This window comes from Ruegeria sp. SATB027 (assembly GCF_059613825.1).
The window spans coordinates 1-56,974 of sequence record NZ_JBXWTH010000067.1 but is presented as its reverse complement, the minus strand read 5'-3'; the positions used below and the strand labels follow the sequence as shown (position 1 = coordinate 56,974).

53 protein-coding genes and 2 pseudogenes (1 of these 55 cut by a window edge) are annotated in these 56,974 nt (G+C 55.7%); 36 read left to right on the top strand and 19 right to left on the bottom strand.

Annotated features, from left to right (window positions below; all coding sequences use genetic code 11):
• The 5 genes in view from AC2FPW_RS17265 to AC2FPW_RS17245 are tightly spaced (at most 60 nt apart) and all read left to right on the top strand, a layout consistent with a single transcriptional unit that may run on beyond the window.
• Positions 1-992: the 3' portion of an ABC transporter ATP-binding protein gene (locus tag AC2FPW_RS17265; protein WP_480911375.1), read on the top strand. Its footprint begins 106 nt before the window's first position; 992 of the gene's 1,098 nt are visible here — the last part of the coding sequence; its start codon lies off the left edge, out of view; the stop codon is at positions 990-992.
• Positions 993-1,009: 17 nt separating this feature from the next.
• Positions 1,010-2,071: an ABC transporter substrate-binding protein gene (locus AC2FPW_RS17260; RefSeq protein WP_480483509.1), complete on the top strand. Its 1,062-nt coding sequence runs from the start codon at positions 1,010-1,012 to the stop codon at positions 2,069-2,071.
• A gap of 60 nt (positions 2,072-2,131) precedes the next feature.
• Positions 2,132-4,198 carry an FAD-dependent oxidoreductase gene (locus tag AC2FPW_RS17255; RefSeq protein WP_496814733.1) on the top strand — a complete coding sequence of 689 codons (2,067 nt, stop codon included), beginning with the start codon at positions 2,132-2,134 and terminating at the stop codon, positions 4,196-4,198.
• Entirely contained in the window at positions 4,195-5,769 is a 1,575-nt protein-coding gene (locus AC2FPW_RS17250; RefSeq protein WP_496814732.1) for a trimethylamine methyltransferase family protein, read from the top strand. Before AC2FPW_RS17255 ends, AC2FPW_RS17250 begins: the two co-directional genes overlap by 4 nt.
• The gene (locus AC2FPW_RS17245; protein ID WP_496814731.1) at positions 5,762-7,126 is read left to right on the top strand and encodes an aminotransferase; all 1,365 of its coding nucleotides are present in this window, start codon (positions 5,762-5,764) and stop codon (positions 7,124-7,126) included. The genes AC2FPW_RS17250 and AC2FPW_RS17245 overlap by 8 nt, the downstream gene beginning before the upstream one ends.
• Before the next feature lie 292 nt (positions 7,127-7,418).
• Here AC2FPW_RS17245 and AC2FPW_RS17240 read toward each other — a convergent pair whose 3' ends face one another.
• The 4 genes from AC2FPW_RS17240 to AC2FPW_RS17225 all read right to left on the bottom strand — a co-directional run bounded on the left by AC2FPW_RS17240 (position 7,419) and on the right by AC2FPW_RS17225 (position 10,751).
• Positions 7,419-8,288 carry an EamA family transporter gene (locus AC2FPW_RS17240; protein WP_496814730.1) on the bottom strand — a complete coding sequence of 290 codons (870 nt, stop codon included), beginning with the start codon at positions 8,286-8,288 and terminating at the stop codon, positions 7,419-7,421.
• Between the two features lie 3 nt (positions 8,289-8,291).
• Positions 8,292-9,077, bottom strand: coding sequence for a phosphodiesterase (locus AC2FPW_RS17235; protein WP_480546016.1), 786 nt, complete (start codon positions 9,075-9,077; stop codon positions 8,292-8,294).
• A gap of 343 nt (positions 9,078-9,420) precedes the next feature.
• Complete coding sequence (locus tag AC2FPW_RS17230; protein ID WP_496814729.1) at positions 9,421-9,945, bottom strand: peroxiredoxin family protein; 525 nt, start codon at positions 9,943-9,945, stop codon at positions 9,421-9,423.
• Between the two features lie 56 nt (positions 9,946-10,001).
• Positions 10,002-10,751: a hypothetical protein gene (locus tag AC2FPW_RS17225; RefSeq protein WP_496814728.1), complete on the bottom strand. Its 750-nt coding sequence runs from the start codon at positions 10,749-10,751 to the stop codon at positions 10,002-10,004.
• On the opposite strand from AC2FPW_RS17225, the gene AC2FPW_RS17220 reads away from it, so the two are divergent.
• Together AC2FPW_RS17220 and AC2FPW_RS17215 are read left to right on the top strand one after the other, a co-directional pair.
• Positions 10,745-11,380: a MarR family winged helix-turn-helix transcriptional regulator gene (locus tag AC2FPW_RS17220; RefSeq protein WP_496814727.1), complete on the top strand. Its 636-nt coding sequence runs from the start codon at positions 10,745-10,747 to the stop codon at positions 11,378-11,380. The genes AC2FPW_RS17225 and AC2FPW_RS17220 overlap by 7 nt on opposite strands.
• On the top strand, positions 11,381-12,091 hold the full coding sequence (locus AC2FPW_RS17215; RefSeq protein ID WP_496814725.1) for an MOSC domain-containing protein: 711 nt from the start codon (positions 11,381-11,383) through the stop codon (positions 12,089-12,091).
• A gap of 261 nt (positions 12,092-12,352) precedes the next feature.
• On the opposite strand, the gene AC2FPW_RS17210 is transcribed toward AC2FPW_RS17215, so the two are convergent.
• The gene (locus AC2FPW_RS17210; RefSeq protein ID WP_480483489.1) at positions 12,353-13,258 is read right to left on the bottom strand and encodes a LysR family transcriptional regulator; all 906 of its coding nucleotides are present in this window, start codon (positions 13,256-13,258) and stop codon (positions 12,353-12,355) included.
• Here AC2FPW_RS17210 and AC2FPW_RS17205 point away from each other — a divergent pair.
• Both AC2FPW_RS17205 and AC2FPW_RS17200 read left to right on the top strand, forming a co-directional pair.
• The gene (locus tag AC2FPW_RS17205; protein WP_496814723.1) at positions 13,212-14,228 is read left to right on the top strand and encodes a nuclear transport factor 2 family protein; all 1,017 of its coding nucleotides are present in this window, start codon (positions 13,212-13,214) and stop codon (positions 14,226-14,228) included. The genes AC2FPW_RS17210 and AC2FPW_RS17205 overlap by 47 nt on opposite strands.
• 17 nt (positions 14,229-14,245) lie before the next feature.
• Positions 14,246-15,199: a VOC family protein gene (locus tag AC2FPW_RS17200; RefSeq protein ID WP_496814721.1), complete on the top strand. Its 954-nt coding sequence runs from the start codon at positions 14,246-14,248 to the stop codon at positions 15,197-15,199.
• Positions 15,200-15,334: 135 nt separating this feature from the next.
• Here AC2FPW_RS17200 and AC2FPW_RS17195 read toward each other — a convergent pair whose 3' ends face one another.
• The gene (locus tag AC2FPW_RS17195) at positions 15,335-16,522 is read right to left on the bottom strand and encodes a diaminopropionate ammonia-lyase (RefSeq protein ID WP_496814719.1); all 1,188 of its coding nucleotides are present in this window, start codon (positions 16,520-16,522) and stop codon (positions 15,335-15,337) included.
• An 85-nt stretch (positions 16,523-16,607) separates the two neighbouring features.
• On the opposite strand from AC2FPW_RS17195, the gene AC2FPW_RS17190 reads away from it, so the two are divergent.
• A complete protein-coding gene (locus tag AC2FPW_RS17190) occupies positions 16,608-17,102 on the top strand; it encodes an Lrp/AsnC family transcriptional regulator (protein ID WP_496814717.1) in 495 nt (164 codons plus the stop codon).
• Between the two features lie 225 nt (positions 17,103-17,327).
• Here AC2FPW_RS17190 and AC2FPW_RS17185 read toward each other — a convergent pair whose 3' ends face one another.
• The 5 genes from AC2FPW_RS17185 to AC2FPW_RS17165 all read right to left on the bottom strand — a co-directional run bounded on the left by AC2FPW_RS17185 (position 17,328) and on the right by AC2FPW_RS17165 (position 24,698).
• Positions 17,328-19,772 (bottom strand): GcvT family protein, encoded by a 2,445-nt coding sequence (locus AC2FPW_RS17185; protein ID WP_496814716.1) that lies wholly within the window; start codon positions 19,770-19,772, stop codon positions 17,328-17,330.
• Positions 19,773-19,780: 8 nt separating this feature from the next.
• Positions 19,781-20,662: a phosphotransferase gene (locus tag AC2FPW_RS17180; protein ID WP_480483477.1), complete on the bottom strand. Its 882-nt coding sequence runs from the start codon at positions 20,660-20,662 to the stop codon at positions 19,781-19,783.
• 1 nt (position 20,663) lies between these two features.
• Positions 20,664-22,655: an ABC transporter permease gene (locus tag AC2FPW_RS17175; protein WP_480773824.1), complete on the bottom strand. Its 1,992-nt coding sequence runs from the start codon at positions 22,653-22,655 to the stop codon at positions 20,664-20,666.
• Positions 22,652-23,674 carry a quaternary amine ABC transporter ATP-binding protein gene (locus AC2FPW_RS17170; protein ID WP_480546022.1) on the bottom strand — a complete coding sequence of 341 codons (1,023 nt, stop codon included), beginning with the start codon at positions 23,672-23,674 and terminating at the stop codon, positions 22,652-22,654. Before AC2FPW_RS17170 ends, AC2FPW_RS17175 begins: the two co-directional genes overlap by 4 nt.
• A gap of 76 nt (positions 23,675-23,750) precedes the next feature.
• Positions 23,751-24,698 (bottom strand): ABC transporter substrate-binding protein, encoded by a 948-nt coding sequence (locus AC2FPW_RS17165; RefSeq protein WP_480488010.1) that lies wholly within the window; start codon positions 24,696-24,698, stop codon positions 23,751-23,753.
• Positions 24,699-24,901: 203 nt separating this feature from the next.
• On the opposite strand from AC2FPW_RS17165, the gene AC2FPW_RS17160 reads away from it, so the two are divergent.
• Positions 24,902-25,687 (top strand): DeoR/GlpR family DNA-binding transcription regulator, encoded by a 786-nt coding sequence (locus AC2FPW_RS17160; RefSeq protein ID WP_480483469.1) that lies wholly within the window; start codon positions 24,902-24,904, stop codon positions 25,685-25,687.
• Between the two features lie 197 nt (positions 25,688-25,884).
• On the opposite strand, the gene AC2FPW_RS17155 is transcribed toward AC2FPW_RS17160, so the two are convergent.
• On the bottom strand, positions 25,885-26,913 hold the full coding sequence (locus tag AC2FPW_RS17155; RefSeq protein WP_496814713.1) for a LacI family DNA-binding transcriptional regulator: 1,029 nt from the start codon (positions 26,911-26,913) through the stop codon (positions 25,885-25,887).
• A 112-nt stretch (positions 26,914-27,025) separates the two neighbouring features.
• Here AC2FPW_RS17155 and AC2FPW_RS17150 point away from each other — a divergent pair.
• The 5 genes and pseudogenes from AC2FPW_RS17150 to AC2FPW_RS17130 all read left to right on the top strand — a co-directional run bounded on the left by AC2FPW_RS17150 (position 27,026) and on the right by AC2FPW_RS17130 (position 32,982).
• Positions 27,026-28,538: pseudogene (locus AC2FPW_RS17150) on the top strand (tripartite tricarboxylate transporter permease).
• Entirely contained in the window at positions 28,535-28,990 is a 456-nt protein-coding gene (locus tag AC2FPW_RS17145) for a tripartite tricarboxylate transporter TctB family protein (protein WP_480483463.1), read from the top strand. Before AC2FPW_RS17150 ends, AC2FPW_RS17145 begins: the two are co-directional and overlap by 4 nt.
• A gap of 42 nt (positions 28,991-29,032) precedes the next feature.
• Positions 29,033-29,992 (top strand): Bug family tripartite tricarboxylate transporter substrate binding protein, encoded by a 960-nt coding sequence (locus tag AC2FPW_RS17140; RefSeq protein WP_496814711.1) that lies wholly within the window; start codon positions 29,033-29,035, stop codon positions 29,990-29,992.
• 60 nt (positions 29,993-30,052) lie between these two features.
• Positions 30,053-31,474 (top strand): acylating sulfoacetaldehyde dehydrogenase, encoded by a 1,422-nt coding sequence (sauS, locus tag AC2FPW_RS17135; protein ID WP_496814710.1) that lies wholly within the window; start codon positions 30,053-30,055, stop codon positions 31,472-31,474.
• On the top strand, positions 31,471-32,982 hold the full coding sequence (locus AC2FPW_RS17130) for a class I adenylate-forming enzyme family protein (protein WP_496814708.1): 1,512 nt from the start codon (positions 31,471-31,473) through the stop codon (positions 32,980-32,982). Before sauS ends, AC2FPW_RS17130 begins: the two co-directional genes overlap by 4 nt.
• A 195-nt stretch (positions 32,983-33,177) precedes the next feature.
• On the opposite strand, the gene AC2FPW_RS17125 is transcribed toward AC2FPW_RS17130, so the two are convergent.
• Positions 33,178-33,342, bottom strand: coding sequence for a hypothetical protein (locus AC2FPW_RS17125; RefSeq protein ID WP_480539211.1), 165 nt, complete (start codon positions 33,340-33,342; stop codon positions 33,178-33,180).
• Between the two features lie 80 nt (positions 33,343-33,422).
• Here AC2FPW_RS17125 and AC2FPW_RS17120 point away from each other — a divergent pair, with 80 nt between their 5' ends.
• From AC2FPW_RS17120 to AC2FPW_RS17095, 6 genes are all read left to right on the top strand, one after another.
• On the top strand, positions 33,423-33,671 hold the full coding sequence (locus tag AC2FPW_RS17120; RefSeq protein WP_480773819.1) for a hypothetical protein: 249 nt from the start codon (positions 33,423-33,425) through the stop codon (positions 33,669-33,671).
• A gap of 14 nt (positions 33,672-33,685) precedes the next feature.
• Positions 33,686-33,988: a hypothetical protein gene (locus AC2FPW_RS17115; protein WP_480773818.1), complete on the top strand. Its 303-nt coding sequence runs from the start codon at positions 33,686-33,688 to the stop codon at positions 33,986-33,988.
• 239 nt (positions 33,989-34,227) lie between these two features.
• Positions 34,228-35,856, top strand: a complete 1,629-nt coding sequence (locus AC2FPW_RS17110; protein WP_267366177.1) for a peptide ABC transporter substrate-binding protein — start codon at positions 34,228-34,230, stop codon at positions 35,854-35,856.
• Between the two features lie 66 nt (positions 35,857-35,922).
• Entirely contained in the window at positions 35,923-36,846 is a 924-nt protein-coding gene (gene oppB / locus AC2FPW_RS17105; RefSeq protein WP_209507493.1) for an oligopeptide ABC transporter permease OppB, read from the top strand.
• Positions 36,847-36,856: 10 nt separating this feature from the next.
• Positions 36,857-37,786, top strand: a complete 930-nt coding sequence (locus AC2FPW_RS17100; protein ID WP_496814706.1) for an ABC transporter permease subunit — start codon at positions 36,857-36,859, stop codon at positions 37,784-37,786.
• A gap of 1 nt (position 37,787) precedes the next feature.
• Positions 37,788-39,593: an ABC transporter ATP-binding protein gene (locus tag AC2FPW_RS17095; protein ID WP_267366176.1), complete on the top strand. Its 1,806-nt coding sequence runs from the start codon at positions 37,788-37,790 to the stop codon at positions 39,591-39,593.
• A gap of 92 nt (positions 39,594-39,685) precedes the next feature.
• Here the strand turns inward: AC2FPW_RS17095 and AC2FPW_RS17090 are convergent, their stop codons facing one another.
• Genes AC2FPW_RS17090 through AC2FPW_RS17080 form a run of 3 tightly spaced genes read right to left on the bottom strand, consistent with a single transcriptional unit; the run spans position 39,686 to position 41,573 of the window.
• A complete protein-coding gene (locus AC2FPW_RS17090) occupies positions 39,686-40,747 on the bottom strand; it encodes a YeeE/YedE family protein (protein WP_496814704.1) in 1,062 nt (353 codons plus the stop codon).
• Positions 40,748-40,789: 42 nt separating this feature from the next.
• Positions 40,790-41,146, bottom strand: coding sequence for an ArsR/SmtB family transcription factor (locus AC2FPW_RS17085; RefSeq protein WP_209507497.1), 357 nt, complete (start codon positions 41,144-41,146; stop codon positions 40,790-40,792).
• A 52-nt stretch (positions 41,147-41,198) separates the two neighbouring features.
• Positions 41,199-41,573 (bottom strand): hypothetical protein, encoded by a 375-nt coding sequence (locus tag AC2FPW_RS17080; protein ID WP_496814703.1) that lies wholly within the window; start codon positions 41,571-41,573, stop codon positions 41,199-41,201.
• Positions 41,574-41,653: 80 nt separating this feature from the next.
• On the opposite strand from AC2FPW_RS17080, the gene AC2FPW_RS17075 reads away from it, so the two are divergent.
• From AC2FPW_RS17075 to AC2FPW_RS17010, 14 genes are all read left to right on the top strand, one after another.
• A complete protein-coding gene (locus tag AC2FPW_RS17075; protein WP_267366182.1) occupies positions 41,654-42,394 on the top strand; it encodes a cytochrome c biogenesis CcdA family protein in 741 nt (246 codons plus the stop codon).
• A 14-nt stretch (positions 42,395-42,408) separates the two neighbouring features.
• Entirely contained in the window at positions 42,409-42,987 is a 579-nt protein-coding gene (locus AC2FPW_RS17070) for a thioredoxin family protein (RefSeq protein ID WP_496814702.1), read from the top strand.
• Positions 42,988-43,118: 131 nt separating this feature from the next.
• The gene (soxX, locus tag AC2FPW_RS17065; protein ID WP_267366181.1) at positions 43,119-43,595 is read left to right on the top strand and encodes a sulfur oxidation c-type cytochrome SoxX; all 477 of its coding nucleotides are present in this window, start codon (positions 43,119-43,121) and stop codon (positions 43,593-43,595) included.
• 46 nt (positions 43,596-43,641) lie between these two features.
• Positions 43,642-44,058, top strand: coding sequence for a thiosulfate oxidation carrier protein SoxY (soxY, locus tag AC2FPW_RS17060; RefSeq protein ID WP_496814700.1), 417 nt, complete (start codon positions 43,642-43,644; stop codon positions 44,056-44,058).
• Positions 44,059-44,092: 34 nt separating this feature from the next.
• Positions 44,093-44,422, top strand: a complete 330-nt coding sequence (gene soxZ / locus AC2FPW_RS17055) for a thiosulfate oxidation carrier complex protein SoxZ (protein ID WP_209507503.1) — start codon at positions 44,093-44,095, stop codon at positions 44,420-44,422.
• A 70-nt stretch (positions 44,423-44,492) separates the two neighbouring features.
• Positions 44,493-45,338, top strand: a complete 846-nt coding sequence (gene soxA, locus AC2FPW_RS17050) for a sulfur oxidation c-type cytochrome SoxA (protein ID WP_496814698.1) — start codon at positions 44,493-44,495, stop codon at positions 45,336-45,338.
• Between the two features lie 87 nt (positions 45,339-45,425).
• On the top strand, positions 45,426-47,123 hold the full coding sequence (gene soxB / locus AC2FPW_RS17045) for a thiosulfohydrolase SoxB (protein ID WP_496814696.1): 1,698 nt from the start codon (positions 45,426-45,428) through the stop codon (positions 47,121-47,123).
• 65 nt (positions 47,124-47,188) lie between these two features.
• Positions 47,189-48,460, top strand: coding sequence for a sulfite dehydrogenase (soxC, locus tag AC2FPW_RS17040; RefSeq protein WP_496814694.1), 1,272 nt, complete (start codon positions 47,189-47,191; stop codon positions 48,458-48,460).
• The gene (locus AC2FPW_RS17035; RefSeq protein WP_496814692.1) at positions 48,444-49,484 is read left to right on the top strand and encodes a c-type cytochrome; all 1,041 of its coding nucleotides are present in this window, start codon (positions 48,444-48,446) and stop codon (positions 49,482-49,484) included. Before soxC ends, AC2FPW_RS17035 begins: the two co-directional genes overlap by 17 nt.
• 29 nt (positions 49,485-49,513) lie before the next feature.
• Positions 49,514-50,194, top strand: coding sequence for a c-type cytochrome (locus AC2FPW_RS17030; protein WP_496814691.1), 681 nt, complete (start codon positions 49,514-49,516; stop codon positions 50,192-50,194).
• A 24-nt stretch (positions 50,195-50,218) separates the two neighbouring features.
• Entirely contained in the window at positions 50,219-51,481 is a 1,263-nt protein-coding gene (locus AC2FPW_RS17025) for an FCSD flavin-binding domain-containing protein (protein ID WP_496814690.1), read from the top strand.
• A gap of 80 nt (positions 51,482-51,561) precedes the next feature.
• The gene (locus AC2FPW_RS17020) at positions 51,562-51,996 is read left to right on the top strand and encodes a DUF302 domain-containing protein (protein ID WP_267366782.1); all 435 of its coding nucleotides are present in this window, start codon (positions 51,562-51,564) and stop codon (positions 51,994-51,996) included.
• Between the two features lies 1 nt (position 51,997).
• A complete protein-coding gene (gene hemA / locus AC2FPW_RS17015) occupies positions 51,998-53,221 on the top strand; it encodes a 5-aminolevulinate synthase (RefSeq protein ID WP_496814688.1) in 1,224 nt (407 codons plus the stop codon).
• Positions 53,222-53,273: 52 nt separating this feature from the next.
• On the top strand, positions 53,274-54,332 hold the full coding sequence (locus tag AC2FPW_RS17010) for a YeeE/YedE family protein (protein WP_480588174.1): 1,059 nt from the start codon (positions 53,274-53,276) through the stop codon (positions 54,330-54,332).
• Position 54,333: 1 nt separating this feature from the next.
• Here the strand turns inward: AC2FPW_RS17010 and AC2FPW_RS17005 are convergent, their stop codons facing one another.
• The 3 genes and pseudogenes from AC2FPW_RS17005 to AC2FPW_RS16995 all read right to left on the bottom strand — a co-directional run.
• Entirely contained in the window at positions 54,334-55,278 is a 945-nt protein-coding gene (locus AC2FPW_RS17005) for an MBL fold metallo-hydrolase (protein ID WP_496814686.1), read from the bottom strand.
• On the bottom strand, positions 55,275-56,204 hold the full coding sequence (locus AC2FPW_RS17000; RefSeq protein WP_496814684.1) for an MBL fold metallo-hydrolase: 930 nt from the start codon (positions 56,202-56,204) through the stop codon (positions 55,275-55,277). The genes AC2FPW_RS17005 and AC2FPW_RS17000 overlap by 4 nt, the downstream gene beginning before the upstream one ends.
• 300 nt (positions 56,205-56,504) lie before the next feature.
• Positions 56,505-56,974, bottom strand: a pseudogene (locus tag AC2FPW_RS16995) (hypothetical protein); the annotation flags it as partial.

Genomic DNA, 56,974 nt, shown 5'->3' with positions numbered 1-56,974 from the left:
CGCTCCTCGGTCCTTCGGGATGTGGCAAGACCACGGTTTTACGCATGATCGCGGGCTTTCAGGAACCCACCAGGGGGAAGGTGCTGATTGACGGTCAGGATATGGAAGGAGTGCCGGCCAACAACCGTCCGACGAACATGGTCTTCCAAAGCTACGCAATCTTCCCACACCTCAATGTCGGGAACAACGTAGCCTACGGGTTGCGGGGTAAAGCGCCCAAGGCCGAGATCGACCAGCGCGTCGCCGAAGCTTTGGAAATGGTCGAGCTGGGTGGTCTTCAGGATCGCGGCGCAAGCGAGTTGTCGGGCGGGCAGCGTCAAAGGGTGGCACTTGCCCGCGCGCTGATCATGCGGCCAAAGGTGTTGCTTTTGGATGAACCCTTGTCAGCGCTTGACAAGAAGCTGCGCGAACAGATGCAGTTTGAAATGCGCAATCTGCAACAGTCGCTTGGCATTACCTTTGTGATGGTCACGCATGACCAGTACGAGGCGATGACCATGTCCGACCGTATCGGCGTGATGTTCAACGGACAACTCAAACAAGTGGACACGCCAACGACGCTTTATGCCCGTCCCTGTGATCAACAAGTGGCCAGCTTCATCGGTGAGATGAACATATTGCCGGCCCGGTTACTGAGCGAAAGCGGTGACGTGTTGTCAATTGATGCGGCTGCCTTCGGGCGGATGGAAATCGAGAGAAACCCCAATGTGGCGACCAGCGCCAGAAACATGAACATCGGTATTCGACCGGAACAGCTGGAGATTGCTGTGGACCGGCCTGAAGACTACCCATCAACGGTTCAGGGCACTGTCAGCAACGTCGCCTTCTACGGTGAGAATATTCACTACCACATTCAAGTGGCTGGGGCCGAGAAACCAATCTCGGTCTCGGTTCCGAACTATTTCCACACGGTCGACTTTAAACGCGGCGATGTCGTTTGGTTGGGGCTTCAGGCGGCTAGCGTGATCGATCTTGGTACGATCTCGGAATAAAACAGAGGGAGGATAGAATGAAACTTCAGGGAATTGCGGCCTTCGCGTGTGCGACGGCAATAACGACAGGCAGTGCCAGTGCAGGTGGCGCCGATCTGACGGTTTTTGACTGGTCGGGATATGAAGATCCCGGATTCTTTGCCAGCTACATGGAAAAATACGGGGATGAAGCGCCAAGCTATTCCTATTTCGGAAGCCAGGAAGAAGCCTTTACCAAGCTGAGTTCCGGTTTTACCGCTGATCTGGCACATCCTTGTTCTGACGCGGTCAGAAAATGGGTCGCAGCTGATCTGATTCAGCCTTTGGATGAAAGCAAGCTGACCAATTGGGCGGATGTGCTGCCCGAGATCAAAGAGGTCGACGCCATCGTTCTGGACGGCCAGCTTTATATGCTGCCGTTCGAATGGGGGAACACAGGTCTTATCTATCGCACCGACAAGATATCAGGGGATGACATCTCACTGCAACTGATGGCGGACCCGGCCTATGCAGGCAAAATCGCCATCCCGGACGCCGCATCGTCTGCTTATGCCCTGGCCGCGCTGGCCACCGGAAACGCGGATGACTACACCAACCTGAGCGATGAACAATTCAAGGAAGCATCGGATTTCCTGCGCTCGATCCACCCGAATATGCGTTTTTACTGGTCCGATGCGGGTCAGTTTGACCAGGCCATGACCAGTGGCGAGATCGAAATGGGGTGGGCCTGGAACCAGTCCGAACTGAACCTGATCTGGAACGAAGTGCCCGCGGCCATGATGCGCAACGTGGACAAGGGCATCGCGACCTGGGCGTGTGGCTATGTGCATCTGAAATCGTCCACGACACCGGTCGATCAGGTCTATGACCTTTTGAACGCGCTTACGGACCCTGCCAGTGGTCAGTACATCATCGACAACTGGGGTTACCCGCATTCCAACGCAAAAGCTTTCGAAATCGCCGATCAGGGCAGCATAGAAGCCTATGGTTTTTCCGATCCCAAAAGCTTTTTCGAGGGCAGTTTGTTCTTTGATGCTGTGAACCCCGAGCTTGAGGCGAAGATGCTGGCCGAATTCGAGCGGATCAAAGCCGGCTTCTAACATAACCCACTATCCGGAGCCTTAAGGCTCCGGAACTCAAATACAGGAAAACGCGTGATTATGTCGAACGCGAACCCATATGCTCTGCTTTTCGAACCGGTCCAGATCGGGCCCGTCACAGCCAGAAACCGCTTTTATCAGGTGCCGCATTGCACCGGGATGGGGCATCTCAGGCCGCGTGCGGACGCTGCCGTACGGGGCATGAAAGCAGAAGGTGGCTGGGCGGTGGTGTCCAATCAGGAGACCGAGATTCATCCGACCTCGGACTTGTCCCCGTTCCCCGAAGGGCGATTGTGGGACGCACGCGATGTGCCTGCGCTGCGGCTGATGACAGATGCAGTGCATGCACATGGCGCGTTGGCGGCCATACAGTTGGTTCATAACGGCAACCACGCGCAAAACCTGCTAACCCGCGCTCCGGTTCTTGCACCGTCCGAGATGTCTGTGGATACGACGCAACCAAAGCACGCGCAGGCCATGGACAAGGCCGATATCCGGGAACTCCGCCGCTGGCACCGCGACGCGGCCCTGCGCGCGAAAGAGGCCGGGTTTGACATCGTTTATGTCTATGCCGGGCACAACATGACATTGGCGCAACATTTCATGTTGGCCCATATGAACCAACGCAGCGATGAATATGGGGGGTCGCTTGAAAACCGCGTGCGGCTGACCCGTGAGTTGCTGGAAGACACCCACGATGCCATAGGCGACAGCTGTGCCGTGGCGTTCCGCTTTGCCATTGACGAGATGATGGGCGCCGACGGTATGCAGGCGGCAGAAGAAGGCCGCGCGGTTGTTGAGCTATTGGCCGATCTTCCCGACCTGTGGGACGTGAATGTCGCGGATTGGTCCAATGACAGCGCAACGACCCGTTTTCAGCCCGAAGATGGCTATCAGAATGCGTTTCTGTCCCACGTCAAACAGATCACCCGAAAACCTGTTGTTGGCGTTGGCCGACTTACGTCCCCGGACATGATGCTGTCGATGGTCAAAAAGGGAATTGTCGACCTCATCGGTGCCGCGCGGCCATCCATTGCGGACCCTTTCATGCCAAAAAAGATCGAGGAAGGCAGGATCGACGAAATCCGCGAATGCATCGGCTGCAATATCTGCGTGTCGTCGGACAATCTGGGTATTCCGATCCGTTGCACGCAAAACCCAACGATGGGCGAGGAATGGCGCCGTGGCTGGCACCCCGAGATCATCGCGCCGAAAAAAAGCGAGGCCGAAGTGCTGGTCATCGGCGGCGGACCTGCGGGGTTGGAATGCACCATGCAATTGGCACGGCGCGGGTATCAGGTGACTCTGGCCGAGGCCTCGGCCGAATTTGGTGGACGGGTAGGTAGGGAAAGCAGACTTCCCGGCCTCGCCGCCTGGTCGCGCGTGGTTGACTATCGCCTGAACGATCTGAAACAGCGGGCCAACGTTCAGTTATTCACTGACAGCAAGCTCGAAGCCGGACAAGTCGCCGAGCTTGGCATCGAGCATGTCTTTGTTGCAACCGGCAGCCATTGGCGCGCAGACGGCGTGGGACGCAACACGCAGCGCCGTCTGCCCACGATCACGCCGGATGCCAAGGTGTTGACGCCTGGTGACATTATGAATGGGATTCTGCCCCTGGACGGCCCGGTGATGATCTATGATGATGATCATATCTATCTGGCGGGAGTGATTGCCGAAAAACTTGCGGCAGCCGGATATCAGGTCATTTTTGCCACGCCAGAGAGTTTGGTTTCAGCCTACGCCGTTCACACATTGGAACAGTCCCGCATCCAGGCCCGCATGATCGAACTGGGGGTCGATATCCGCTGCAATCAAGTGCTTACGGCGGTTCAGAGCGACGCGGTGCGGATCGGCTGTGTCTTTACAGGCCGCGAAACTGAAATCCCGTGCGCCTCAACGGTTCTGGTGACCGAGCGCCAGCGTGAAACCGCCCTTTTCGACAGCCTGAAGGGAGCCGGTTTGAAGACCTTGGACCTCATTGGTGATGCCGCGTCGCCGGGGCTGATCGCAGACGCGGTTTTTGCAGGTCATCGCGCCGCCCGCGATTTCGAGCGCCCAAAGGCCGATGCAGACAAAGACTGGTTTCGCCGTGAGATTATTGATTTGGCAGAGGATGCAACATGAACAGCACCAATGAAGCACCCCGTTCACGTCGTCGCGGGGGCGGGGGGCGCGCAGCGCGTCTGAAGGTACAACAGACGACCACGGGTAACGAAGCCGTACGCGGGGGTCTGAGCGGCGGGCGCTATAGACCGCTGACTCAGACCGATATGGAGAACATCCATCATGCGGCCTTGACCGTCCTGGAACAAACCGGAATTACCGACCATTTCCCGGAGTTGCTTGAGCTGGTGCTTCCCAAAGGTGCAGTGCTGAGTGACCTCAACCGGCTGTGCTTCCCACGCGCCCTGATGGAGGACATCCTGGCAGGTGCCGCCAAGGAGTTTTACGTCTATGCCCGAGGGGAGCGCGAAGGTAAGGACGACATGCATTGCACGGCAGAAAGCGTCTATTTCGCCAATTCCGGCACCGCCGTGACAACATTCGATTCCAAAACCAAAACCTATCGTCCGTCGGTTCTGCGTGATGTTTATGATTTCACCCGCCTGGTCGACTGTTTGGAAAACATCCACATGCTGGGCGACACGGTTCTGGCGACGGATGTGACCGATGACTTCACTCATGACATGAGCACCATTTATGCCATGCTTGCAGGCAGCCAAAAACCCGCTTGCCTGACGTTCCGTGACCGCAGCCACATTCCACATGCCATCCGCATGTTTGATCTGGCTCAAGGGGGCGAGGGGGCTTTCCTGAAAAAGCCAAGCGTCATATTCGGCGGCTGCCCCATTGTTTCCCCCTTGCGGATCGGCAAGGAAAACATGGAAATCCTGATCGATACTGCCAAGCTGGGCCTGACTGTCGATCTGGCTGTGCCGCCTCAAGCCGGGGCCACGGCTCCAGCGACGCTTGCGGGAACGCTGGTTCAAACCGTCGCCGAAACACTTGCCTGTGTTGCCATCGTTAATCTGATCACGCCGGGGTGCCCCATCTGCTTTGCGGCCTGGCCCTTCATTACGGACTTGCGCAGCGGGTCTTTCACCGGTGGCAGTGGCGAACAGGCGCTGATCGGTGCCGCAGCAATTCAGATGGGCAACTTTTACGGCCTTCCCACTTCGGTGGGCGCAGGTATGACCGATGCAAAAATACCTGATGCGCAATACGGGTTGGAAAAGGCGCTGACCTTTACCCTTGCAGCGCATGCCGGTGCCAATCGCCTGTGCGAGTTTGGTGGCATGATCGGTAGCCTGATGGGATGCAGCTTTGAAAGCATGGTCATCGATGACGAAGCGGGCGGCATGATCCTGCGATCGTTGCGTGGGATAGAGGTTACTGATGAAACCATGGCGGTGGATGTGATCCACCAATGTGCCATAGATCCGGGTCATTTCCTCGGCAATCCGCACACGCTGAGCTATATGAACAGCGAATTTGTCTACCCACAGCTGATGGACCGCGAGCGTACGGACACTTGGGAGAATGAGGGGAAAACGGATCTGCTGGACCGCGCCCGCAACAAGGCGAATTCCATCCTCGACAGCCATTTTCCTAATTATTTTGGTGCTTTGGACGCTCGGGTGCGCGAAGAATTCCCTATTGTACTAAGCGCGGAAAGCATGGCCCGCCATGGATAACTCCAACGCCAAGCAATGGGACAACGACCACTTCCTGCACCCGTGGGAAGGGATGGAGGCTTTGGGTGAAAACGACCGCACCTTTATCGAAGGTGCCAGCGGCATCCATCTGATAAACGAAAAGGGCGCTCGCCTGATCGACGGTCCGGGGGGAATGTGGTGCACCCAGATTGGGTATGGGCGCACGGAAATGGCCGAAGCAATGGCCGAGCAAGCCCGGAATCTTGCCTATTTCTCACCCTTCAACAACACCAACTCGACTGCGGCACAGTTCGCCCGCGAAATCGCCAAACGTGCGCCCGGCGATCTGAATAATGTCTTCTTTACAACCGGCGGTTCCACCGCGGTTGATACAGCCATCCGGTTTGTCCATTTCCGCAACAACCTTATGGGTCGGCCAGAGAAAAAGAAAATCATTTCAAGGCAAAAAGCCTATCACGGAAGCACTTATCTGGCAGCCAGCGTCAGTGGAAAAGAACGTGACAGGCTTTGGCTCGACAAGGCCGACGACCTGGCGCATTTCCTGCCGGACGTGAACCCGCTTTACCGCGCGCCCGGTCAAAGCGATGAAAGCTTTCTGAACGAGAAAGCTGCCGATCTCGAAAACGCCATTGTGGAACTTGGCCCGGAAAATGTTGCCGCTTTTATCGCTGAACCGGTTTTGGCTTCGGGCGGTGTCATCGTGCCACCAATCGGCTATCACGCACGCTGCCTGAACATCTGCAAGAAGTATGATGTTCTGTATATATCAGACGAGGTTGTCACGGCTTTCGGGCGATTGGGTCATTGGTTCGCTTCCGAGGCTGTCTTTGGAATTCAGCCCGACATAATCACCTGCGCCAAGGGGATGACATCCGGGTATGCGCCGATGGGGGCCGCGATTATCTCAGATCGGCTGATAGCGGATGTTGCGGGAAAAGATGCCACCTTTTCGAATGGCTACACCTATTCGGGCCATCCGGTCAGCGCGGCTGCCGGGTTGAAAAACATCGAGATTTTCGAGCGGGAAAAGATACTCGAACACGTTCGAAATGTCGGCCCGATTTTTCAGGATCAATTGCAGCAGTTGCGCCAGATTGACATTGTGGCCGATGCGCGTGGGATGGGATTGATGGGGTGTGTTCAGTGCTCAGTCGATGGCGATCCCCAGAGCGAGCTTGGGCGCGACTATGAGATTGGCAGTCGTATCGATATGGAATGCCAGAAGCACGGTCTGCTTGTACGACCCGTGATCAACATGTGTGTACTTTCACCGCCCCTCATCATTACAAAAAGCGAAATCGAGCATATGTTTGCTATTCTGCGACAAGGGCTAGAAGCGACATCCGAGTGGCTCGGCAGGATCAGTGGCCGGTGACTGTTGCAGGCTGTCGCTGCGAAAACCTGGAGATCGGCTACCGTAGCGGCATTTAGATCTTAAGGATTGCCAAGTTCCTTTTCGTCAAGGAGTTGGCGTATTTGCACTGCCCGAGCGACTATGGCATCTACACGTTGGTTCCAGAGATGGAGTGTTTCGGATCATCAGTGTAGTCGTTTGATTCTGTCCTGCACGGCCATTACAGGACCGGCTATTTACGTCCAGAGAGATCCCAAACAAGGCTAGTAAACGAAGGACGAGTTCGTAGCGCGTCAAGACAGTGACTACAGTTTCAACCTCGGGACAGCGTAATCAAAAGGATTCCCAATGCGATCAGGCTTGCCCAGCCGATACGGTGCAGAAAACGGGATTCCTTCAAGATGATCGCCGCGAGGGTCACTGAAACCGGGATCGATGCTTGCCGTACCGCGCTGACTGTGGCGGCTTCGGCCCCAAGCTGGAACGCGGTCAGGATGAACAGGTAAGATAGATAGGACGCAATCCCGGCAAAAGCGATCCGCACCGGTGCCTGCGCCCAGCCACGCACGACCCCCAGAAACGGGGCTGACAAGTGGCGATCTTCCCAGGCTCTGATGCCAGCAAGCAGCGGTGTCACCAGAATATAGGTGAAAAACAGGAAAGGTGCCGGATTGGTCAGCTTCATCGCTTGGGCATCGCTTAGCGAATAAGCGGCAGATCCTAGCATCGCCATACTTGCCAGCGCGAATGCTTTGTGATCATGCAGCAGCCCGCCAGGCGACTTCTGAATCATCAGGCTGCCTAGCAGGACCAATGCGATCCCCAGCAGGGTGAACCACGAATAATGCTGATCAAGGGCCAGCCAGCTGAAGGCGACAATGGCAATCGGCGACGAACGGATAATCGGATAATAAACCGACAGGTTCCCACGTCTCAGGGCCGACAATGTGCCGTAGTAGTAGAAGGTCAACCCAAGGGCTGAGATTGCGACAAAGGGCCAGGTCTCAGGCGGCAGGCTCAATTCCTGACCCATGACCAGCGTATGAACCGCCGCCAGGATCACCCAGGTCAGAGACACTCCGACATAGCACGACACCGGATGCGCAACCCCTTTCAGCGTAAGGTCGCGCAATGGGTGGGTTGCCGCCGAAACCAGAACCAATGCGATCCAATAGGCTTCCATACCTCAGGTCTGATGCAATGGGTTGCGTTGCAGGAAAGTGTTGAAATGCACCGTCAGCTGATCCTCGGCGATCTGTACGACACCGTAGGCCGGAGGTTCGTCGCAGAACTCGCCATCGACACTGGCCGCATTCAACGGAATCTGATGGTTGAGACTGGGCAGGCTGGTAAATGGAATGCCACGCCAGTTCACATAGGTCATGCGGTGCACATGGCCGTAAAACACATGCCGAATGTTGCGCCCGTGTTTGAGTGCGTCAGCAAAGGCGTCCGCTTCGACCAGCCTGATCTCGTCCACAAGGGGAATGCCAAGGTCAAAGGGCGGGTGGTGCAGGAACACATAGGTTGGCTTGTCCTCGGCTTGGGTCAGTTGCTGCCTGAGCCAGTCCAGCCGGGCAGGGCAAAGCTGCCCTTCATGCACATCGCGCCCGTCTTTGGTTGAATCGAGAAACAAGAAAACACCCTCATCCGTTTCGAACCGATGCTGGACAAACCCGTTGGCATCCTTTGGATGATCCGGGAAGACCGATTGGAAAACAGTTCGGTCGTCGTGATTTCCAATCAGCAGAAAAGAGCGGAGCGGAAATGCGGCCAGTTTCGCCTTGAGCGCCCGATAGGCCTCATCCTCAGCAAATTCAGCCAAATCTCCAGAGATGACACAGAACGCCGCATCGGAATGCCACCGAAGGATATCGTCCAAACAGGCGTCCAGCCGCTGGGATGGAAAGCCGCCGTTTAGCGGGCCGGAGTCGCGGACGAGGTGTATGTCAGTGATGTGAATGAATTTCATCAGCCATTTTCCCCGAGTATTGCAAGAAACAAGGTATCGACGAAGTTTGCCGATCACACGGATTTAGTAAGAAATTCACTGGGTTCACTCGCTCATACGCGACAAGGTTTGCAGTCGAACACGACAGAGTTCGCGAAACTTCCCCCAAATGATGTGAAGCCGTAGTCCAGATAATCCGGCCGTATTGCTGTCGCGGGTACGCAAGTCTGAAACGGGCGCGGTACCGTGCCTAAACGAACATGTGGAACCTGGGCAGTCTTGCTTAGCTGAGAAAATTGAGAACCAATGTCGCGCACGCCGAGGAGGTAGATACGCTTAGGTTTGCCCTCTGTATGCCGCCGTTTCACACAGCGCAGCCAGTGTCATCACAACGCCTGGCCTGGCTGGGTTGCCGACTTGCGTCCACAGCGGCAGCCTCGCTGGCAAGTAGGCTTCCAATCTCTGCACCCAGCTGCAGCTTAGAGACCTGGCCAAAGTGATGTGCCGCAATCCTGCCTGACTGATCCAATAGAACAAGGCTGGGCGTGCCGCGCATTCCGTATGCCGCCATAGTTTCCGGCAAAGGCCCGGTGCCCTGTTTGTCGACCGCCACTGGAAACCTGATACGGTATTCGTGAAGAAAGGCTTTCAGTGATACCGGCGTCATTGCGTCGTGATGTTCGAAAACGGTGTGCAACCCGATTACGGCGACGTGTTCGTTGGAAAAATGCTCCCGCACAGCTTGTGCCAGAGGGATGCCATGGATGACGCAGCCTGGGCATAGCATCTGGAAAGCCTCAATGACGACAACCTTACCCAAGAAATCCGAAAGCTTTAAGTTCTTGTCAGTGTTGAACCATTCACTGACCTGCAGTTCAGGTGCTTGCATATTGATCTCTCCTGTTCAGAGGTCGGCCGCCTGCCTGAGACGACCGGCTGACATCGTTACTGAAGCTTGCCCGGTAGGCTCAGGTCGCCCGAGGCAATGTCGAAAACATCCGTGACGCACAATAGCGGAGCGTGAATGTTGGCGTTTACCCGCAGAGCGGAGGTTACGCCATCATAAGCGATGCCTTCCAACTGAACGTCGTTGGAAAATCCGGCTTTGACTTGAATTTCCGGACCATCGAACAGCGGTGTGAACCCTGGGCTGTCCAGGAAGATTGGGAATCCAGGCCAGGTTGCAGGAAGCTTAGGCGTCGTCCCTTCAGGGATATCGCGCACTGCAAGGGCGCCCGGGCCGCAAGTTTCGGTCGGGGCGAGAACAACCCAGTGGCTGTGCCACTCGATACCGTCGTTGGCTGGGTCGCCATCGCCGTTTTCATCAAACAGCGGGGTGTCGTCAAAATCCGGGTGGCTGGTTGCAGCCATTGCCAAGATGCCGGCGCCGACTTCGAAACCTACTGCAGACGTATCCAGGGATGTAGGCCACACATAGGACCAGACGTCTGACCCTCCTACTGCCCCGGTTCCTGCCGGCACCGATGCCCCGGCAGTACCATTGGTGGTCATGTGGAACGTAATGGTATTGCCGTTGCGATGCGCATGCGCTGCAAGGATGTCAAAGTCGGCCACCTTGGCGACATCAGCGGGAGAGATAACAGCCCCCTCCTGATGTACCGCGTGATCGCCTTCTGCGACGGCGGACGAAGCTCCGATCACAACTGCAGCAAGTGATTTCCAGGTGAGTGCCATTTCTTATCTCCGGTAAAGTGATATCGACTCGCTACCAAACGGAGAAACATATTGCAACTTTAATTTCGACTCGCTACTTGTTGGGCATGAGAACCGCCCACAGTATTCGTATCCTTATCAACCGTCTTGCCCGGATAGATTCCGCTGCGGGCTGGACGGGCGACCTGAACCCGACACAAAGGGCGGCGCTGGAGTACCTGTCCGAGGCAAATCAGTTTTCCCGTTCACCGTCACATGTCGCTGAGTACCTTGGGACAACCCGCGGAACGATGTCCCAGACACTGAAAGCGCTTGTGCGCAAGGGATACGCTGCCGAGCACCGACAAAAATCTGACCAGCGGTCGATCTCGTACGAACTGTCCAAGGCGGGCGCCTCTGTTTTGACAGAGGCCAATCCGATTGCTGACGCCATCGGCAATCTGCCCTCCAGCGTTCAGGTGGCTCTCAAGGATGGTTTGCTTCAGAGCTTGATGTTGGCATTGGCAGCGAATGGCGGTCACTCGTTCGGGAAATGCATGACCTGCGCCTATCATAAGAAAGGTCAGGAAAATGGCTTCTGCAGCTTGCTGGAAGTGAGCCTCGAGCGTGGCGAAGAAGAAAAGATATGTATTGAACACAAAGAGGCCTGAATGACCCTTCCTGAACTATCGACAGTGATAGGTGGCATTTTCCTGGGTTGTGTCACGAACCGCTGGGAGGCAAAGCCGCCCACTGCCATTCAGAAGGATCGGGTGTCTGGGCGTCAGGTCATTTCGCTTACTGGATTTTCAGATGATGCACAGGCGGACCTGACCGTGCATGGCGGTGCAGAAAAAGCCATTCACCATTATGCGCAGGATCACTATGCGGATTGGCAGAGAGAGGGGCAGCTGCCCCCCGGCGCAGAGCCCGCAGCATTTGGTGAAAACATCTCAACAACCGGTTTGACCGAGGAAAATCTGTGCATTGGCGACATCCTGAGGCTGGGCACGGCAATCGTTCAAATCAGCCAGGGCCGTCAGCCCTGCTGGAAACTGGGACTGCACACCGGAAATGAAAGGATGCCCTACCTGTTTCAGAAAACGGGTCGCACTGGGTGGTACTACCGTGTTCTGGAAACCGGTGAGGTCGAAGCAGGAGATCGAATAACGTTGATTGAAAGGCGCAATCCGGACTGGAGCGTGCAGCACGTGACCCGCGCCCGCCTGACACGACGAGTTTCCCGCATGGATGCCGAAGCCCTCGCAAATCTGACAGACCTAGCCCCTGGCTGGCGGCAAGCCTTTGCGCGCATGGCGATGGGCGACGTAAATGAAAATACGCGCGCGAGATTGGGGAGCATGTCGAACACATCGCCTTAAAGACCCACTGCGAGGCGTCTGCATGTTTGTTGGAAGACATGGGCAGGTGGTCAGATAGCCTAGGTCGCCAGCGCGGTGCACATCGGCACGTCCAGGGGGCTGTATGAATTTCTGGCGGTTGATCAGCCAGGAAGTTTCCAGTGAACGTTCCGCTTTCGCAGTTAGGATATCGGTTCCGGTTGTCGGAAGGAGGGTCCGCATGCGGCGGACCACGTCTTTTGCGCGCCATCTCAGAGATGGCAATCAAAGTTTCTTTGCCCTTCATCGGGCGGTCGCTATCTCCGAGATGAGCGCGCGGAGCCATTGGTGGCGAGGTGACGCTGCCTGGCGCATGTGCCAGATCTGCGCAATTCTATCGGGTGGCAGGTCGACGGGTGGGCTGCAATGAGCAAAGCCGGCAAAGATATTGTCCTTTAACCGCGCAGGCATAGTCGCAATAGTATTGGTCCCGCGAATAAGAGAGGCGATTGCCGAGAAACCAGGCAGCGTCACTGAGATGCGGCGGTGCCTTTCCAGGTGGCTGAGCGCCAAATCGATAGCGGTAAGTTCGTGTTGCCCGGGCATCATGACCGCGTGGGGCAACGCGCAATAAGCCGCGATTGTATCAGGAGCAGTCACGTGGTCAGGGTCGAAATAGCAAAGATCATTGTCGGTCAGGATCAGTTTCTGCATCAAGTCGGCTTCGGTTCCGGTAAGCTCGGGCGCCAGCACCAGATCGACCTGCCCGTTGCGTAGTAGTTCGGCCCAGTCTTGTTGCGACTGCGCGCGCCAAATGCGCAGTTGTACCTTCGGTGCGCGGTGTCGCAACGCGTGAAATAAGGGTTTCAGCACGATTTCGGTCTCATAATCATTGGCGGCGATCACAAACTGGCCGCTGTCATCACGAGGCTCGTATTGCGCGGGTTCTGTAAATGCGTCCACTGCCTCCAGAATATGTTGCGCTTGTGCAAACAACTGGGCTGCGCGCGGCGTAGGAGAGATACCGCGCCCCATAGGGACAAACAGCTCATCTTTCACAATTCCGCGTAGCCGGTTCAATCCATGGCTGACAGTGGATTGTGTGACCTCCAGACGTCTGGCCGCCGCCGTGATCGAACCTGTGTCATAGACCGCGGCAAACATGCGTATCAAACGGACGCCGAGTTCTTTATTATCGTTTTTCTTCATGAGTTATATGGTTATCCTTTCTGTTATTTTCATCAATGAAAATCTCTATCTGGTCGCCACATGCAACCGAAAAGGTAAACCCATGCCGTTTAGAAAATCCGTCCTCTTTGCTGCAACCGCTGTGGTTATGGTGCTTTCCACTCCGCTCCATGCTGATAAGCTAAGCATTGACGCACAAACCCAGGCCTCGATCAAACTGGCCGAAGGGTTCTATCGGGATGTTTTGGTTTACCGGAACCTCAACAATTTCGGGAAGTACATCGGCGATACCTATGTTCAGCATGCCACCGCATATGGCGACGGGCCGGTTGAGTTGATCAAGGCCGTTGCCGGTGAACTGACTGCCGATCCTGATGTGCAGGTGGATCTCTACCGTGTGCTTGCCGAGGGTTCCTATGTTGCAATCCATTCTGTCTGGACCGGCAGTAACGGAGACCAGTACGTCTATGTTGATGTCTGGCGCGCCGAGGACGGAAAACTGGTCGAACACTGGGACCACTACCAGCAGGTCCCCGATAGCGCGGCGAATGAAAACACTATGTTTCAGGGGCCAAACGCAGATGTTTATTCCGATCTGAATATCGAGCAGAACCGTGAACGTGCCATCGCCGTTCTGAAAAGCTTTGAAAACCCAAGTGATCTATCAGCGGTCGAAGCGTATATCTCCTCCGAGAACTATATACAGCACAACCCGAGCGTGCCGGATGGGCGCGATGCTCTGGCAGAATACTTGACCGGACTAGCTGCTGATAACGTGCGCCTAAAAACAGAAATTGCCAAGACTATTGCGATGGGCGACATGGTGCTGGTTCATTCGAAGCAGACCAACCTCGACATTGAGGGCGATCTGGGCATCGGATTTTTCGATATTTTCCGCTTTGATGACAATGGTTTCATCGTTGAGCATTGGGACATCGAAGAAGCGCAGACCGGAGAATCCGCAAACACCAACGGCGTGTTCGAGTATTGAGGATCAGGAGAAACCCCATGACCATCAAACCCGGCAATGTGCACAGGCGAGGATTTCTAAACAGGATGGCCGGAGGTTTGACTGCCGCCGCCGGTACAGCGATGATCGCTGATATGCTGGGAACGCGGGCCTACGCCAGCGCGGTTGATGGGAAGGGGGTTTCGAAACTCAGAAAAGGAGCCTATGGCATGAGAAGCAGCGAAGCCCCCGTGTCAATCGGCCGTGTGGCACTGATTGTGAACAATCTGGACACTGTTGGGACCTTTTACCAACAAGTGCTTGGCCTTGAGGAATTGGCGCGGGATGGCGAAACCCTGAAACTGGGCGCAGGAAACAACGTTCTGCTCGAGTTGCGCCAAGACCGTGCTGCGCGGCGCTATCCGCATGCGGCGGGTCTTTTCCATACAGCTTTTCTGATGCCGGACCGCGATTACCTGGGACGCTGGCTGATCTATGCTGCACAAAACCGCATCCCTTTGACCGGGGCGGCGGATCACGACGTCAGCGAGGCGCTGTATCTAAACGATCCAGAAGGCAATGGGATCGAAATCTACGCCGACCGGCCTGTTGAAACATGGCAGATGGATGGAGAGTATATCCGCATGGGCTCGCATCATCTGGACCTGGAGGCCATTGCAGGTGCGGCCCGTCAAGACTGGTCCGGGGCTCCGGAAAATATGGTGGTCGGACATGTCCACCTACAGGTCGGGGATATCAATGCGGTCGACGAATTCATGACACGACATCTAGCGCAGGATCGCATGCTGCACGAAGGTTCAGCAGGGTTCTACAGTTCGGGTGGGTACCACCATCACTTTGCAGGCAACGTCTGGAACAGCAATGGTGCAAAAGCTCGTCCAACTGACAGCAGCGGCTTGGATGAGATCGTGCTGTTGACGGATGGGACTGTATTGCAACCGCAAGAGCTGACAGACCCTTGGGGAACGCGGTTCACTGTCGAAAGGAAGTGAACCTGCATGATTGGCCAAGAACAAAGGCGTATCTTGCAGGCCGGACAGCGGTAAACTCCTGCGGCGTGGCCGGAAGGTGGAAGCCGGGCGCGTCTTCCACCAAGGGGGAATACCACGCCGGGTCATTTCCGCAAGTCAGTTGCTATCATTCATGATCCGGTCGAAAACATGCGGATCTGTGACGCCCTCTGACCCGATCAACATCACTCGGGATTGTGGCGTAATTTGATATTGTTGCCGCAGGTCGGTGCGCAATGACGCGCAGATCAAGCCAATCAGACCGGCCACGGCGCTTTCTCCGGCTTCGATTGGCTCATCTCCGAAAGCGCCGTTTGCCAATAGGCGGACGGCCGGTGCCACAAGCTGGTCCGGGATTTTCATGAAACCGCTGGCGGCCTCTTCCAAAACGTTCCATGCCAATTCGGACGGCGCGCCGCAGGATAGCCCAGCCATTATGGTTTCTTCGCCTACTTCGACGGCTGTAGGCCGATTTGCCTGGGCGCTTGCAAAAAGGCAGGGGGCCAATTCAGGTTCGACCACGATGAAGCGCGGCGCATTCTGCTCCCATTCCTGGAGGAATACCGCGGTGACGGCAGCCGCTAAGCCTCCAACGCCGCCTTGAAGGAAGACATGAGTGGGTGGCAAAGCCAAGTCCTGCACGATTTCGCGCGCCATGACCCCGTAACCAGCCATGACATCAAGAGGTGCCTGAGTGTAACCGGGCCAGGAAGTATCTGAAACAATCAACCAACCGTGTGCCGCTGCATCGGTCCGGGTCTGTGCCACGGAAGCGTCGTAATCTCCATCAATCCTGATCACTTCGGCCCCCAGCTGGCGCATTGCGTCGGCGCGGAATGCGCTTACTTCTTTGTGAATGTAAATTCGGCATGGCGCGCCGAAGCGCTGGGCACCCCAAGCCACTGAACGACCGTGATTGCCATCTGTCGCCGAAATGACGGTTATGTCTGCAATTCCGGCAGTATGGGTGCCGTTTCGGATCTCATCGGCAGTGACTTCACGGCCTGTCTTTTTGGTTAATTCGCGCTGTAATACTCGCAGAACCGCATAAGCGCCGCCAAGTGCTTTGAAACTGCCCAAGCCAAATCTTAACCCTTCATGCTTGTAATAGACTGCGCCCAGATCCAGTGCTTCGGCTAGACCTTGAAGAGACGGCATTGGCGCTCTTTCGTACCCACTCCAGCTTTGAATTTCCCTCTGTGCGAGGTCAAATCCCTCGCGGGGTAAGGTGGCTGTGGCGGCATGGCCAAAGCCTGGCTTGGCTGTATGGCTTTCAATTCCGACTGTCTCAAAGTTTGCGAGCATTTTGTGGTCCTTCCATTGTTGGTGCAAATATAATTCAATGTCAGTGATGTTTTCGCTCTGAGTTGCTGGTAATTTTGAGGCAAACTTGCATGAGGTCGCCGTGAAACAAAAATATTCATCAGGAAGTCTGGATAGCTTCGATCTCGCGATTCTTAGGGTGTTGCAGCAGGACAATACGCTGCCGCACCGTCAAATCGGTGAAAGCGTGAATCTGTCCGCACCCAGCGTGCAGCGGAGGATCAAACGCATGGAGGCGGAGGGGGTCATTGCCGCGCAGTCAGCGCATATTGATCCGGCAGCAGTGGGATTGCCGCTGACCATTTTCGTCGAAGTCGAACTAAAAACCGAGACTGGCGGAAAAATCGATGAAATCAAGAAAAGCTTCTATGCTGCCCCTGAGGTTCAGCAATGCTACTATGTTACTGGTGAAGTGGATTTTGTTCTGATCGTTATCGTTCGAGATATGTCCGAATATGAAAAGCTTACCCAACGGTTGTTCTTTTCGAACAAGAACATCCGAAAGTTCAGAACATTCGTTGCAATGGACCGAACAAAGTCATCCATGCAGTTGAACATCTGACTTGAGCCTCTTCAGAGCATGTAGTCTGGCGGGGTATTTGACTTTTGCGCGGCGCGAACTGGAAAAAAAGTGCTTGTGCACTCCAAATCTGCCAGAAACCTGGTGATCTGGGCGGTAAATCCTGCCGAGACACCTCTCGGTTTACCTGGAAAATAACCACGTTTCCCGAGGTATTGAGGTTGGGACACATTTGCCCCAACTTCATCTAGGTAACAGGGGTTTATGTTACGATTTGATACTGTCCATTTTGGGATCGTAAAGCGGTTGAAGTGTCACGTCGCAGGAGACACGTTGGGTCGCAACCTCCAACTCATACGTGCCGGACGTAACAAAATCTGCATCGACGCCGCCCTGATTTCGGACATAGCCGTAACCGATGGATTTGCCGGTTGTATAGCCATAGCCTCCCGACGTTAGCCAACCCACTCGTTCTCCATCCCGGTATATCGTTTCGCGGCCCAACAGCACCACATCGGGGTCGACGGTGAAGCAGGCCAGCATCTTTTTGACGCCCTCGGCCTTTTGCTTCTCGCTTGCCGCGCGACCCTTGAAGTTTATGTTTTTGCGCAGTTTCACCGCCCATCCCAGACCGCTTTCAAACGGTGTGTGATCGGGCCCGATGTCAGACCCCCAAGCCCGGTAGCCCTTTTCTAGCCGAAGAGATTCAATTGCGCGGTAGCCCGCATTAACCAGCCCTTGCGGTTGCCCTGCTTCCATCAGCGCGGAATAGACTGTTTGCGCGTATTCGACAGGCAAGTGCAGTTCCCAGCCAAGCTCGCCCACGTATGTCACCCGCAGCGCCTTGACCGGGCAACCCGCGATGCCGATTGTCCGGATCGTGCCAAACCTGAACCCATCATTCGAGACATCATCACGGGTAACTGCCGCCAGAATATCTCGTGCTTTTGGCCCCATCAGCGACAACACTGCGTTCGAGGAGGTGATATCGAACAGCTGGCAGTTCAGCCCGTCCGGAATATTTCGGCTGATCCAGTCAAAATCGTGGGTGGCATAGCCCGTACCAGTGACAATGTAGAATTCATCATGCGCTACACGGCCCACGGTCAGGTCGCATTCAATTCCGCCCTTGTCATTGAGCATCTGGGTATAGACCAGCGCACCCACCGGTTTGTCCACATCATTGGCACAAATCCAGTTCATCGCCGCCAAGGCGTCCGGGCCTTTCAGCGCGAATTTGGCAAATGATGTTTGATCGAACAGCACTGCCGCTTCTCGGGCCGCTTTGTGTTCACGGCCAACAGCAGCGAACCAGTTCTGGCGACCAAAGCTGTATTCGTCCTTGGGTGCTTCGCCCAGCGATGCGTCGGCAAACCAGTTCGGGCGCTCCCAACCCAGTTTTTCACCAAAGCAAGCGCCCTGATCCTTCAGCAAATCGTATAGCGGTGACTTGCGGCAGGGCCGGCCGGATTCGTGTTCTTCGTGTGGCCAGGCCATGGTATAGTGTTTGCCATATGCTTCGACTGTGCGGGTGCGAACCCAATCGGTGTCGAAATGCGGGCGGCCAAAACGGCGAATGTCGGCAGACCACAAGTCAAAGGGCGGCTCGCCCTTGGCGGCCCATTCTGCCAACACCATTCCGGCGCCACCGCCAGAGGCGATGCCAAAGGCATTGAAACCAGCACCAACAAAGAAATTCTTCAGCTCTGGTGCTTCACCCACAATGAAGTTGCCATCCGGAGTAAAGCTTTCGGGACCATTGGTCAGGGTCTTGATCCCCGCGGTCTCCAACGCTGGCACCCGGCCCAGCGACAGCTCCATGATCTGTTCGAAATGGTCGAAATTACTGTCAAGCAAGGTGTAGTGAAAACCTTTTGGTATTCCATTCACTGCCCATGGGATAGGGTTCGGCTCATAGCCTCCCATGACGAGCCCACCGACCTCTTCTTTGTAATAGGTCAGCCGATCGGGATCCCGTAGGGTAGGCAGATCACCGGGCACGCCAAATGGTTCTGTGACCATGTACTGGTGTTCCATAGGCACCAGCGGCACATTCACGCCGAATTTGGCGGCAAAGTCGCGCGTCCACTGACCGGCACACACGATCACCTTTTCGCATTCGATACGGCCATGTTCAGTGATTACGGCGCGGATTTTGCCGTTCTCGATTTCAAGATCGGTGGCCTTGGTATCCTCGAATATCTTCGCGCCTGCCATGCGCGCTCCCTTGGCCAGCGCCTGGGTAATGTCCGAGGGGTTTGCTTGCCCATCGGTGGGCAGGAACGCCGCGCCGATGACGTCACCGATATCCATCAGCGGCCAAAGATCCTGCGCTTCCTTCGGGGTTAGCAGCTGCATGTCCAGACCAAAGGAATGGGCTGTGGTGGCCTGCCGTTTGACCTCGGTCCAGCGTTCCTCGTTGCAGGCGAGACGCAAACCGCCATTCATTTTCCAACCCGTTCCCAGACCGGTTTCTTCTTCAATCTTGTTGTACAGATCGACTGAATATCCCAGCAGCTGAGTGATATTGGCGTTCGAACGCAGCTGCCCCACCAGACCCGCAGCATGGAATGTGGTGCCCGAAGTCAGCTTTTTGCGCTCCAGCAGCACCGTGTCGGTCCAACCGAGCTTGGCAAGGTGATAGGCGGTCGAGCAGCCGATGATGCCGCCGCCGATGATGACGGCTTTGGCTGTATTTGGAAGGTCGGTCATATCTGTCCTCAGGTGTTTTTGTAATCGGTCAGGGCCGTGCGAAACCGCGCGAGATTTTCACTTGTGTAGGCTGCATAGTCGAAGTCGATATCCGAGGTGATCTCGGACACCATGCTCCACATGGTTTCACGAAGCAGCGAGGCGCATTTCATCGCCGTATAGCGATGACGCAATTGGTTGGTGACGGGTGCCTGAAAGTAGGTTTCCAGAACCCAGTCCTCTTGTTCATTGGAAAGAGAGTTGTTCGAGGCCAGCCCACCCAAATCAAACAATGGCGAGTTGAAGCCCGCGTAGTCGAAATCGATCAGCCACAGGCGGGTGCCATCGTCCAGAAAGTTGCCGCAAAGCAGGTCGTTATGGCCAAACACGATTTCGTACGGCCCGGCCTCGGCTTCCAGATCATTTCCAATTTGCACAAGTTCAGGGATCAGGCCTTTATGCGAACTTCCATGATCGGTGAGGGTGGCGGCATAGTCGCGGATGACATGAAAGACCCAGAACACCAGCGACGGGCCGCGCAGGTGCTTGGGCACCTCAAGGTGGCAGGCTTTCACGAGCTCCAGCACTCGAGGCAGCATACTGGGGTCGCGTACGTCTTCTTCGATCAGAGTGCGGCTTTCGACGAATTCCAGCACTGTTAATTCGTTGGACGAAAACACTACAGCGGGTGACAGACCTGCAGCATGGGCGGCCTTACTGGCAGCCAGTTCGTTGAAGCGCATCACCTGGTGCAAAGGGATGTCGTCACCGACACGCACCACATAGGATCCACTGCTGTCAGTGACCTTGTAGTTCACATTTGTAATCCCACCCGTCAACGGGGTGGCTTTGATCTCGCCCTGCCAGATCGGTAGCTTGCGAATGCGGGTCATCAGGTCGGATTGGGTCATATCAACTCTCCATTCCAAAGCGGATGCGTGCCTGACGAGCGCTTGCGTTGATCAGCCTATCAGCGATGATGGCAATGAATGCGATGGACAGCCCTGCCACCAGACCTCGACCAGTGTCAGCCTTTGTCAGGGCAATGTAGACTTCCTGCCCCAGATCGCGGGTGCCAACGAGGGCGGTGATAACCAGCATGGACAGCGCCAGCATGATGGTCTGGTTAATACCCAAAAGGATTTCGGGCAGGGCCATGGGCAAGCGAATATGGCGCAGAAGTTGCGTGCGTGTGCACCCAGAGACCAATCCGGCCTCGATCAATTCCTCACTGACCGAGCGCACGCCATGGGCCGCATAACGTACGGCCGGGGCCAGCGCGTAAAGGACTATGGCAATCAGCGCAGTGAAATCGCCGACGCGAAACAGCATCACAACCGGGATCAGATAAACAAAGCTGGGCAAAGTCTGCAACGTATCAATCAACAGGTTGATCACCGTCCCGGCGCGTTTGTTCAGAGCAGCCACAACGCCCAGCGGAACACCGATCAGGGTAGCAAGAAACACAGAGGCACCGCAGAGATAAACTGTCACCATTGCCTTGGCCCACAGTCCTGACACGAGGATCAGCGACGCCAGTCCTCCGCACAGCAGCGCCAGCCGCCAGCCCCCTGCGTGCCAACCCAGCAAGGTCAGCATGGCAATGGCCCAAGGCCATGGGATTCCCAGCAAAACCGTTTTGATCGGGATCATGAACCACGTCAGGAAGAAGATCTTGATCGCCTCGAACGTGTCAAAATAATTGATGTTCAGGTATTTGACCGTGTCATCCCAGAACCCGCCAGTGGTGATCGTCTGGCTTTCAGGATATTCCAGCAACAGGGGTGAGAACTGTCCCAGAACCCAGGTCAAAATCAGCAGGATCATTACCAGAACTGTCCGGCGATGGCGGGTGATCCACGAGCCGGGGAGCTCGTGATGTACCTGCCCCATACGCTCGGCAAAAGCCTGACTTAGGCGATCGACAGCAATGGCCAGAACTACAATGGCAATACCGGCCTCGAACCCAGCGCCGATGTCCAGCCGGCGCAGCGCGGCAAGGACGTCAAACCCTAATCCTCCGGCCCCGATCATCGAGGCAATGATGACCATGTTCAGCGTCAGCATGATCACCTGATTGACGCCTACCATCAGACTGTGGCTGGCGGAAGGAACCAAAACGCGCCACATCAACTGCTTTTGCGTCGTGCCTGCCATGCGCCCGAAGTCCAAAATCTCGGGGTCGACGGCTCTCAAGGCAAGCGTGGTGATCCGCACCATGGGTGGTGTCGCATAGATGATAGTTGCAACAAGCGCCGAAATCGGTCCAAAGCCGAACATGAACAGAATTGGTACCAGATAGGCAAAGATCGGGATTGTCTGCATCAGGTCCAGAATGGGCGAGATGATGCGATCGAAAGTCAGGTGGCGATAGGCCAATATCCCCAACAACAGCCCGCCGCCCGCGCCAATCGGCACCGCAATCAGGACCGAGGCAAGTGTTACCATCGCGCTGTCCCACTGGCCAAAAACGGCCAGATAGGTAAAGCAGCCGCCGACCAACGCGGCCAACCCCCAGTCCCGGCAATACTGTCCCAAAGCTATTACGGCGGTGATAACCACAATCCAGCTGATCGCAGGTAGGATGACTTGCGCATCGTTGCCTTGCCCGGTGACAAAACCCTCGGCCAGCAGGGACAAGACAAGGTCATAGGGCTGTTCTATCAACCAAGCAGCAGCGCGGGTAACGTCGGTGAACGAAACTGGGCCGATTGCAGCATCCTCGATCAGCCAGGACATTGCAGATGAGATATAAGTTTTGAACGGGACGACCCAAGCCGACGGGAATTTGGTGATCCAGCGCGCATCGAGCGCTTTTCCCAGGTTGCTGCCGAAATACCCCAGCAGGATCGTGAGTCCGACAAGCAGCAGAATGATGAGCTGACTGCGGGACAGGCGGCTCATACCGCGTCCCCTTCACCGAATAGCACATGGGCCACAGCCTTGCGATCAATGGCGCCAATAACCAGCCCATTGCTGTCTGTCACGGGAATTGGCGCATCTGCGGCGATGATCCGTTCCGCCACGGTCGAGACGCGGGTCGATTGCACAATGGGCTCACCTTCACCTGCAGCGCCGACGGTCATTACACCACCAACCGTCAAAACCTTGGAGCGCGGAATATGGCGCGTGAATTCAGCCACATATTCTGTCGCTGGATTCATCACCAGTTCTTCCGGGGTGGCGATCTGGATGACCTCACCATCCTTCATAATGGCGATGCGGTCGGCCAAGCGAACGGCTTCTTCAAAGTCGTGCGTGATAAAGACAATAGTCTTATGCAACCGTTCCTGGAGTCGCAGAAATTCATCCTGCATTTCGCGCCGGATCAGCGGATCGAGGGCCGAAAAAGGCTCGTCCAGAAACCAAAGATCGGGCTCTGTCACCAACGATCGAGCAATGCCCACACGCTGTTGCTGACCACCCGAGAGCTCTCGTGGATAGTAGTCCTCGCGCCCCTTCAGGCCGACCAGTTCCACCACGTCTCTCGCCTTTGCGTCGGCCTCGTGTTTGGGCGTAGCCTGAATAGTCAGGGGGAACATCACATTCTGCAATACGGTCAGGTGCGGCAGCAGGGCAAAATGCTGAAACACCATGCCCATCTTGTGTCGGCGGATTTCAATCATTTCTTTCTCGCTGGCGCGCAGCAGGTCGGCGTCGTCGAACAGAACCTCACCGCTTGTAGGTTCGATCAACCTGGACAGACAACGAACCAGGGTTGATTTGCCTGAACCGGACAGGCCCATGATGATGAAGATTTCACCTTCAACGATTTCAATATTGGCGTTGCGTACCGCTCCGATCACACCCGCATTTCGAATGTCATCCGCCGATGGGTTCGGATTTTGCGCCAGAAGGGTCTCGGCGTTTGGACCGTAAAGCTTCCAAACGTTTCGGCAGGACAGTTTTGTTGTGGGAGTCATCTGTGGTGTCCGGGACTAAGACGGAAAAAGACCGAAGCGGTAGAGGAGAGCGGGGTAACCGCTTCGGCCAAGCAGATTATTTAGAGATCCAGCCAGACCAACGGTCCTTGTTCGTCTCCATCCAATCCGCGACAACTGCATCAATATCCACACCGTCCAGATCGGCTTTGCCGACCATGGCGCTCATCTCGTCGTTATTGATGTTATAGGCTTCGATGATGTCATACGCGCCCGGCCACTTTTCTTGCAGGCCAGACCAAGCAGCCTTCCAGATCGGACCGCGCGGTTTTCCGCAATCATAGGCCAAAGCCGGGTTCACACCGACGGACGGGTCGCTGTAGCACTCGGCCGAGTATGGCGGAAACTCCACGAATTCGCCGTCATATTTGGCCGGGGCCCAGTGCGGAACATAGACCCACAACATGATCGGATCTTCGCGCTGATATGCGGATTCCAGCTCTGCAAAAAGCGCAGCATCCGTGCCTGCGTGGACAACTTCAAACTCCAGCTCTAACGCTTCGACGCGTTCTTCGTCGAAACCGCCCCAGGTCACGGGTCCGCCGACATAGCGCCCATTTGGCGAGGTTTCAGCCGTGGCAAATTCCCCTGCGCAGTCTTTCAGAGCTTCCCAGTTTGGCAAGCCGGGGCAGCGGTCTTTCATGTAAGTCGGGTACCACCATTCTTCGATCGCCATCAGACCGGTTTCACCTACGTTCACCACATTGCCAGAGGCGGTGGCTTCGTCCAGCGCTTCACGCCCGGTGGTTTCCCAGATTTCCATTGCCAGATGTAGATCACCTGTCTTCAGGCCCGCAAACTGAGCGATATAGTCTGCCTGTACATACTCAACGTTGTATCCGGCCTCTTGCAGGATTGATCCCATTATCTTGGTGTTGATCAGCTGCCCTGACCAATCATGCAACGTCAGTTTGATTGGGTCCGTCGATTCGGCGGCCCAAGAAGCCGAAGCAGTTACGCCAGCGACTAATGCCATTGCGTGTAGTGCATTGAATTTCCTGATCATGTTGTGCTCCCTGAATGTGGCTTTTTGAGTGTTTTTCGTTTATTACACTTCCATGCTGCGCCAATCTGACAACTACGTCAATAAAAACCACACTTCGCCACGATTATTCGTTATAATTCACACAAAAAGCCCCGAACGGCACCGTATTGGACGTAATATTGTTTTATTGGGATGACTGCCGTATCCCCCTTTCAGGAGGTCGCATGTTAAAGCCACGAAAAACCACAAATCAGCGCGAAGAAGAAATCCTTCGCGAGCTGCAACATGCGGGCGGGTCGTGCAGGGTCAGCCTCCTGGCTCAAAAATTGAATGTTTCCAATGAAACGATCCGGCGCAATGTCAAGGCGCTGGAAGAGCGCAAGATCGTGCGGAAGGTGCATGGCGGCGTACATCTTAGCGAAGACGCCATAGAGCCACCCTTTGAAAACCGCTTGGGAACGCAAGCACATGCGAAAGAAGCAATAGCCCGGGCAGTCGCAAATACAATTAGCGACGGGGATTCCCTATTTCTGGATATCGGTTCGACGACCGCCTACGTCGCGCTTGCGCTACGGAAACACAAAGACCTGTTTGTAGTTACAAATTCGGTTTTCGTCGCTTACACGTTGTCAAAGCACAACAACAACCGGGTGTTTCTGGCGGGTGGAGAACTGCGCGCACATGATGGGGGCGCTTTCGGTGCAGAGGCATTGGATCTTGTGAAGCGTTTCAACGTACAGCTGGCAGTGTTCTCGGTTGGAGCCGTGAATGGCGATTTGGGCTTCATGCTGCATGATCTCGAAGAGGCCAATATCGCGCGTGCTGCAGCTGAAAATGCGCAGGTGCGCATCGTCGTAGCCGACAGCGGAAAATTCAACAAGCGGGCTCCGATATCTCTCCATAACATGGCCGGAATTGATGTTTTGTATACGGACCGCGTTCCTCCTGCCAACATCCTGGCCATGCTCGACAAAAATGAAATCGAAGTTGTTATCGCAGGGTCGGACTAGTGTCAGAACTGATAGATGTACCCAGCGTACAACACTGCATCCTTGAGGAGATGGCAGCCTTTGAATGAGATCATGTTGAAACCTGTTAACGAACTATTCGATGGGAAAAACGTCAAATCGCGCATGTTCGTCAACCGGGCCTCATAGTTTGCGACACATCTGTTCAGAATGTGCAAACAAGTTGGCAATGCCGACTATTATACTGACACTGGACCTGTTGTTCCTCTAACAACACGCTCCAGCTCGCAGCAAATTTTGAAATGTTCCGACTCATCTGACGTAATGTAATCGGTGAACTTGTCCCCTGCGAGTTTACCGATGGCTTCGGCGGGGATTCGAATGGTGGTGAGCCCCGGCTCAACATCAGCCGATCCCTTGAAATCTCCGATGCCAATAATTGAAAGATCGCCGGGAACGTTTAACCCCAGTTTCTGGGCCGCAAACAAAGCGCCCTGCGCTATGACGTCATTTCCACATAACAAAGCCGTAAGTCGAGATGTTTCCGCCAAAAGGTTCAGCGCAGCCTGCTTGGCCTGCGAAACGCTGTAAGGAGCTTCAGATTCGTGCTCGCCCGGAACGGAGACACCCATATTTTGTAGCGCTTCGTGCACGGCGGAAAGTCGATGTTGCGCGCGGTCATTACCATTGGTCTTTGGAAAGATCAGCCCAATGTCACGATGCCCTAGGGCCAGCAGATGCTCTGTTGCGAGACGGCCGGCCAACTGGTTGTCGGCCCCGACACAAGGAAGATCCGAATCCTTTGAGTAGTTCCAAATCGCAAGTGCAGGTATTTTCTGCTGCGTGATCAAGCGATTGGTGGCATCGGAATGCTCCAAGCCAACCAATGCCACGCCGTCCACGCGATGTTCAAGAAACTTGCGGACCATCGCGTATTCCCGATCCAGATCATACCCGTGCGACGCCAGTAGAAGGCTGAATCCTGCCTTGTCGATAGAGTCGGAAAAAGCCTGAATGACCTCGGCGAAGATGGCATGGTTGATAGTTGGTACGACCAGGCCAATCGTTCCTGACCGTTTGCCATGCATTGTTTGAGCGGCACGATTGCGGATATACCCGAGCCGCTGCACTGCCCTGTTGATCTTTTTGCGAGTCGCAGGGCTGACCAGATCAGGGTGATTGAAGGTACGAGAAACCGTAGACGGCGAAACCTTCGCGGCCTTTGCGACTGCCACGATATCGACTTTACCATGCTGAAAATTAGACATAATTTCGTCCCGCCCAGTCGATTTTATGAAAACATTTGCAATACTATTTTCATCCCCTAACCTGATTTGTCAACAAACCAAAAGTGCAGACAAACGGGTTGGGAGGCACTGGATGGAATTCATTTACTACTTCGGGGATGTGTTCACACCGATGTCCTTCTTGCTGCTTTTGGGCGGCACGATCGGAGGGCTGATCCTGGGCGCGACACCAGGCTTGTCACCAACGATGGCGGTTGCCCTTTTGATTCCGTTCACCTTCCAGCTTGAGGCCGCACAGGGGCTGATCTTGCTGGGAGCCGCCTATACCTCGACCGTTGCTGGTGGCGCGGTGAGTGCAATTCTACTGAAAATCCCAGGCGCTCCAGCCAATATTGCCACCACTCTGGACGGCCACACCATGGCCAAGCAGGGACAAGGGGCGCGGGCGCTGCAACTGTCGTTTCTGGCCTCGGCGGTTGGCGGCATCTTCGGTGTGCTCCTATTGATCTTTCTGACACCGGTTTTGGCCAAATGGGCGCTGGCGTTTGGCCCCTCACACCTGTTCTGGTTGGCCATTTTGGGGGTGACTGTGATTGGCACGCTAGATTCTGCATCCGTGGTCAAAGGTTTGCTATCGGGCTGTATCGGATTGTGGCTGGCGACAGTCGGTTTCGACGACATTATGGGCGCGCAACGCTTTATCTTTCACCCTGCACTGGGCGGCGGCATCAACATTATCGCGGCGCTGATCGGTCTGTTCGCGATCCCTCAGGTGCTGACGATGTTTGCAAAGGGACGCCACGACACGGGTGCTGAAGTCATTGAAGTACAGCGCCATTCGATCATGGCCGCATTGCGAGAACTGTTCAACCGTACCCGAGCACTTAGCATCGGCACACTGACAGGTTCCATCATTGGCCTGATCCCAGGCGTTGGCGGGCAAATTGCCGGGCTGGTTGCCTATGATCAGAGTAAGAAGTTTTCAGCCGAGAAGGACAAGTTCGGCACGGGTCATTCCGAGGGCGTAATTGCCGCGGAGTCCGCCAACAATGCGATGGTGGGCCCATCTCTGGTACCGTTGTTGACCTTGTCGATCCCGGGTAGCCCAACCGCAGCCGTTTTGCTGGGCGGGCTGCTGATTCATGGAATTTTTCCGGGCTCGGATCTGTTCGACAACCACCCGGACGTGGCGTGGACGTTCATAAACTCCATGCTGATCGGCCAGGTCCTGATGTGCGTCTTTCGGCCTATACATTGCCGGTCTGGCCGCGCGTGTCGCGCAGGTGCCGCAATCGGTCATGGCGGCCGTTGTTCTGGCCCTTTCGGTCTTCGGCGCCTACTCGGTTCAGAGTTCGATGGGGGATGTCTATGTCATGGCGTGCCTTGGCATCGGGATGTTTTTTCTGGAACGATTTGGATTCTCGGCTGCTCCGTTGGTTCTGGGATTGATCCTTGGTCCGATTGCCGAAGCCAACTTCATTCAGGGCGGAATGATCGCGGACGCGACCGTCGGCAAAGCCTCTTACTTCCTGACGGGCGGATTGAATCTTCTGCTGATCGCCGTTGTACTGGCTTCAATTGCCTACTCGGTTTGGATGGAACTTCGCCACCGGCGCTATACCACCAAAGAGGAGGCACAGGCATGAACCGCACACAACACATAATCGGGTCGGGTTTGGTTTTTGCCGTAGGACTTTGGGTAACCTGGGTCAGCTTTACTCAGCAACCGGTCGAGGCATTTCTGTTTCCGCGTCTAATCGCTTCGGTCTTTGTGGTTTTGGCAGGGTGGACCTTCGGCAAAGCGCTGATGGGATTGTCCAAGGTAGGCAACGGCGTGACCCGCATGATGTTCATCAACATGCTGCCGGGCTTGTTCGTCACCCTTATCTATGTCTTCTGGGCGTCCAAATCGCTGGGGTTCTACACAGCAACGGCAATCGCGTTTTTCATTCTGCTGTCGATTTACGATCCAGACCCACATTCCGAAGCCAAAACCTGGGTCAAGCGCGGTGTCATCACAGCGATCTTTGTGGCGGTGATGTACGGGCTCTTTGCCATGCTTCTGCAAGTCTACACACCAAGGGAATTTCTGTTCTGACCGCAAGGGATGCGGATGAACCAAAATAGGGAGGAAACGCAAATGAAACGGTTGATTACAGGGGCAGCACTGGCCCTCACGAGCCTGACGGGCGCGGCGGTTGCCGAGGAGTATCCCGAACGCCCAATCATGATGATGGTCAGTTACGGCGCTGGTGGCGCAACCGACTTTCAGGCGCGGATTGTCACCATGACATCCGGGAATGAAGACGCGCTGGGAATGCCAATCGCCATCATAAACAAACCGGGCGCCGGAGGGCGTGTGGGTTGGAACTGGTTCGCAACCCAGGCCGACGCCGATGGCTACACTCTTGCTGCCTACAATGTTCCACATTTCATCGCCCAATCGATCAAGGGTGGGGTCGAGTATTCGGTCGACAGCTTTGAGCCCATCGCCAACTGGGGCGCCGACCCGGCTGTCTTCGTGGTTGGTGCGGACAGCCCGTTCAACTCGATGGAAAGTGTTGTCGCATATGCCAAGGAAAACCCCGGCAAGCTGACCGTGTCCGGGGCTGGGCTTTTTGTTGGTCACCACATTGCGGCTCTTCAAATCGACAAGGCTGCAGGAACAACGATGGCCTATATCCCGACCAAAGGCGGCGGCGCAGCGGCCATGAAAGCGGTAATTGCTGGCGAAGTCATGGGTGGTATAAACAACCTGTCGGATGCGTTCCGCGCAAAAGAGGCGGGCAACGTCAAAATCCTGGGTGTCGCAGATCTTGAGCGAAACGCGTTCCTGCCCGACGTGCCGACTATGATGGAACAGGGGCTTGATGTCGACAACTCGTCGGTCAATTTCCGGGGCGTGATGGTGCCCAAGGGAACGCCGCCTGAGGTGATCGAGAAACTTGCGGAAACGGTTCCCGAGATGTTCGCCAACGATCGTGTGATGAAAAAGATGGAAGCCGGCGGATCGCCCATGCACATCATGACACGCGATGAAGTGATCAAGATGTGGGAGAAACGTCAGCAAACACTGAACGAATTGTTGGCTGGGCTCTGATCCAGTCAACTCCCTACGGGGCGGAGTGGGTCCGCCCCGATCAAACAATCGAGGACCGAGATGAACGCTCAGGAAGGGGTTTCCCCCGAGATCGACGAAGTTGATCGCATAGTAGCGCATGCGCGCAAGGCCCAAGCGACCTTTGAAGAAATCGGCAGTCAGGCGCTGTACGACAAGGCGGCGCTGGCGGCGGGATGGGCAATCATGGAGCCAACACGCAATCGGGCACTGGCCGAAATCGCTGTTGCGACCACCGGTCTGGGAAATGTTCCGGACAAGATTACAAAGAACCACCGCAAGACTCTGGGCTTGTTGCGCGATATCGCTGACGTGAAAACCCACGGCATCATTAGCGACAATCCGACAACCGGCATGACCGAGATTGCACGTCCAATCGGTGTAATCGGTGCTGTGGTTCCATCGACCAACCCCGCTGCGACGCCGGCGAACAATATCATCAATGCGCTCAAAGGAGGCAACTCCATCGTGGTGGCACCATCCCCCAAAGGAGTCGCTTCCTGCGAAATGCTGATCGCTTTTATCCATTCAGAGTTTGACAAGCTCGGCCTCAATCGCGATTTGGTCCAGATGATCCCTGCGCCCGGATCCAAGGCCAAGACACAAAGGTTGATGGAAGCCGTAGATCGCGTGATCTGTACCGGCAGTCAGAACAACGTCCAACGCGCACAATCCTGTGGAACGCCAGCAGTGGCGGTTGGTGCGGGCAATGTGACGGTGATTGTGGACGAAACCGCAGATCTGGCCGCAGCTGCTTCCAAGATCACGGCATCGAAATGCTTCGACAACGCGACGTCCTGCTCGTCTGAAAATGCGCTGGTTGTTGTAGATGCGGTCTATGACGCCTTTGTCGCCGCGATCGCCGTTGAAGGCGGTGCCTTGGTGCCATCTTCCGAGGCTGGAAACATCATCGCACGGCTGTGGCCCGATGGGCATCTCAACCGATCTGTAATCGCGCAGGACGCTGGCAAGATGCTTGAAGCACTGGATATGGCGGATAAGGTCCCCGAGGGGACCAAGTTCCTAGCCGTGGAAACTGACGGAATTGGCCCGGATCATCCTTTGTCGGGGGAAAAGCTCAGCCGGGTTCTGGCGCTTTATCGAGCGGCAAATTTTGAAGAAGCCAAGGTAATCGCGGCTCGTATTCTGGAACACCAGGGCGCGGGGCATTCTGTCGGAATCCATACCAGCGACGACGCGCGCGCGGTTGGGTTGGGTCGCGACCTGCCCACCTGCCGGGTCATCGTAAATCAGGCGCATACCTTTGCCACTGGTGGCAGCTTTACCAACTGCATGCCCTTTTCGCTGTCAATGGGCTGCGGCAGTTGGGGAGGCAATTCCATCGACACCAATCTGCATTGGCGGCATTTCGTACAAACGACAAAGATCATCCGTGAAACGCCGCCGCGCGAGCCCGAATTGGAAGCGATATTTGGCGGCTACTGGTCGGAGGCGGGGCAATGATCGAACCACCCAAGGGAACCGTCCGGGACTGGCTTGACCGTCGGGCAAGCCGCGGGGGAACCGGGTTCGTTTTCCCGGACGGGGCGCGGGACCTGAATTGGGGTGAATTGCGTGACTCAGCTCGCCGCATCGCAAGCATGTTGACCGAACGGGGTGTGGCGAAGGGAGAAAGCGTCGCCATCCTCTACCCCAATTGCCGGGAAGCGCTTGAGGTCCTTTTTGGCGTTCTCTATGGCGGATTTCGGGCCACGATGATCAATCTTGTCGCGGGTGACAGCGCCGTTGCCTATGCGCTGGAACACAGCGGCGCGTGCTATGGATTTGTACATTCCGATCAAACGGACCTGTTCAGGCGAACGGCCAATCCTGCGAATATCAAACAGTTGAAGGTGGCAGATGCTGTTGAGTCCGGCAGCAACCTGCATAGCCTCTCGCCTCATAGCCACGCTTTGTTGATGTATACATCCGGAACAACCGGTCGCCCCAAGGGGGTGGTCCACACACATTCCAGCCTGTTGGCAGGGGGTTGGACGACCAAAATTGCCCATGAATTGTCCGAGGCTGATCGCGGGTTTTGCGTCTTGCCGATCTATCATATTAACGGGCTCTGCGTGACGGTGATGGGAACACTGGTCTCAGGCGGATCGTTGGCCATGTGCGAACGATTTTCTTCCAGCAAATTCTGGGACAATCTTGGAAAGGCCGAGGCAACGTGGTTCTCGGTCGTTCCGACCATTATCTCGCACCTGCTGCACTCTGAGACTAGTCCGGATGCGCAAACCCGGCAACGCGTGCGTTTCGGGCGCTCTGCGTCGTCAGCCTTGGCGCCGGACGTGCAGCGTGGCTTTGAGGATCGTTTCGAGATCCCAATCGTGGAAACCATGGGCTTGACGGAAACTGCCGCTCAGATTCTGTCAAACCCGCTGCCCCCCGGCGTTCGGAAGATTGGTTCACCCGGCATTGCATATGGAAATGAGGTTGCAATTCTGGACGCGGAATTTCGGCCTGTACCTACCGGAACAGAAGGTGAGTTGGTCATACGCGGTCCGAATGTGATGCTGGAGTACCTCAATGACCCGGATGCTACTGCGGGCACATTTACTTCGGATGGCTGGTTGCTGACCGGAGATCTCGCCCGCATGGATAAGGACGGGTATGTTTATGTGACCGGTCGATTGAAAGAACTGATCATTAAGGGAGGGGAGAATATAGCCCCTCGTGAGATTGACGAGGCACTTTATTCACACCCCGACGTTGTTGAAGCTGCGGCCTTTGCCCGCCCTTGCAAAAGCTACGGTGAAACCGTCGAGGCAGCGGTAAAAATTCGAGAAGGTTCTGAATTGACGCCGCAAGCTTTGTCAAAGATCTGTGAGTCCCAGCTAGGCCGTTTCAAGTCTCCTGACAAAGTTCACATTCTGATTGATCTTCCAAAGGGCCCGTCGGGAAAGATCCAGAGAAACAGGATCCTACAAATCGTTAGCGAGGAGGCGAGCGACTTGAAGATGTAGATGGCAATGCCGGTCCGACTCTACCTGAAAAATAAATGCCAAAACAAAAGCGGGAATAGCCACAAAGGCAATTACCGACGCCAGCTTCAGCAGTGCCGAAAGCCTTTCAATCGTCATGATAAGCGTGTTTCCATCAACGGTTCTAGGCACCCGTTGTGGCAGGTGCCTGAACGCCTCTCCTCTTTCAGAGCGATCTTACTCAACCGCCACCGTCACCGAGATTACCTTGCAGGTAAAACGCAAAGCTGCTTCGGTGCCGTTCGCTTTGGCCATCGGTGTGGAAAGGTCGAAGCCAACGTCTGCTGTATCGTCCGCCGAAAAGATGATGGCCTGCGTCTGGTCGGTCCTGCCCTGTGCCACCTGCATCTCGTCAACAAAGAGGGTGCCGTCCCACCTTTGCCAGGGCTTCCACCGTCATAATCGAAATCGAGGACGATTTCATGAGTACCTTCGGTCACAGGTTCGGACGCCGAAACGGTAAATATCTCGATCCCCAACCAGTTGTAGGCATAGGCTGGAACGCCATTTTCAACATAAAACGACCAGCCGCCAAAGCGGCCCGCTTGTGCGATAATAGCTCGGTGGTCTTCGTTAGAAGGTTCTTCGATATGTTCTGCAATGCGTTTGGAGAGGTGCTGGATATTCGGGGTCATGCCGGTCATGCCACTGCAATCGCCGAAGCTGCGTGACGACGGAAAGGCCCATGCGATCACCCGAACTACTCGGCGCGCTCAACTCTGTGCAACAGAGCCTGACAAAGCTCAGTGATCTGACCCGTGGTATTCTGAACCGTGTGATACATGTAATGGACCACAGGCTTGCTGAAATGACGTCACTGATTCGCGTATTTTTTGGTTTGTCCGAGGCCAGAATGCAGTCGCCATTCGGGCACGAAGGATTGTTCGGATTTCGCGTGGCTTCACGAAAATGTCACGAAGACCGAGCTGATCCTCAGAAAATTGCCAGCGATAGGTCGTTGGAGATATTTCTGCTTGTGGTTGCCTAAAATTTCATCAAGGCTTTATCCCAGAGCCAAAAGATGTCACGGTTCAACGCAGTGAAAGACAACTTTCGCAACTTCTTTACCGACAGAAACCAAGAAAGCTGCGACGCAGTGTTCCTTGCGAATTGGCAAAACCAAAATCGAAATGAACGAAGTCCCAGCGGGCGTCGGTCTAATCCGGCTGCTGCGTGCGACCCCGATCAAGTGGGGCCGCGCGGCGACGAACATATGGGAGAGAAATCATGAACAGATACATTCGGAACTCAGTGGCGGGGCTTTTGTCGTCGACCATGATCACAGGTGCCGCGTTTGCCGCTGGCACGCATCCTGAAACCGGCGAAGCGCTGGCGGACGATCAAACCTTTACCTACCGCATTCTGGACGAGCACAGCTCGGTCGATCCGCAGGTTGTCGAAGACGTTTCCGGTGCTGAAATTGTACGCGACCTGTTTGAAGGGCTGATGAACCAGGATGAGGATGGCAATCTGGTTCCGGGCGTTGCCACAGGTTACACCGTCGATGACAGCAAGAAAGTCTATACCTTCACACTGCGCGGCGATGCTAAATGGTCGAATGGCGACCCGGTAACCGCCGGAGATTTCGTTTTCGCCTGGAAACGCGCGGTTGATCCGGCACTGTCCTCTCCTTACGCGTGGTTCATGGAACTGATGTCGATCGAAAACGCATCAGCGATCATCGCAGGCGAAAAACCGATTGATGATCTGGGCGTTAAAGCCATCGATGACACAACCCTGGAAGTCACGCTGAGCGCGCCGCTGCCGTATTTCCCGCAGATGACAACGCATTCGACAACCTTCCCGGCACCTCAGAAGGTGATCGCGGAATTTGGCGATGAGTGGACCAAACCCGGAAACATCGTGTCCAATGGCGCGTATGTTCTGACCGAGCACTTGCCACAGGAACGTTCCGTCCGTGAGCGCAACGAGATGTACTGGGACAATGACAACACCATCATCGACAAGGTTGTGGCACTGGTCATCAATGATGAAAACGTAGCCCTGACCCGCTATCTGGCCGGTGAACTGGACCGGACCGAAGTTCCCGCCGGTCAATTCCCGCGTCTGCAGGAAGAGCATCCGGGAGAGGCCATCAGCTTCCCGCGCCTGTGCAACTACTACTACACGTTTAACGTGTCGGACAGCGGCCCTGAAGAATTCAAGGATCCCAAAGTTCGTCAGGCCCTGTCGCTAGCCGTTGACCGGGACATCATCACCAAGAATATCAAGGCCGGTGGCGAGCCGCCCGCGTATACATTCGTGCCAGAAGCAACCGCAGGTTTTACTGTCCCGGTCGTTGAAATGGCATCGATGAGCCAGGCCGAGCGCGATGAGCTGGCCAAGGAACTGCTGGCCGAGGCCGGCTTTGGCGCGGATAACCCTCTGACCTTCTCGATGGTCTACAACACTTCGGAAGCCCACAAGAAAGTTGCCGTCGCGCTGAGCCAGATGTGGAAGCAAAAACTGGGCGCCAATGTTGAACTGGCCAACATGGAATGGAAAGTCTTCTTGGAAGAGCGGGGCAACCAGAACTTTGATCTGGCCCGCGGCGCGTGGTGTGGTGACTATAACGAAGCCTCAACCTTCCTTGACCTGTTGCAGTCGGATTCGGGCTACAACGACGGCAAGTATAACAATGCCCGCGTGGACGAGTTGCTGGCCGAAGCCAAAACTTCGGACGATCCGGCACCGCTGTACACCGAGGTCGAGCGTATTATCGCTCAGGAAACCCCCGTTATCCCGATCTATCACTATGCTGGTGTCTACATGATGGATAGCGATGTCGGAAACTGGCCGGTCAAAAACGTAGAGCAAAACTGGTACTCCAAGAACCTCTACAAAATCGCCGAGTAATCATCTTCTGACCATGACCTGCCCCGAAGTTTTCTTCGGGGCAGCGCCATCTATTGGGGGCATTGAATGCTTGCCTATGTCATTCGGCGGGTCCTGACCGCCATACCGACGATTCTGCTGCTGATCGTCGCCTGTTTCTTCTTGATGCACTATGCGCCCGGTGGGCCCTTTACCTCGGAACGGACATTGCCGCCGCAGGTTCTGGCCAATATCGAGGCGCGGTACGGCCTGGACCAGCCGTTGTGGAAGCAACTCTGGGATTATCTGTACAATATCGTTGTGCATTTCGACTTTGGCCCGTCTTTCAAGTTCAAGGACCGCGATGTGAACGACATCATCGCGCAGGGCTTTCCGATCTCGCTGACCTATGGGTCGCTGTCCTTTCTGGTCGCTACTGTGGTGGGCATCGGACTGGGGATTGCCGCCGCAATCCGGCACAACAGCTGGATCGACTACTTTGCGGTTGGGCTGGGGATTGCAGCGCAGGCGCTGCCCAACTTCATCATGGGTCCGATCCTGATCCTGACATTCACCCTGTGGCTGGGATGGTTGCCCGGCGGCGGGTGGAATGGTGGTCAGTGGCCCTATCTGATCATGCCGGTTATCGCCCTTGCGACATCTTACATGGGATCGATTGCACGGATCACCCGGTCTTCAATGCTGGAGGTTCTGAATTCGAACTTCATCAGAACCGCCCGTGCCAAGGGCCTGCCGACTAGAACCGTGATCTGGCGTCATGCGATGAAGCCGACCTTGCTGCCGGTCGTATCTTATCTGGGACCGGTGTTTGTCTATGTGCTGACCGGATCCGTCTTTGTTGACATCTATTTCTCGACCGGTGGTCTGGGGCAGGCTTATGTCGGCTCGGCCTTATCACGCGACTATGCCGTGCTGCTTGGGGTTACGATCCTCTATGGCGTTCTGACCGTTCTGGTAAACCTGCTGACCGATCTGGCCTATGCCTGGTTCGATCCGAAGATCCGCTACTGAGGGGCTGGATTTGCTAGGAAAATCACAAAAAGCCGCGCATCTGGCCGAAGAAATCACCGATTATACAGCCGTTCAGGGGCGTTCGCTCTGGCAGGATGCGCGAATGCGTTTTGTACGAAACAAAGCGGCAATGGCCAGCGTGTTCATTCTGCTGCTTATCGTGCTGTTCACGATCATAGGACCGTATTTTGCGGTCTGGAGCAATGAAGAGATCGACTGGAATGTCATGGGCGATGTCCGGGGCATGGGAATGCCGTCGATGGAAACGGGTCACTATTTCGGTGTCGATGATTTGGGGCGCGATTTGTACAGCCGCGTCATTCAGGCAACCACGACGTCCCTGCTTGTGGGGTTGATCGGGGCGGCGACCGCTTTGATCGTTGGTACGTGTTACGGCATTACTGCCGGGTATTTTGGCGGGCGGACGGATGGCGCGATGATGCGTTTTGTCGACATCCTTCTGGCTATCCCGACAACTCTGATCATCATTCTTCTGCTGGTTGTTGCCGGGCGGTCCTTCTTCACGCTTTTCATCGCATTGGGTGCGGTTGGTTGGCTGACCATGTCACGTATCGTGCGCGGGCAGACGCTTGCCCTGAAGAACCGTGAATTCATCGAGGCCGCCCGAGCGGCGGGCGTCAGTGAATTTACGATCATGTATCGCCATATCCTGCCCAATCTGTTGGGTGTCGTGATCGTCTATGCCTCGCTTCTGGTGCCCGAGATGATCCTGACCGAAAGCTTCATCTCATTCCTGGGTCTGGGAATTTCCGAACCCTACACGTCGCTGGGGAGGCTGATCGCAGAAGGGGCGGGAACCATGGGCTATGGAACGCTGTGGCAATTGTTGTTCCCGCTGACATTCTATGTCGCCATTATCATCACGATGTTCTTCATCGGCGATGGTCTACGTGACGCTTTGGACCCGAAGGACCGCTGATATGAGTCTGTTTTCCGTAAAGAACCTGAGCGTCCGGTTTGACACCCCCGATGGTGTCGTTGAGGCGGTCAAGGATATCAGTTTTGATATCAATCCGGGCGAATGTCTTGGTATCGTCGGTGAAAGTGGATCCGGCAAAAGCCAGACCTTCATGGCGGCAATGGGTTTGCTGCCCCCTGCCGGACATGCCAGCGGGTCAGCCAAGCTGAACGGTCAGGAGATTTTGAACCTGCCGGTGAACAAGCTGAACCAGATCCGCGGCGACGATGTCGGCATGATCTTTCAGGATCCTCTGACTGCATTAACGCCACATCTGAAGATTGGGCAACAGATGCGTGAAGTGCTGCAGGTCCACGAGGGCCTGAAGGGGTCAGCCGCGCGCGCGCGCTGTCTGGAGTGGTTGGACAGGGTGCGCATTCCCGAAGCGGGCCGCCGCCTGGACCAGTTCCCGCACGAATTATCAGGCGGTATGCGGCAGCGTGTGATGATTGCGATGTCGATGCTGTGCAGTCCCAAACTGCTTATTGCGGACGAGCCGACGACGGCGCTGGATGTTACGGTTCAGGCAGACATCCTTGATCTGATGGTTCATCTGCAAAAGGATGAAGGCACCGCAATTGCACTGATCACGCATGACATGGGCGTCGTTGCGCGCATGTGCGACCGGGTTCAGGTCATGCGGATGGGCGAATTCGTCGAAGACGGTGAAACACGCGCGCTGTTCCGAAATCCGCAACACGAATACACGCGGGCCCTGCTGGAGGCGATGCCCCGGATTGATGCCGGCGACGCGCCGCGCGCTTTGGAAAAGGCCGAAGAACCCCTTCTCAAGGTCGATGACGTCAAAGTTCATTTCCCCATTCACGTCTCTGGCGGGTTGTTCGGGCGCAAGGTTCCGCTGAAGGCTGTCGACGGTGTCAGTTTTGATATTCGCAAGGGCGAAACTCTGGGTGTCGTGGGCGAATCTGGTTGCGGAAAATCGACACTGGCGCGCGCGGTCTTGCAACTGATCGAACCCAGCGCGGGCGGCGTCAGCTGGTTGGGCCATCCGATCGTCGGCTTGAAGCGATCCGAGCTGAACAAATACCGCAAGGACCTGCAGATCGTGTTCCAAGACCCTTTGGCCAGTCTTGATCCACGCATGACGATTTCAGCGTCGATTGCTGAGCCGCTGAAAACCTACCGCCCCGATCTGACGGACCGGGAACGCAAGCAGATGGTTGCCGCGATGATGGAACGGGTTGGTCTTCAGGCCAACATGATCAACCGTTACCCGCACGAGCTGTCCGGAGGTCAGAACCAGCGCGTCGGCATTGCGCGGGCGATGATCAACAAGCCCAGGCTGATTATCTGCGACGAGGCGGTTTCAGCTCTCGACGTTTCCATTCAGGCGCAGATTGTCGAGCTGTTAAAGGAACTTCAGCAGGAATTTGGCCTGTCGATGATCTTCATCAGCCATGACTTGTCGGTTGTGCGTGCGGTATCGAACCGGATCATGGTTCTGTATCTCGGGCGAATTGTGGAAATGGGTGATGGTGAGGTGATCTGCTCGGAACCGATCCACCCTTACACTCAATCGCTGATTTCGGCCGTGCCAATACCGGACCCGGATGTAGAGCGGACGCGGCAGCGCCTCAAACTGCCGGGTGAGCTGCCATCGCCACTTGATCCCAAAGCCGCGTTGCGTTTCTTGCCCAGTCGGCTGGTCAACGGTCACAGTGATTATGTTCCAAAGCTGCAAGAAGTCGCACCAGACCATTTTGTAGCGGAACACGACACACTGGATTCCATCATGGCCAATGGCTGAGAGAAGGGTCTGCTGCAGGTTTTCGGTGCTTGAAGCATGCGCCGAAAACCTGCGCAGGGACTGTACGAAGAAACCGTAGCGTGTGGTGGGGCTTAACGCTCGGGAATGAAAGACAATCCTGACACAAGCTGTCGCAGGCCAAGAGCTGCTCCGGCAAAGATCGCCGCAAAGGTTATGGGCGCGCTATAGGCCAACAGAGAAAAAGCGGAGATGCCTTGTCCGACACTGCATCCAACCGCAATTATTGCTCCGGGCCCCATTATTGCCGCCCCCAGCATCTGCCGCTTAAGCTCGCGTGGATCTTCGCAGGCTTCCCAGCGGAAATGACCTTTTGACCATGACCCGAGGAAAGCACCAATCAGAACCCCTGAAACCGAACCGACCGCAAACGAGAGCGTGTTGCCTGAGGCGGTCATGAGATAGAACACGGTATCACCCAAAGGTGCGGCAAACGTGTGTGTTTGCAAAGTCTCACCTTCAAACCCGTGTGTGGCCACCCAATTGGTGCCAAGCCAGCCTGAAACGACTGCCAATCCGACCGCCGCACCCCATAAAACCTGCGCAGGTGATTTGCGAAACCGATCATTTGTCAGGGCAAATACTACTATGGCAGAGCCGACAAGCGTTCCTGTAACCCATGCCGGTATCGACGTCAGCCGTTCGGCAAGGAAGCTGACGCTTTGTGGATTACCGAGATCCATGGCTTCGGGAAAAAGCCAGATCCTGACATAGGCCAGAGGGCCGGACATGACCACATACGCGGAAAGGCCCACGATCAGGACAATGACGAATGACCGAAGGTCGCCGCCGCCAAGGCGTGCAAGCGCGCCATAGCCGCAGTTTCCGCTGATGGCCATGCCATATCCGAACATCAATCCGCCAATGACCGATCCGATCGGATTCCGTGTCTGCGCAATGTAGGTCGTACTGAGCGGGTCAATCCCACCCAACGCCATTCCCAAATGGCTGCCGACAATCGCAACACCAATCGCAACGGCCCACATACGCAGGCGCCGGTCGTCATTTGCATAAAGATAATCTTCAATCGCACCCAAGGTGCAGAACCGCCCAATGCGCGCGGCAAGACCAAGTACAATGCCGCCAACCAGACCGATCAGCGCAACTGTATTGGCGTCTCCCAGAAGTTCGAACATGGCCAGTCTCCTCCCAAAGCTGGCGGTGTTTCTCGCGGGCTTCTATTTGTCCCGACAGAAAAGATTGTAGACGACTTCCAGAATCTGAGTCGACCGGTCGTCCGCCAATCTGTAGTAGATCGTTTTGCCTTCGCGTCGTGTCTTGACCAGCCCTTCAAAGCGCAAGCGGGACAATTGTTGGGAAACGGCAGCCTGTCTGGCCGACAACATTTCCTCCATCTGCGTGACGGATTTTTCCCCTGATGACAAATAGCACAGAATCATCAGCCGCCCCTCATGGCTGATCGCCTTGAGGAAATTGGACGCCGTCTGGGCGTTATCCATCATCCTGTCCAAGTCCTCGTTGCACATGTCCTTGGTGAACACGGGCAGTTTCGACGGTTTGTCCAACAAGATCATCTCGCTTTCGTGGCTTCACGTATTCAAAACAGTATATGTAAATCCCGAGGATTTAACCAGAGCTCTCGATCTTAACTCCGGCGTCACGTAGTAAAACACCCAATAGCCCCCAGAAAAAGTCTTCGCCAGGATAACCCTCGATCCGGCCGATTTCGTGACCGTCCTCCAGCAATACAAAGGTCGGCGTATAAAAAAGCGGCCGATCCAGGGTAATCCCTTCGGGCGTGTTTGCGTGGATGTCCGTTCGTTGCAGTGGGGCAGCTTTTCCTTCCGCTGTCAGCGGGTAGATCTCGGAAATTTCGGCGTCCCAGCGGGCGCACCACATGCACCCGTCTTCTTCGGCCATCAGCAACACCATTTCGGCCCGCGACGCAGCAGGCCAGATCAGCAATGTGATGACGAGCAATGTATGTATTACGTGACGCATCAAAAGCTCCGATTGACCTGGGTGGTACATCTTTATTATTTTGAATGTGTGAATAGTAACCTGTCTGGACGGATTTGACCATGCTCGACATCACGTTTGCAGGGGCTCTGATCGCGGGGCTTTTGTCGTTCCTGTCCCCCTGCATTCTGCCCATTGTCCCTTTCTACCTCAGCTATCTTGCAGGCGTCGGGATGGAGCAGATTTCGGCCGGTTCGACGATCACCCCGGATGTTCGCCGCCGGGCGACCCTGTCAGCGATTGCTTTTGCTGCAGGGATCATCACGGTCTTCATGGCGCTTGGGGCCACGGCGTCGATCTTTGGTCAGCTGGTTCGCGCGTATTTCGACATTCTGCGATGGATCGCTGCGCTCATCATCATCGCGATGGGCCTGCATTTTCTGGGTCTTTTCCGCATCGGGTTCCTGTATCGACAGTTTCGTGCAGATATCGGCGAGACGACAAATGTAAGCGTGATCGGGGCATATGTTTTGGGGTTGGCTTTTGCCTTTGGCTGGACGCCTTGCGTCGGGCCGGTCCTGGCGGCGATCCTGTTCACAGCGGCCGGAACCGAGACCGCCTGGCGTGGTGCCGTGCTTTTGTTCGTCTATGGGGTTGGCATGACAGCGCCGTTTGTTCTGGCAGCCTTTCTGGTTCGGCCCTTCATGCAATGGATGGCACGTTTCCGGAAACATCTGGGAATGATTGAAAAGGCGATGGGTGTCTTACTGATTCTTTTTGGCATCCTGATCGCGACCAATTCCATAAATCTAATCGCACAATGGATGCTGGATCACATGCCTTGGCTGGCGGCCATTGGCTAATTCGGGAGAACACCATGAAACGGATAGTATTGTTCTTGATTGCAGGGCTGTTTGCTGGGGCGGTTTCCGCGGCTGAACTGGGGGATGACGGTCTGCATAAAACGCCGTGGATGCGGGACACGTTCAAAGACCTTCGTGAAGACCTTGAAGAGGCGACGGGGGAAGGCAAGCGGCTGGTTCTGTTCATTGAACAACAGGGCTGCATCTACTGCAAAAAGATGCATGAAGAGGTTTTCCCCCAACCCGACCTGTCTGCGTATATCGAGGAAAACTTCTTTGTCGTTCAGCTGGACTTACACGGAAGTACGATGGCCATCGATTTTGACGGAGAAGAAGCCGAGCAAAGATCACTGATGCGCAAATGGGGGATTCTGTTCACCCCTACTTTGGTTTTCTTGCCGGAGGACGTGTCAGAGGATGTCACAGCAATCGAAGCGGCCGTTGCGGTCATGCCCGGGGCGTTCTCGAAGGGAACGACCCTCGATCTTTTTACCTGGGTCAATGAAAAACGGTACGAGCTTGATAATGGAGAAGATTTTCAACGGTATCATGCGCGCCGCATTCAAGAACGAAACAATGTTTCGCAAGATTGACGCGGTGTAGTATAAATAAAAAAATTCATTAAGATGAATTTATTGTTGCGATGAACCCTGCCCGTCGACTACGGTACACAGAGGCTTTGGGTCGCAATGCGCCATCGGCGCGGTAGCAAATGGGAGGGATCATGAAGCTGAGACACTTGACTTTGGCTTGTATCATAACAGGCAGTGCCGCCATCGCGGCAGAAACAGGACCAAAAGAGGTACAGTTCGACGATTATGGCGCGGTGGAGGCTTCATTGACCGGCGTCGCTGGCGATGCGGCAAACGGTGCGGTCATCGTGGGCGAGAAATCCAAGGGCAACTGTGTGGCCTGCCATCAGGTCACGGCTTTGGCGGATATTCCGTTCCATGGCGAAGTCGGTCCGCTGCTGGATGGGGCCGGGGACCGGTGGTCCGAGGCGGAGCTTCGAGGACTGGTCGCAAATGCCAAGATGACGTTTGACGGAACGGTCATGCCGGCTTTCTACAAGGATGACGGCTATATCCGCCCGGGCGACGCCTATACGGGCAAAGCTCCGTCAGGGCCTTTGACGTCAATCCTGACTGCACAGGAAATCGAGGACGTCGTCGCGTTCCTCGCAACCCTAAAAGAACAATAATCACGCTTTCAGGCGTGAATTCGTGAGGATCCAAAGGAGATTGAAAATGGAATTTTCTCGTCGCGAGACTCTGGCTCTTGGTCTGGGCGCTGCGGTCCTGACCCTGATGCCGTTCCGCGCAAATGCGGCTGCGGAAGACGCGATAGCCGCGTTTACGGGCGGCGCAGATATGGCTGACGGCGGTGTGACACTGACGGCGCCGGAAATTGCCGAGAACGGAAACACCGTTCCGATCGAAGTCAGCGCGCCGGGTGCGGCTGCGATCCTGATCATAGCGGCCGGAAACCCCGAGCCTGGCGTTGCCACGTTCAACTTTGGCCCGCTGGCTGCTGCGCAGGCGGCTTCGACCCGCATTCGTCTTGCAGGAACGCAAGATGTGATTGCTGTGGCCAAAATGGCTGATGGCAGCTTTGCCAAGGCCTCGGCAACCGTAAAAGTGACAATTGGCGGCTGCGGCGGCTGATCGCCACGCGCCCTGAAGAACAGGAGAACAACCAATGGCATCCGGTGTAAAACCCCGCGTCAAGGTTCCAAAAACAGCCGCTGCTGGCGAAGCAATCACGATCAAAACGCTGATCAGCCACAATATGGAAAGTGGCCAGCGTAAGGATAAGGAAGGCAACGTCATTCCGCGCTCGATCATCAATCGGTTCACCTGCGAGTTTAACGGAGAGCTGGTGATAGACGTGACGATGGAGCCGGCGATTTCGACAAACCCGTACTTTCAGTTCGATGCAACCGTGCCTGAAGCCGGGGAATTCGTTTTCACGTGGTATGACGATGACGGGTCCGTTTACGACACAAAAAAACCGATCGAGATCGCCTGACGGCTCGACCGTAACGGCAGATCAGCGCCGGAGGTTAAAACCTGCGCTGGTCACCCAAGGGAGGAACGCAATGAATAAAAAAGCACTCACGGCGATCGCGGCAGTTCTGGCTTTCCCGGTTTCAGTGGCAGCTGGACCTGACGAAGACAAGCTGGTGATCAACGAAGAACTGGAAATGGTTTCGGTGACCGAGGCCCCGGCCCATGTCGAGAACTTCGATACGATCTACTCGGGGTGGCATTTCAGGACCGATGAAACGCAGGCGTTGCAGATCGACGATTTCGACAACCCGGCTATGATTTTTGTCGACCAGGCCGCTGATCTTTATGAGGCTGTCGATGGCGCGGCTGGCAAAAGTTGCTCTTCGTGCCACGATGATGTGGAAAGCTTCAAAGGGCTGCAGGCGTCCATGCCGAAGGTCGATGCGGATACCGGCAAGCTGGTTGTGATGGAAGATCTGATCAACAAGTGCCGTACGGAACGCATGGAAGCAGATGCGTGGAAATGGTCTGGTGCCAATATGCAGGGCATGGTCGCGCTGATTGCCTTTCAGTCACGAGGGCTGCCCATGAATGTCGCCATTGATGGCGATGCTGCCCCATATTGGGAGCAGGGCAAGGAAATGTACTACACCCGATATGGTCAGCTGGAGCTGAGCTGCGCCAACTGTCACGAAGACAACTGGGGCAACATGATCCGGGCCGACCATCTGAGCCAGGGGATGGTCAACGGTTTCCCGACTTATCGTCTGAAACAGGCCAAGCTGATCTCGCGCCACAACCGTTTCCGCGGCTGTATTCGTGATACACGCGCTGAAACATTTGCTGAAGGTTCGGACGAATTCCGGGCACTGGAGCTTTATGTAGCATCGCGCGGCAACGGGCTTTCGGTCGAAACGCCGGCCGTGCGTCAGTAACAAATAACCCGCGCCGGGATTTCCGGGCGCGGGTTTTTCATTTCTACTACATTCACACATTTATATGTGAAACAGGAAAGCCGACAAATGATATCGCGACGTGATTTTCTACAGGTCTCCATGGCGGCCTCAGCGCTGTACGGGGCATCCGGTTTCGGGAACTGGGCAAGGCTGGCGGCCCAGCAAAGCCTGACCCAGGACCAGTTGCTGGAATTTGAGACCTTTGGAAATATCAGCCTGATTCATATCACGGATATCCACGCGCAGCTCAAACCGATCTACTTCCGCGAGCCCGAGGTCAATCTGGGCATCGGAGACGCGCGCGGGCAAATGCCGCATGTGACGGGGGCCGCGTTTCGCAAGGCTTACGGGATCGAAGATGGCAGCCCGTCCGCCTATGCGCTGACCTACAATGACTTTGCTGCATTGGCGAAGACCTATGGCCGCGTCGGAGGGCTTGACCGGGTTTCGACCGTTATCAACGCCATCCGTGCCGACCGGCCAGATGCGCTGTTGCTGGATGGGGGCGACACCTGGCATGGCTCGTATACCTGCTATCAGACGGCGGGTCAGGACATGGTCAACGTGATGAATGCACTCAAGCCCGATGCGATGACATTCCATTGGGAGTTCACGTTGGGCAGCGAGCGGGTCAACGAGATCGTTGAAGGTTTGCCTTTTGCGGCGTTGGGTCAGAATATCTTTGACGCGGAATGGGATGAACCTGCGGAGCTTTTCAAGCCCTACAAGTTCTTCGAACGCGGCGGGGCCAAGGTTGCCGTCATCGGACAGGCTTTCCCGTATATGCCAATTGCCAACCCCAGTTGGATGTTCCCGGAATACTCGTTCGGGATCCGGGATGAGAACATGCAGGCCATGGTGGACGAGGTGCGCGACGCAGGTGCCGATGTTGTCGTCGTCCTCAGCCATAACGGCTTTGACGTGGACAAAAAGATGGCGAGCCGCGTTCAGGGGATTGATGTAATCCTGAGCGGTCACACCCATGACGCTTTGCCTGAACCGGTTCTAGTCGAAAAGACGCATATCATCGCGTCTGGCTCGAACGGCAAATTCGTCAGCCGCGTTGATCTGGACGTGCGGGATGGCCAGATGATGGGGCTGAAGCACAAGCTGATCCCGATCTTTTCAGACGTCATCGCGCCTGATCCGGCAATCACGGCCCTGATCAACGAACAGCGCGCACCATATGATACGGCACTAAGCGAAGTGATCGGCAAGACGGACTCGCTGCTGTATCGGCGCGGAAACTTCAATGGCACGTGGGACGATCTGATCTGCGATGCACTGATCAGCGAGCGCGAGGCGGATATTTCCATGTCGCCGGGTGTGCGCTGGGGTCCGTCGATCCTGCCCGGTCAGGAGATCACGCGTGAGGATATCTGGAATGTCACTTCGATGTCCTATCCGAATGCGTATCGTACGGAAATGACGGGTGAATTCATTCACGTGATCCTCGAGGATGTTGGCGACAACCTGTTCAACCCCGATCCCTATTACCAGCAGGGTGGCGACATGGTGCGTGTCGGCGGCCTTGGATATCGTATCGATGTCACCAAACCGCAAGGGCAGCGGATCAGCGACATGACCCTGCTCAAGACAGGTGAGGCGATTGATCCGGCGAAATCCTATGTTGTGGCCGGTTGGGCCAGCGTCAACGAGGGCACCGAAGGCCCGCCCATCTGGGATGTCGTCGAAAACCACATTCGCAGTCAAGGCACCGTAACCGTCGAGCCGAATACCTCTGTCGAGGTGATCGGAGCCTGACAGCGCGAACCGAATGTCAAACATTGAATACAAGATTTGCTGATCGAAAGACGGAGGCAAACAAAATGAGCGAGAACCCAAGGGCAAAAGCCCCATCGCGTCGCCAGTTTCTAAGCGGTGCCGCCGCGGTTGGCGTAGGTGCGGTCGGCGCCACAGCGGCGCGCGCCGCAGGCCCTGACCCGCTGATCACTCAGGTTCAGGAATGGGCACAGGCAACGGGCGAAGGCGTGGATGCAACCCCCTACGGCCTGCCAATCCAATTCGAGAGTGATGTCGTGCGGCGCAACGTCGAGTGGTTGACCGCAGACACGATCAGTTCGATCAATTTCACGCCGATCCACGCGCTGGACGGCACGATCACTCCGCAGGGATGCGCGTTCGAGCGGCACCATTCGGGTGCCATCGAGCTGAGCAAGGCGGATTACCGTCTGATGATCAACGGACTGGTCGAAACTCCGCTGATCTTCACATATGAAGATCTGGAACGTTTCCCGCGTGAAAACCGTATCTATTTCTGCGAATGCGCTGCCAATACCGGTATGGAATGGGCTGGTGCGCAGCTCAACGGCGCACAGTTCACGCACGGAATGATCCACAACATGGAATATTCCGGTGTTCCGCTGCGCACCCTGCTGGAAGAGGCGGGGGTAAAGACCGAAGGCAAATGGGTTTACGTCGAAGGCGCGGATGCATCCTCGAATGGTCGCTCGATCCCGCTGGAAAAGGCGATGGACGACGTACTTGTAGCATTCAAAGCCAATGGTGAGGCTTTGCGCAAAGAACACGGTTATCCCGTTCGTCTTGTCGTTCCCGGCTGGGAAGGCAACATGTGGGTCAAGTGGCTGCGCCGGGTCGAGGTCACCGAGATGGCTATCGAAAGCCGCGAAGAGACATCCAAGTATACGGATACTCTCGAAGACGGAACATCACGCAAGTGGACGTGGGTCATGGACGCCAAATCGGTCGTCACGTCGCCCAGCCCGCAAGCGCCGATCACGCATGGGCCGGGGCCGTTGGTGATCACCGGGTTGGCCTGGTCCGGGCGGGGCTCAATTACCGGCGTCGACGTGTCGGTGGATGGTGGCAAGAACTGGGTTCCGGCACGTCTGGCGGCCCCCGGGACAGACAAGGCGCTGACCCGGTTTTATCTGGACTATAACTGGGACGGTTCAGAGATGTTGTTACAGGCCCGCGCGAAGGATTCGACCGGTTACGTCCAACCCAGCAAAGCTCAGCTGCGGGACGTGCGGGGCGAGAACTCAATCTACCACAACAATTGTATCCAGACCTGGTGGATCAAGGAAAACGGAGAGGCGGAAAATGTCGAAGTATCGTAAGCTATTGGCCGCCTCGGCCCTTGGGTTATGCGTGGCGGTTCCAGCCCATGCAGACAAGCTTGGACTTGGGCGCCCTGCGTTGCCCGAAGAAATCGCGGCGTGGGACCACGACATTGCACCTGACGGAACCGGATTGCCCGAAGGTTCCGGCGACGTGTTCACCGGCGAAGAGGTCTTTGCCGAACGGTGCGCGATCTGTCATGGCGATTTTGCTGAAGGTGTGGACAACTGGCCGAAACTGGCGGGCGGCGAGGGCACGCTTGCAGATAAAGACCCGCTGAAAACAGTGGGCTCTTACTGGCCGCACCTTTCGACGGTATGGGACTATGTGAACCGTTCGATGCCGTTTGGAGACGCACAAACGCTGGAGCCTGACGACGTTTACGCGATTGTCGCCTATATACTGTATTCCAATGACATCGTTGATGATGAGTTCACGCTGTCGGACGAAAATTTCCTTGAAGTGGAAATGCCGAATGCCGGGGGTTTCATCGTGGATGACCGCGAAACGGCCGAGGCGCATTTCTGGACGGATGAGCCATGCATGACGGATTGCAAAGAAGGCGTGGAAATCACCAAGCGCGCCGCCGTTCTGGATGTAACGCCTGACGAAGCCGGGGCTGACAGTCCGGACCAGGCGGCTGTTTCCGAAGAAGCATCCGTCGAAGTCGATGAACCTGCTGAGGACATAGCGGCACTTGATCCCGAGATGATCGAAAGTGGCGAAAAAGTTTTCAAGAAGTGCAAGTCCTGCCATCAGGTCGGGGACGGCGCCAAGCATCGCACCGGTCCGGCACTGAACGGTGTTGCCGGTGCCAATGCGGCTGGTGCCGAAGGCTTTAAGTACTCTCAGGCGATGAAAGCTGCTGCCGAGGATGGGTTGGTTTGGACAGATGAAGAAATGGCTGCATTTCTGGCCAAGCCCAAAGCCTATATGAAGGGGACACGTATGTCCTTTGCCGGCCTCAAGAAACAGGATGATATCGACGCTGTCATTGTTTACCTGAAGTCGTTCGGCAGCTGATCATGCGGCGGCGGTGGGCAACAGGTGTCATGTTTGCTGCGAGTATCTTGGCAACCGCTGCCGCCGCGACTGAGGACCTTGGCGATGCAGCAGCTGGCAAACTTGTGTTTGCCCAATGCGAAGGATGTCATCAGGTCGGCGCGGGCGCTGAAAACAGGATCGGTCCGCATCTGAATGGTATTTTTGGCCGCCGGGCTGCCGGGCTTGCGGAGTTCACCTATTCCAAAAGCCTGATCCGTGCGGGTACTTCGGGGCTGGAATGGCATGCCGACACATTGTCGGCTTACATTGAAAACCCCCGTGCCTTCGCATCCGGCACCAGAATGAGCTTTCGTGGGCTCGAGAACCCGGAAGATCGGGCCAATGTAATTGCCTATTTGCGTGTGTTTTCCGACAACCCGCAAGACATCCCCGAAGCCGACCCAACGGCAAAGGGAACGGACCATTCCGTCAACCCCGAAATCCTCGCGATACAGGGCGATCCCGAATATGGCGAATACCTGAGCAGCGAATGCACGACGTGCCACCAGATAGAGGGTGGCGATGATGGGATTCCTTCGATCGTTTACTGGCCCGACCAGGATTTTGTTGTCGCCATGCACGCCTACAAGGACAAACAGCGGCCGCATCCCGTCATGCAGTTGATCGCGGGCCGCCTGAGCAGTGATGAGATCGCGGCATTGGCCGCTTACTTCAACAACCCACAGTGACAATGCCTAAGGGGAGGAAACGCGATGACACTCAACAGACGGACATTTCTGGGAACCGCAGGGGTACTTGCTGCCGGGCTGTCGGCCCCGATGGTGCTGGCGCAGGGCAAGCCCCGTGTCGTGGTGGTCGGGGGCGGGGCAGGCGGCGCAACCGCGGCGCGCTATATCGCCAAAGACAGCAAGGGTGAGATTGATGTCATTCTGATCGAGCCGTCCAAAACATATTACACCTGTTTTTTCTCGAACCTGTATCTGGGCGGGTTTCAAGAGCTTTCGGACATTGCGCACAGCTATGGCACGCTTGCTGCAAAATACGGCATCAACGTTGTTCACGATTGGGCCGTGGGCGTCGACCGCGACGCCAAAACTGTCTCATTGGCGGGTGGCGGATCTATTCCTTATGACAAATTGATCCTGAGCCCGGGTATCGACTTTGTCGATGGCGCGGTCGAGGGGTGGGATGTAACTGCACAGAACAAGATGCCGCATGCGTATAAAGCGGGCTCTCAAACCGAGCTGTTGAAGGCGCAGGTTATGGCGATGCCCGAGGGTGGAACCTTTGCGATGGTCGCACCGCCGAACCCGTACCGTTGCCCGCCCGGACCTTATGAGCGGGTTTCGATGGTTGCGCATGTGCTGAAGGCGAACAATCCGACAGCGAAAATCATCATTGCTGATCCGAAGGCCAAATTCTCCAAGATGTCTTTGTTCCAGGAAGGTTGGGCCGACCATTACGAAGGCATGATCGACTGGATCGGAGAGGATTTTGGCGGCGGCAATGTCTCGGTCAATCCGGATGCCATGACGGTGACCATCGACGGTGAAGAAACCAAGATCGACGTCTGCAACGTGATCCCGGCCATGAAAGCCGGGCGCATTGCGGAAATGGCCGGTGTAACCGATGGCAACTGGGCACCGGTGAACGCGGTGGACATGTCATCGAAAGCTGACCCTGACATCTATGTTCTTGGTGATGCCAGCCAGCAAGGCGACATGCCGAAATCCGGTTTTTCGGCCAACAGCCAGGCGAAAGTCTGTGCCAATGCGGTTCGTGGCGCATTGACCGGATCAAAGATCTTCCCGGCCAAGTTCTCGAACACGTGCTGGTCGCTCATTGATACGGATGACGGGGTCAAGGTCGGTGCTACTTATGAAGCGACGCCTGAAAAAATTGCCAAGGTGGACGGCTTTATCAGCCAGACCGGCGAAGATTCCGACCTGAGAAAAGCAACCTACCAAGAGTCGCTGGGTTGGTATGCCGGCATCACATCGGACATGTTCGGCTAAGAAACGCCAGGGCTTTGACCGGTGTCAAAGCCTTGGCGGTGAAATCTGAAGAAATGTGGTTCAGGAGGAGGAACATCATCATGAAACACTTTATCGCATCAGCCGCGCTTTCAGTTGTATTGGCAAACCCGGTTATTGCTGAGGAGGTCATTGCCGTTCCCTTTGATGGGAGCTTTGATGATGCAACCTTTGCCGTTGAATCAGCAATTGTTGGGCAGGGGCTGGTTATCGATTATGTGAGCCATGTTGGTGAGATGCTGAATCGGACGGGGGCGGATGTCGGCAGCGACAAGCAAATCTTCACAGCCGCTGAGATATTTATCTTTTGTTCCGCAAAGCTCTCGCGCGAGATGATGGAGGCCGACCCGATGAATATCGGCTATTGCCCCTACGGAATATTCGTGGCCGAGGACGAAGGCGGTGTCAAAGTGGGCTACCGAAGCTATCCTGACGGACCGATGGAGAAAGTCGAAGCCCTGTTGGCCGGTATCGTAGAAGAAGCCGTTGGAAACTGACATGGACTACCAACAGTATTTTCGTGACCAGTTGAGGCAATTGCAGGACGAAGGAAATTACCGGGTCTTCGCCGAGCTTGAGCGTCATTGCGGAGCATTTCCAACTGCACACAACCATGCAGAAAACGGACCTGAGAAAGTCACTGTCTGGTGCTCGAACGACTATCTGGGAATGGGTCAGCATCCAAAGGTTCTGGCAGCCATGCACCGGGCGATTGATAGCTGCGGCGCAGGGGCTGGCGGGACCCGGAATATTTCGGGGACCACGCATGAGCATGTTCTGCTTGAGCGCGAGCTTGCAGATCTGCATGGCAAGGAAGCAGCGCTGCTATTCACGTCCGGGTATGTTTCAAATTGGGCTGCTTTGGGAACTCTGGCCTCTCGAATTCCCGGTATCACGGTTCTGTCCGACGAATTGAACCACGCGTCGATGATCGAGGGTATCCGCCACAGTCGTTGCGCAAAGCGGGTCTGGAAGCATAATGATTTGAAGGACCTTGAACGACATCTCATGGACCTGCCGTTCAACGCGCCAAAACTGATCGCGTTTGAAAGTGTGTACTCGATGGATGGCGATATCGCACCGATTGCCGAAATCTGCGATCTGGCGGATCGGTACGGCGCGATGACCTATCTGGACGAGGTTCATGCAGTAGGGCTGTATGGGCCGCGTGGTGGTGGCATCGCCGAACGCGAAGGGTTGATGGATCGCCTGACGGTCATCGAAGGCACGTTGGGCAAAGCGTTCGGCGTGGTTGGTGGATACATCGCGGCGTCAAAGGAACTTGTCGACTTTGTCCGTTCTTTTGCCAGCGGATTTATCTTTACCACCGCATTGCCCCCGGCCGTCGCCGCTGGTGCCGCAGCGTCCGTACGGCACCTCAAGCAAAGCAATGCGGAACGGTGTCTGCATCAACAACGCGTATGCGAGGTTCGAGGCAGGCTGGACGCTTTAGGCATACCGCACACACCCAACCCAAGCCACATAATCCCGGTCATGGTTGGCGATCCGGTTAAGTGCCGCTTTATCTCAGATGTCTTGATGCGCGACTATGGGATTTATATCCAGCCGATAAACTATCCCACTGTCCCGAAAGGCACCGAACGTCTTCGGATTACGCCTTCACCTGTACATTCGTCAGAAGATGTAACCCTGTTGGTCGAGGCATTGGTTGCGTTGTGGACACAGTGCCAGCTTGCGCGCAAACCGATGGCCGCACAGTGAGAACTTGACGGAAGGCAAAGACGGACACGTAAAGAGGTGAGAGTTTTTGTCTATGGAACGCCTCATCGATCTGCTGGGAGATTCGGGCACATTGGCCGTTGCCGGTTTGCTTGTTGGCATCCTGTTCGGAGTCACCGCTCAGAAATCTCATTTCTGCTTGCGGGCATCCACTGTTGAAGTCGCCGAGGGCGAGCTTGGGCCACGTCTGGCCGTCTGGCTGATCGCATTCACGTCGGCGCTGATGCTGGTACAGGGGTTCGTCTCGATTGAATGGCTGGATTTGTCCGGGGCGCGTTCAATTGCGTCAACAGGCAGCCTGAGTGGGGCGGTGATCGGCGGTCTGATGTTTGGCGCCGGAATGATTTTGGCGCGCGGATGCGCGTCGCGCCTGTTGGTGTTGGCCTCATGCGGCAATCTGCGGGCAATGGTGACGGGGCTGGTTCTGACGTTGGTCGCGCAAGCGGCTTACACAGGTGTGCTCAGCCCCGCGCGCGAGGCGCTGTCCGGTCTTTGGACGATCACAGGTGGCAATGCGCGCGACCTTTCGGCACTACTTGGGTTTTCGCCCATCGCATACACAGTCTTTGCCGCAGGGACCTTTGTTCTGGCCGTCGTGTTTGCAGCGCGCCAGCAGGTGACAGTGACAAAGATTGTCACGGCCGCCGGAGTTGGTGTCGCAGTGGCGCTTGGCTGGTTGATGACATTTGCGATTGCACAAGCCTCCTTCGAAGTCGTGCCGGTGTCTTCGGTCACGTTCACCGGCCCGGCAACGGACACATTGATGGCGCTGGTGGCCGAACGGAACATTGCGCTGTCCTTTGGCATTGGTCTGGTTCCGGGCGTTGCAATTGGCGCCGCTGTTTCTGCAGTTCTGTCCGGCGAGTGGAAGATCGAACAGTTCGGCCCGGATACTCCGATGGAGCGTTACCTTGTCGGGGCCGTCTTGATGGGATTTGGTGCGATGTTGGCAGGTGGCTGCGCCGTTGGTGCCGGATTGTCCGGGGGATCGGCCTTGTCGCTGACTGCGTGGCTTGCCGTCTTCTCGATGTGGGTCGGGGCCGTCGCCACCCATCGGATGATGATGCGAATGCCCGTTCTTCGGCGGTCCTGACTTATTCGAATTCCATCTGTTCGTAGACCCGACCCGCGTTTTTCGTGGCCAATTCTTCGAACGTGTCCAAATGGGCATAAGGGCTTTGGTCGACGTAATAGGCCTCGGCCAGATCCCCGCCTGCATCCATATGTTCCTGGATCTTTGCGCGCAGGTAGACAAGATAGTCGCGTGTATACCGGCGCACCTGGTCCATGTTCGTAGGATGACCGTGCCCGGGGATCACATATGTGGCTTCCAGTGCCTCGAACTCATTGTCCCAGGTCTCAAGCCAATCTGCGGTGTAGGTGTCCTGAAAGATTGGCAGCATACGTCCGTGAAATGCCATGTCACCGGCGATGACAAGGCTTTGGTTGGGCAGCCAGATCGAAATGTCACCAGGACTGTGCGCAGGTCCAAGATGTTTGGCTTCGATACGAAAATCGCCGAATTCGACGACGTATTCATCGTCAAACGTTTCTGTCGGACCGGCTAAAAACGTTCCTTCTGCCTTGTCCTTGTTATATGCCTGCATGCCTTCAAGGATTTGTGGCCCATATTCTTCGAATTCAGCCGCCGCATCTGAATGAGCGACGATGGGCACCCCAAGTTCCGACCAGTAGGCGTTCCCTAGCATGGCGTGCCCCTGACCGTTTTCGTTGAAGACAAGCTTCACGGGCTGATCCGTGAGCGCTTGAATCTCCTTATGAAGCGCTTCGGCAAGTACATAGGCCGCGCCACCGTTGATGACGACAACACCCTCTCCGGTCACGATGAAGCTGAGGTTGTTGTTGTGGCCCGAATTCTCATAGGTCGGGGGTGCGGTTGCACCGATGGCGGAAAAGACGCCGGGAATAAATTCGACAGGTTTCGAGTAAAGAACGCTCTGCGGGTACTGGTCTGCAATATCCTCACTGGCCCAGGTTTGCGTGGCCAGGGTACAGGCAATCAACAAAGCGCGCATCATGCAGGCTCTCCAATAAATCGATAGGTCGAACCGGCCTTTTCGACACGGCCAATTCCGCCATTTGGCAAATGAAATCCAATAATCTTCATTTGGGCATGAGAAATCTGATCCAGCAGCGATTTCCGGGCACTTGCCGCGGCGTGAGGGTCCTGATCCGTACCGCTCAGCCAGTCTGGACGCTCGAACGCGACGTGTGGATTGCCGAGCGCATCGCCCACGACCATCACCGCGTCACCGCCTTTGCGAATTTCGAAGGCCATGTGTCCGGGCGTGTGCCCGAAACTAGCGCGTGCTGCGATACCGGGAAGGATTTCCTGCCCATCATCAAAGAATGCAACCATGTCTTCGATGGCTTCTATGCGCCGCTTTGCGCCCACCGCGAATGCCGTGCGGTCGGCTCCTATCGTGTCAACGGTTGCAGGGTTCCACCAATAATCCCATTCCTTGCGGCCAAAATGATATCTGGCGTTGGGAAAGAGAGGATCTCCGAAGTCGTCGAGGACACCCCAGATGTGATCCGGATGAGCATGGGTGAAAACTACTTGCGTGACCTCATCCGGAGACAACCCGGCGGCGTCCAGAGTTTCCGGAAGTTTGCCAGCGGTTTGCATGAAGTCTGGCCCGGCCCCGACGTCGAACAGTATGGTATTCTGGTCATCGCGATAGAGCACAATGTTGCACTCGGGCTCGTAGCTGGTCAGATCTGCCTGATAGCGGTTCAGAAGTTCTGTCAGCTCTGCCTCGGGCATTGCCCCAAAGACCATTTCGGGCGGCAATGACAGATACCCATCTGACAAAGTTGATATCCTTGCCGATTGGCCAAGTGTCATTTCCGCAATCGCAAAGTTGGGTCGCAGGCAGAGCGCCGCCAGACATGCGCCTTGGGACAGGAAGGTCCGCCGGGAGAAATTTGGGTCTCTGCTCATACAAAATCAATAAGATGAATGTTTGTATTTGTAAATGATGAATGGCACGGGCGGCACATTCTCTCTGGGGCTTTTCACCACTTGCGTTGGAACGTTCGCAGCAAGGTGTCGCATATCTGGCCCTTCCCAAAGTACCTTTGACACGTCTTGGCGAAACAGATTTAGAAACGACTACCTGGAGCGGCGGTGAAAACCTGAGCATCGCGGCGCAGGACGTCTTGTTGCGGGTGCAGGGCACCCGCCACGACTTGCCGGAGATTTCAACGCCAAATGACCCACCAATTTACTTTAGTTGTGACGTCACCCAGCCAGTGCATGCGGCAGGTGTTCAACCAGTGCCCGTTGCACGACCGCAAATCTTGGCGTGTGTGCGATTTCCTCTAGCGTTGCGACCCAAAGTGGAACCTCGATTCGGGGATCAATGTCGTTCAACCTATGAAGCCGGGGATCAGCGTCGCCTATAAACGCAGGTAAAAAAGCTCTCCCCACACCGGATGCAACCATCTGCTGAAGCACCAGAAAACTGTCTGCTCCGTTTGTCATGTCATCAGCGCGAACATGTTCAGCCAACCATTTGGCCGGGAGTGAACGGCTGAGGGCCCCATCAAGCCGCATCCATTTTTGGTCATGGGTACCGTCACTATAAACCCCAAAGTGCAAAGTTCCTGCGCGCTCTCCAGTCAAGCCTTCACCTAGGGCCCGTGGACAATTATGATTCCCATTTGAGCTGATTTCTGATTCAGAGTCCCAAAAGGGAGGTCTGAATGGAC

Excerpts from the sequence above, each read along its gene's own strand:
- AC2FPW_RS17260 (WP_480483509.1), top strand. The coding sequence starts at position 1,010 with ATGAAACTTCAGGGAATTGCGGCCTTCGCGTGTGCGACGGCAATAACG.
- AC2FPW_RS17120 (WP_480773819.1), top strand. The coding sequence starts at position 33,423 with ATGAGTACCTTCGGTCACAGGTTCGGACGCCGAAACGGTAAATATCTC.
- AC2FPW_RS17005 (WP_496814686.1), bottom strand. The coding sequence starts at position 55,278 with ATGATGCGCGCTTTGTTGATTGCCTGTACCCTGGCCACGCAAACCTGG.
- sauS (WP_496814710.1), top strand. The coding sequence starts at position 30,053 with ATGAACGCTCAGGAAGGGGTTTCCCCCGAGATCGACGAAGTTGATCGC.
- AC2FPW_RS17080 (WP_496814703.1), bottom strand. The coding sequence starts at position 41,573 with ATGCGTCACGTAATACATACATTGCTCGTCATCACATTGCTGATCTGG.
- AC2FPW_RS17175 (WP_480773824.1), bottom strand. The coding sequence starts at position 22,655 with ATGAGCCGCCTGTCCCGCAGTCAGCTCATCATTCTGCTGCTTGTCGGA.
- soxA (WP_496814698.1), top strand. The coding sequence starts at position 44,493 with ATGAATAAAAAAGCACTCACGGCGATCGCGGCAGTTCTGGCTTTCCCG.
- AC2FPW_RS17035 (WP_496814692.1), top strand. The coding sequence starts at position 48,444 with ATGTCGAAGTATCGTAAGCTATTGGCCGCCTCGGCCCTTGGGTTATGC.
- AC2FPW_RS17140 (WP_496814711.1), top strand. The coding sequence starts at position 29,033 with ATGAAACGGTTGATTACAGGGGCAGCACTGGCCCTCACGAGCCTGACG.
- AC2FPW_RS17210 (WP_480483489.1), bottom strand. The coding sequence starts at position 13,258 with ATGAAGAAAAACGATAATAAAGAACTCGGCGTCCGTTTGATACGCATG.
- oppB (WP_209507493.1), top strand. The coding sequence starts at position 35,923 with ATGCTTGCCTATGTCATTCGGCGGGTCCTGACCGCCATACCGACGATT.
- AC2FPW_RS17110 (WP_267366177.1), top strand. The coding sequence starts at position 34,228 with ATGAACAGATACATTCGGAACTCAGTGGCGGGGCTTTTGTCGTCGACC.
- AC2FPW_RS17000 (WP_496814684.1), bottom strand. The coding sequence starts at position 56,204 with ATGAGCAGAGACCCAAATTTCTCCCGGCGGACCTTCCTGTCCCAAGGC.
- AC2FPW_RS17165 (WP_480488010.1), bottom strand. The coding sequence starts at position 24,698 with ATGATCAGGAAATTCAATGCACTACACGCAATGGCATTAGTCGCTGGC.
- AC2FPW_RS17010 (WP_480588174.1), top strand. The coding sequence starts at position 53,274 with ATGGAACGCCTCATCGATCTGCTGGGAGATTCGGGCACATTGGCCGTT.
- AC2FPW_RS17235 (WP_480546016.1), bottom strand. The coding sequence starts at position 9,077 with ATGAAATTCATTCACATCACTGACATACACCTCGTCCGCGACTCCGGC.
- AC2FPW_RS17245 (WP_496814731.1), top strand. The coding sequence starts at position 5,762 with ATGGATAACTCCAACGCCAAGCAATGGGACAACGACCACTTCCTGCAC.
- AC2FPW_RS17030 (WP_496814691.1), top strand. The coding sequence starts at position 49,514 with ATGTTTGCTGCGAGTATCTTGGCAACCGCTGCCGCCGCGACTGAGGAC.
- AC2FPW_RS17185 (WP_496814716.1), bottom strand. The coding sequence starts at position 19,772 with ATGACCGACCTTCCAAATACAGCCAAAGCCGTCATCATCGGCGGCGGC.
- AC2FPW_RS17240 (WP_496814730.1), bottom strand. The coding sequence starts at position 8,288 with ATGGAAGCCTATTGGATCGCATTGGTTCTGGTTTCGGCGGCAACCCAC.
- AC2FPW_RS17180 (WP_480483477.1), bottom strand. The coding sequence starts at position 20,662 with ATGACCCAATCCGACCTGATGACCCGCATTCGCAAGCTACCGATCTGG.
- AC2FPW_RS17170 (WP_480546022.1), bottom strand. The coding sequence starts at position 23,674 with ATGACTCCCACAACAAAACTGTCCTGCCGAAACGTTTGGAAGCTTTAC.
- AC2FPW_RS17145 (WP_480483463.1), top strand. The coding sequence starts at position 28,535 with ATGAACCGCACACAACACATAATCGGGTCGGGTTTGGTTTTTGCCGTA.
- AC2FPW_RS17115 (WP_480773818.1), top strand. The coding sequence starts at position 33,686 with ATGCGATCACCCGAACTACTCGGCGCGCTCAACTCTGTGCAACAGAGC.
- AC2FPW_RS17095 (WP_267366176.1), top strand. The coding sequence starts at position 37,788 with ATGAGTCTGTTTTCCGTAAAGAACCTGAGCGTCCGGTTTGACACCCCC.
- soxZ (WP_209507503.1), top strand. The coding sequence starts at position 44,093 with ATGGCATCCGGTGTAAAACCCCGCGTCAAGGTTCCAAAAACAGCCGCT.
- AC2FPW_RS17025 (WP_496814690.1), top strand. The coding sequence starts at position 50,219 with ATGACACTCAACAGACGGACATTTCTGGGAACCGCAGGGGTACTTGCT.
- AC2FPW_RS17070 (WP_496814702.1), top strand. The coding sequence starts at position 42,409 with ATGAAACGGATAGTATTGTTCTTGATTGCAGGGCTGTTTGCTGGGGCG.
- soxY (WP_496814700.1), top strand. The coding sequence starts at position 43,642 with ATGGAATTTTCTCGTCGCGAGACTCTGGCTCTTGGTCTGGGCGCTGCG.
- hemA (WP_496814688.1), top strand. The coding sequence starts at position 51,998 with ATGGACTACCAACAGTATTTTCGTGACCAGTTGAGGCAATTGCAGGAC.
- AC2FPW_RS17085 (WP_209507497.1), bottom strand. The coding sequence starts at position 41,146 with ATGATCTTGTTGGACAAACCGTCGAAACTGCCCGTGTTCACCAAGGAC.
- soxX (WP_267366181.1), top strand. The coding sequence starts at position 43,119 with ATGAAGCTGAGACACTTGACTTTGGCTTGTATCATAACAGGCAGTGCC.
- AC2FPW_RS17225 (WP_496814728.1), bottom strand. The coding sequence starts at position 10,751 with ATGGCACTCACCTGGAAATCACTTGCTGCAGTTGTGATCGGAGCTTCG.
- AC2FPW_RS17160 (WP_480483469.1), top strand. The coding sequence starts at position 24,902 with ATGTTAAAGCCACGAAAAACCACAAATCAGCGCGAAGAAGAAATCCTT.
- AC2FPW_RS17255 (WP_496814733.1), top strand. The coding sequence starts at position 2,132 with ATGTCGAACGCGAACCCATATGCTCTGCTTTTCGAACCGGTCCAGATC.
- AC2FPW_RS17215 (WP_496814725.1), top strand. The coding sequence starts at position 11,381 with ATGACCCTTCCTGAACTATCGACAGTGATAGGTGGCATTTTCCTGGGT.
- AC2FPW_RS17020 (WP_267366782.1), top strand. The coding sequence starts at position 51,562 with ATGAAACACTTTATCGCATCAGCCGCGCTTTCAGTTGTATTGGCAAAC.
- AC2FPW_RS17075 (WP_267366182.1), top strand. The coding sequence starts at position 41,654 with ATGCTCGACATCACGTTTGCAGGGGCTCTGATCGCGGGGCTTTTGTCG.
- AC2FPW_RS17230 (WP_496814729.1), bottom strand. The coding sequence starts at position 9,945 with ATGCAAGCACCTGAACTGCAGGTCAGTGAATGGTTCAACACTGACAAG.
- AC2FPW_RS17130 (WP_496814708.1), top strand. The coding sequence starts at position 31,471 with ATGATCGAACCACCCAAGGGAACCGTCCGGGACTGGCTTGACCGTCGG.
- soxC (WP_496814694.1), top strand. The coding sequence starts at position 47,189 with ATGAGCGAGAACCCAAGGGCAAAAGCCCCATCGCGTCGCCAGTTTCTA.
- AC2FPW_RS17205 (WP_496814723.1), top strand. The coding sequence starts at position 13,212 with ATGCGTATCAAACGGACGCCGAGTTCTTTATTATCGTTTTTCTTCATG.
- AC2FPW_RS17090 (WP_496814704.1), bottom strand. The coding sequence starts at position 40,747 with ATGTTCGAACTTCTGGGAGACGCCAATACAGTTGCGCTGATCGGTCTG.
- AC2FPW_RS17195 (WP_496814719.1), bottom strand. The coding sequence starts at position 16,522 with ATGCTCGCAAACTTTGAGACAGTCGGAATTGAAAGCCATACAGCCAAG.
- AC2FPW_RS17155 (WP_496814713.1), bottom strand. The coding sequence starts at position 26,913 with ATGTCTAATTTTCAGCATGGTAAAGTCGATATCGTGGCAGTCGCAAAG.
- AC2FPW_RS17250 (WP_496814732.1), top strand. The coding sequence starts at position 4,195 with ATGAACAGCACCAATGAAGCACCCCGTTCACGTCGTCGCGGGGGCGGG.
- AC2FPW_RS17200 (WP_496814721.1), top strand. The coding sequence starts at position 14,246 with ATGACCATCAAACCCGGCAATGTGCACAGGCGAGGATTTCTAAACAGG.
- soxB (WP_496814696.1), top strand. The coding sequence starts at position 45,426 with ATGATATCGCGACGTGATTTTCTACAGGTCTCCATGGCGGCCTCAGCG.